The organism is Allomuricauda sp. XS_ASV26 (genome assembly GCF_041224615.1).
Classification (GTDB): domain Bacteria; phylum Bacteroidota; class Bacteroidia; order Flavobacteriales; family Flavobacteriaceae; genus Flagellimonas; species Flagellimonas alginolytica.
Genome location: NZ_JBGFGK010000030.1, coordinates 230,685 through 288,355, shown reverse-complemented (window position 1 = coordinate 288,355; position 57,671 = coordinate 230,685). Strand labels below are relative to the sequence as shown.

Genomic DNA, 57,671 nt, shown 5'->3' with positions numbered 1-57,671 from the left:
TCAATGCCATGGTGCACAAAGGTATTGTGCTTCAAAAAGAAGAACTGTACGAACAATACAGACCTAAATTGGTACGCTATGTTAAGCTCGCCGAGCAATTTGAAGGCGAAGAACAACTGTCCGAACTGCTGAACGATCTAACCAGGGCTCCCAAGCAGAGTCAAGTGGTACTTTCTTTATTTCAATTAAGGGCCAAAAGTGCCAAACCCATACCTATTTCGGAACTGGAAAAGGAGAGCGGGGGTTCCCGTTCGGTAATCAAAGCCTTGATCGATAAAAATATTCTGGAAGAATACCATATCCGAAAAGATCGGGTGGAGTTCGATGGGCGATCGGGTGATGTTGGAGCTATTGAATTGAACGAGCATCAACATCGGGCCCTAGACGATATACAGCATGGGTTCGACGAAGAAAAACCCGTATTGTTGCACGGGGTAACTTCTTCAGGAAAAACAGAGGTGTATGTAAAACTCATCCAAAAATGTCTGGATGAAGGAAAGCAAGCGCTGTATTTGCTTCCTGAAATTGCTCTGACCTCCCAATTGATCAACCGATTACAGCAATATTTTGGCCATCAAGTGTCCGTATATCATTCAAAATATAGCATTCACGAAAGGGTGGAGGTATGGAACAATGTATTGAATGATGCAGGAAAAGCTCGAATCGTAATTGGAGCACGTTCTTCACTTTTTTTGCCCTTTACCAATTTGGGATTGGTGGTCGTGGACGAGGAGCACGAGAATTCTTTTAAGCAATTCGACCCGGCACCAAGATATCAAGCCAGGGATGCGGCCGTTGTGCTCGCGGCATTGCATAGTGCAAATATTGTTCTAGGTTCTGCCACTCCGAGTATAGAGAGCATGTACAATGCTAAGACAGCAAAATATGGGTATGCATCCATGGCACATAGATTTGGCGATGTTTTAATGCCCGATATCAACTTGGTGGATATTAAGGAAGCTACCAGAAAACGCCGAATGAGAGGTCATTTTTCGGAAACGCTTATAAAGGCCATCGAGGAAGCGCTGGAAGAGGGGGAGCAGATCATTCTTTTTCAAAACCGAAGGGGATTCGCTCCGGTAGTGGAGTGTACCACTTGCGGGCATGTGGCCCAATGCCCCAATTGCGACGTTAGCCTGACCTATCATCAGCACAGAAACCAACTTCGCTGTCACTATTGTGGTTATCACATGGCCTTGCAGCAAGCGTGCTTGGCTTGTGGGAGTCCAACTTTGGATAAAAAGGGCTTTGGTACGGAACAGATTCAGCTAGAATTGGGTCAGTTGTTTCCAGATGTTTCCGTTGGCCGCATGGATCTGGATACAACGCGTGGAAAATACGCATACGAGAAAATAATCTCATCTTTTGAGAATCAGGAGATGGATATTTTGGTGGGAACACAAATGGTGACCAAGGGTTTGGATTTTAGAAATGTAAGCCTTGTAGGTATAATGAATGCGGATTCCATGCTCAATTTTCCCGACTATAGGGCCCACGAGCGTAGTTTTCAAATGTTGACCCAAGTGGCGGGTAGGGCAGGGCGTACCAAAAAGCGCGGTAAAGTATTGATTCAGACGTACAACCCTTATCATCAAATATTGCAGCAGGTAACTACCAATAATTATGATAAAATGTTCCAAGAACAGTTTTACGAGAGGGAACAGTTTAAGTATCCGCCCTTGGTGAGGCTCATAAAAATAACCTTGAAGGATAAGGACTTTAATAAACTGAACGAGGCCGCGGAATGGATGGCAGGCTCTTTGCGCAATGTGCTCGGAACTCAGATTTTAGGGCCGGAATACCCGCCTGTAGCTCGTATACGAAGGGACTATCTTAAAAATATATTGATAAAAATACCAAGAAAACAACCATTGGCCCAAACAAAAAATAGCATTAAAAGAATTGAAAAATCCTTTAATGCTATTTCTAAGTATAAAAGTATCAGATTGGTCTACAATGTGGACCACATATAAGATTATACGTTTGCCAGTGCTTCGGCGAGCTCTGTTTTCTTATTTCTGCTCAAAGGAATCTGTCTGCCCCCTACTTCAACGTTCTTACTGTTGAATTTTTCTATCTTCTCGAGATTCACAATATAAGATTTATGGATACGTAGAAATTTTTCGGCAGGCAATTGCTTTTCAAAAGATTTCATGGTGGATAAAATTACGATATTGGCTTCATCTGTCACCAATTTAATGTAATCTCCCAGTGCCTCTATCCATTTAATGTCGTTTAAGATTACCTTACGTTTTTTAAGGTTGCTCTTAACAAAAATGTGTTCTTCATCTTCTTCCACCCGGTTCATTTGCTCGTATTTGGCAACGGCTCTTTTTACGGAAGCTTCAAAACGGGCCAAAGTTATGGGTTTGTGAAGGTAATCGGTTACGTCGTAGTCAAACGCTTTCAGTGCATAATCAGGTTTTCCAGTGATCAGAATTACCTGTGGAGGGTTCTCTAGGGCCTCTAAAAGGTCAAAACCACTTATGATCGGCATCTCAACATCTAGGAAGATAAGGTCGATATCGTGGTTTTTTAAACCATTTTTGGCTTCAATGGCGTTGCTGTACTCGGCAACCAAGGCCAAATGTGGATGATTGTTGACCAATTTTGCCACGGCCATGCGCTGCATGGAGGAATCGTCTACAATTATACTTTTTAATTTCATGAATGGGGTGATTTGTAGGGTTTTAAATCATCGGCAAAGTACACAAAAAAGACGTTTAGGAGCAACAAAAGATGTAAACATGGTCTATTTTGTTGTGTAAATTACCATATGTGTTATTTAGGTTTACTAGGTTTAACAGTGTTGATAACTCTTGTACTTAAACGAAGTTTTTTTGGTTTTCTTGCAAGAGGAAAGAATTATTCTTAACTTTGCGCTCCTTTAAAAATATAGTATAATGAACCATTACGAAACTGTTTTCATTTTGAATCCCGTTCTGTCTGAAACGCAGATAGAGGAAACAGTCAAGAAATTCGAGGATTTCTTGATTAAGAATGGTGCCAAAATGGTCTCCAAAGAAGATTGGGGACTTAAAAAATTGGCCTATCCCATTCAGCACAAAAAAAGTGGATTTTACCACTTGTTCGAATTCCAAGCACCTGGCGAAGCCATTGGACCTTACGAATTGGAATTTAGAAGAGATGAGCGCGTTATGCGTTTTTTGACCGTTAAATTGGACAAGCACGCTATTGCTTGGGCGGAAAAAAGAAGAACTAAATTAAAAGCAAAGGCATAAGGGTATGGCATCTATAGAGCAACAAGCAAAATCAAAAAAAGACGGGGAAATCAGATATTTGACCCCGCTTAATATTGAGACCAGCAAGCAAAAAAAGTATTGTAGGTTCAAAAAATCGGGTATTAAGTACATAGACTATAAAGACCCGGATTTTTTGATGAAATTGGTAAACGAGCAAGGTAAATTGCTTCCAAGAAGACTTACAGGTACTTCATTAAAATACCAAAGAAAAGTGGCACAGGCCGTAAAACGTGCCCGTCACCTAGCGTTAATGCCGTATGTTGGCGATATGTTGAAATAAAAAACACCAGAGAATGGAACTTATTCTAAAAGAAGATGTACAGGATTTGGGATTTAAGGATGATATCGTTACCGTAAAGAACGGTTACGGCAGAAACTACCTTATCCCTCAAGGTTTGGCCGATTTGGCTACACCTTCTGCCAAAAAAGTTTTGGCAGAAAACCTAAAACAAAGAGCTCACAAGGAGAAAAAGGTAATAGATGAAGCAACCAAGGTTGCCAATGCGTTGAAGCAATTGGAAATCAAAATTGCTGCAAAAGTTGGTGCAGGCGACAAATTGTTCGGATCTGTAACCAACATAGATCTTGCCGCTGCCTTGGACAAAGAAGGGCAACAAATTGACAAAAAATTCATCAATATTAAAGGTGGAGCTGTCAAAAGAGTTGGTCCTTACGAAGCCATTATCAGATTGCACAGGGAAGTTATTGTAGAATTCCCTTTTGAAGTGGTTGCGGAAGCAAAATAAACTTCAGATTATAATACTATTAAAGCCCTCCTATTTTGGAGGGCTTTTTTATTTTGATCAACTGACCATTGCTAATCGAACAATTCGAAGTTCACCTTCATGTTTTTCAATATTTGCCCATCAATTCAAATAGGGCAACCGTTAACTGAATTGGTGCATACGTCAAACGAGGGAAAATAGAAGCATCCTAAATAGTATCATTGGGGAATTAACCAACCCAAATTGTACAAGCTTTTATTTCCATTTATTATGTGTGGTTTCTTGGGTCTTTCACAAAGTGTCGACCTGGACCGATTGGGCAAAGCAAAACTCTTTGATTATAACGGAAGCTTATCGGCCAACGGTGTTTTCTATGAGGGTACTGCAAACCGTCAAGCATTCACCTATTTTCTGAATGGAAACCTGAACTTCAACATAGCAGAGGTGTATAACGTTCCGTTCTCTTTTGCTTATACCAATCAAAATTTTGATTTTTCGAGCCCTTTTAAACTTAACCGCTTAAGTATTAGCCCCTCCTATAAGTGGATTACGCTCCATATCGGCGATGCAGCTATGACTTTTTCTCCCTACACGCTCAGTGGACATCAATTTACGGGAGTGGGGGTGGACCTTGCTCCTCCAGGACCATTTAAGATCAGTGCCATGTACGGGAGGTTTTTAAGGGCGGTGGAATATAATGTTGATGAACCCAATCAGCAAACGGCTTATTTAAGAAGAGGTTTCGGACTCAAGACTTCTTATGCCTTTGATCAATTGGATTTGGGGTTGATTTTCTTCAAAGGATTCGATGATGAAAACTCCCTTCGAGAACCTTTTCCCACCGAATTGGGATTGACGCCCAAGGACAATGCAGTCGTTTCGCTTTCAACAGATGTTCGGGTTAAGGAAAAAATCAATATCCGAATGGAATACGCCATCTCTGGCATCACCGAAGATGTCAGGGTAAATGATGAAAGCGAGGGCAAAGGTTTGTTGTCATTCTTTTTGAACGAAAACATCACCACCAATTACACCAATGCTTTCAATGCTTCCATAGATTATAGTATGGGAAATGGAACCTTGGGTGGGGCCTACGAGCGGATAGACCCGAATTACAGGACGTTTGGTGCCTATTATTTCAATAACGACCTGGAAAATATTACCGTAAATGCCTCACAGACCATTTTTGATAATAAACTAAATATTGGAGTGAACGCAGGTTTGCAACGGGACAATCTGGACGATTCCAAAGCCTCGGCAATGAAACGGTTGGTAAGTGCCATCAACCTGAACTATACGCCAACGGAAAAATTGGGTATCAACGGTTCCTTTTCCAATTTTCAATCCTATACCAACATCAGGGACCAGTTCGATTATATTAACCAAACAAATGAATTGGACAACTTGGATACCCTAAACTACCGCCAGATTTCCAAAAATGCCAATTTGGGCATCAACTATACGGTAAAACAGACCGAAACACGCAATGATAGGGCCCATATTAATCTGGTATATCAAGATTCCAACGAAGGGCAAGAAGGAAAGTCCATTGAAAATAGCGGTAATCAGTTTTATAATGGTTCGGCCTCATACGCACTGGGCTACCCACAGCAATCGTTGACCATCACCGTGGCGGCCAACACCTCCTACACCAAAACTGGAGAGACCGATACAGGACTTACCCTTGGACCCACGCTGGGAGTTGCCAAACAGTTTTTTGACAAGAAATTGCGGAGCAATTTTTCAGCTTCCTACAATACCTCCTTCACCAATGGGGAGCAACAAAATCAATTTTACAACCTTAGGTTGGGGGGCAATTATGCGTGGAAGGAAGGGCACAATTTTACGTTGAACATACTTTCCCTCTTCCGAAATACGGTACAGACCAATACCACGGATTTCACGACCACTTTTGGCTACACCTACACCTTTGGGCGAGGGAAAAAGAACAATGTGGACCGCCCCCCGTCTTCGTTCGGACAAAGTCCTCCCCAAAATGATTTGTTGACTTTCCGCTACAGGGATGTGGTGTATAGTGGAACACCTTCGGAGATAAAACAACAACTGCAAAATGTGTTGCAGCAATCTCGTTACGAACAACTGCCGCAAGAAAAGCGGGCGGAACTCGACCAGATGTTGCTGGAAATGGAAAAGACAAGCAATCCTGAGCGATTAAAGGACATGGCAATTGCTCTTTTGGAAGAATTACATCGATTTGAGGAATTGAACAAGATAAAAGAATGAACACCGCAGAGCCCGCCCCAAGCCTGCCGATTAAAATACCTACTTATGAGAACATGGTTCACTAAAAACAAAACCAAGAAACAGTCTGCCGGACACGGCATACGGGCTTATTGCTCATTGCTGTGTGTCCAACTACGATATTGCCTACTGCTATGCTGCCTACTGTTCTGCTGCTTACTGTCCACCGCCCAGTCCTTTCCCGTGCAGGTGATCGCGCAGGCCACACCGCCCGCCCCGACCAATTTCTCCGATTTTGCCAATCCTAGTGCCCTGAACGGACCGCTTCGTGTGCAGATCGTGCTCAACGACTTCCAGATTTCTGACAGGCAGGTGCGTTTACAGGTGGCGTTCAACGGGAACGGCATTGGTTTCCAGAGCAACGAAAATGTAATCGGGGCCACCCCGCTCTTTTTGGAAGGAGGGATTCCCACCGTGTTGGACCACACCTTGCTCGCCCCATACTTTGAGTTCGGCAACCTAACGGGAATACCCCCCAATGTGTACGGCAGCCCCATCCCGGATGGCGTTTACCAAATCTGTTTTCAGGTGTTCGATGTACTTACGGGCAAACGGCTCTCCAACAATGCCTGTGCCACCATAAACGTTTTCAAGAACAGTCCGCCCTTTTTGGTACTGCCCGAAAATGGTAGCCATATCGTGGAGCGGAGCCCACAGAACATTGTGTTCCAATGGACGCCAAGGCACATCAACATAAGCCAAGTGGAGTACGAACTCAGTTTGGTGGAGATTTGGGACAATGCCATGGACCCCCAAGCCGCTTTTTTGGGTTCCACACCCTTGTTTACCACGACCACAAGCGCCACCACCTACGTGTACGGCCCGGGCGACCCCATGCTGCTGCCCAACAGGACCTACGCTTGGCGGGTACAGGCCAAGGTCAAACAGGGAGCGGAGGACGTTGGCATGTTCCTGAACCAGGGGTATAGCCAAATTTTTTCGTTCAAGTATATAGAAGGCTGCTACGCACCCAATAGTATACACCATGAGGTAAGGGGCGCCAACCAAGCCAATATTTTTTGGGAGGACAACAGCACCAGTGTGCCCCAGTTCAGGGTGCGGTACCGTGTCCGGGGCAACGGCAATGCATGGTTCCATAACCAGACCACCGCCAACTGGACCACACTCTGGGACCTGCAGGCCGACACCACCTACGAATACCAGTTAAAAAAGACCTGCGTGGTGGGCGAGAGCGATTGGAGCCCCCTACGGCAGTTCACCACCAATTTGGAGACCGAGGAAGAAGACCTGTACCAATGTGGGGTGTCCCCCGATGTGGGCATTACCAACCAAGGACCCTTGCCCCAGTTGAGTGTGGGCGAGAGCTTTACCGCGGGCGACTTTCAAGTGGTGGTAACTGAGGTAAACGGGGGCAACGGCTACTTTTCGGGCAAAGGTTATACCCATTTGCCCTATTTGAGCAGCATAAAACTGGCGGTGCACTTTACCAACATATTGGTGAACACGGACAGGCAGCTCGCCCAAGGTACCGTGATCACGGCGTTCGACCCCACCATGGGCAATATTGTGGATACCGGCGAGGTGGTGCAGAGGGTTGGGGAATTTGGGGAAGCTGTCGGGGAGCTTGCTTCGTCCATACTAGAGCTGCTGCAAAACTTTACGGGAACTCCAGAACAAATTGAGCAACTCGAAACTGAAAACGAGCAGCAGAACAGTTATGTGGAGGAACTGTTGGCCGATGAAACCATTCCCCAAAATGTAAGGAATGAGTTGGCCGCAAACCAAAATGCCTATAACGCCGCCAGCCAAGACTTGATAGATGAGGCCACGCAGGGAGGACCCAACCCCGAAGGCTACAACACGGCGAACCAACAACAGGCCTACAACGACCTTGAGGCAAGTATACAGGAGGCGGAGAGTTACCGAAACGCCTCATCCACCGCCAATGAAATTGCCTTTGACCCCAAAGATGCCCTTGCACTTGAAGGAACTGCCGAAACAAACATCGTGGTCTACTTGTCGCCGGCAGGAGTGCCCGTGGCATTGCCTGGAGAGGTCCCTGTGGAATATTATAAGGTAAAAAACGGGATTACCGCTTATGGTGCCTTACAGAGCTTTACCATTGAGGATGGCCCCGATGCCGGCGAATACAAAGCCCATAAAAAGGGAAATGAGTTTACGGGCTATAAAATCAATAAAGATTCGGAACCCTATGATTTTGGAGCACTGCCCGACCCGAACAACATCCGTTTTCGGTATATAAAAGAGGGAAAAACCTGTGCTCCACTTTTATATGAGGCACAATACCAACCCACCAACATCAACACAACTGGGGTGGGACCCTTGGTTACGGATTGGGGCGATATACAATGGGACCTGCTGCCCATTGAAAAGCAGGGGTACACCACCTGCCTTCCCCCGTTGGACTATGATGGGTTTACCGAATACTTTATGGGAACCTATAACCCCTTTGGCTATGGTGGTTTTTTACGCAAAGTGGTGGCCATGTACGGCAGTGTGGCCCATGTGTACTCCATTGCCGACCAAGAAAACGGTTGGATAATACACTACCAGTACAATAAGGGGAATGGAAGATGGGAGCCCATTGCCGTGCCCGGGTACGATGTGGACACCGCAGCGGTCCTCGATTACCTTTTTGGGCAGGTATTTAGCTCGGCAGCAGGGCATTTGGTGTTGGATGCTGCGGGCATGGTGCCCGTGGCCGGGGAGGTTTTTGATGTGGCCAACGGCATATGGTACACCATTGAGGAGGACGGTACCAACGCGGTCATCTCCTTTGCCTCTACCATACCCTTGGTATATGCCACTACGGTGAAAAATGCGGGAAAAATTGTTAAATTAGCCAATGGCACCACCGTTTTGGTAAAGTTCTCCAAGGAGGCAACGGAGCGGTTGGTGGACGTTCTTAAGCGATTGGATTTAGATGCCGCGCAGCTCCAAAAGCTCAGTGATGACCTTACGGACAAGGAATTTGCTGAGGCGATTTCGGAGAACGCTGAGTTGGCAGATAGTTGGAAGGTCTTATCGAATGGTAAAGCTTCTTTGCGAAATATCGACAATATCAACGCGGTAGATGCTTTTAGAAAAGTGAATCCTAATATCTCTGATGATGCTATACAAAGTGCTTTTGATGGATTGAAAGCAAGCAGGAAGCAATCCTTTGTGGATGCATTAGGAAGTTGTGCTGATAACAAAAACCTCATAGGTTCATTAAAAAAATCAAAGCTTGCATCAGTTGAAGAAATCAAAGGAGCATTGAATAAGATGCGTGATTATAAAACAGGGAAGCCACAGTCAGGTAATTTAGGTTATCTAGAAGGTAATGTATCAGGGGCCAGCATTGATGAAAATAAGTTTTGGGAAAGTGTTTCTCTGACGGATGCACGTAAAGAGAATCATATTTTTGATGCAATAGAGGCAACAGGATCGTCAGGAACCTGGTTAAGGATTACCGATTCAGAATATCGCATGCTTAATGACTTAGCAGAAAAACTGGGAGGAATCAAAGGACAAATAAAATCTGATATATCAGGAACACTTAAAATTGTGTCGGAGAATCCTTATTGTTACTCTTGTCAAGGGGTAATACAACAATTTAGTGACATGTTCCCAAATATTGAAATAACGTTAATCGATGGAATCAAATAAAGAACTCGTATTTAAAGTAATGGTAACCTTTCCATATTTATTGGAAAAGGAAGTAAAAGACTTTAATAAATTTTATGGGACAGATTTTGAGATTGTTGAGACTACATATGATGAAGTTCCTTTTTGCAAGTTAAAGGTTACAAAATTCGAACCTTCTCATGTGTTTGATTTGGGTTACAGTTTAGCTTCATTACAATATAAGATGCGAGAAGAAGGGGAGGTTGATTGGTGATTTTAAAACTAAGAAGATTCCTGTCAAATTCTGAAAAAGCCAAGAAATTAGGTGTTCCTGAGTCCCAACTGGATGGTAATCTGGTTAGGATAGATTTTAAGCTTACAGATAAAATTGATATACCTTCAGGAAATGAATTTGGTGCTAATAGTGATTGGATACCAGGAGGAAAAACATCAGGCGGAATTTCAGAAGCAGTTGTAAAAACTGAAGAGATGCAAGAGGGAATAGATTATACCGTAAAAGCATTGTAATGGAGAAAGTTTTAGAAGAACTGGCAAAGCATCCTTGGGATTTTATTGTTTTTAAGACAGATAAGGGTTTTGTAATGAATGTTGTTTTTCATGCTAGTGCAATGGATTACTCCAGAAGTTTCCGTCTTGATGAAAACGAGGCTCGTCAAGGAATGGAAGAGTTAAAACAACTCTCCAAACGAATAAGAAAGGACTATAATTCATTTAAGAACCGAGAAGTTACTCTGGTAGTTAGATAATAAAAAACAGGTCTGGCTCTTAATGACCAAGAAACGATTCTAAGAGAAATAGAAAAAAGAATGGGCTTCAATGAAGGAGATTTGGGAGATGATACTCTTTTTGCAGTAATTAAGCAAGAGGATGTGGGCACATTCAAAATGTCATCTGGTAATGAAGGTGCAGGAGCAAATAATAATTGAATTCCTGGTGGATATACATCTGGAGGAATGCCAGAGGCTACTTTGGATTTATCTACCGTGACCAACTTTATTCCTTATTAGTTATGGCAAGAAAAATTCATAATCATAATGGTTGGAAAGTTATTTGGACGGATAGCGGAAAATATGGACTGTCATATGATACAAATGTTTTGGGTGAGCAGATAAATGGTGAGTTGATAGAAATCAATGAAGAGGTTTTTAATGCCGCTTCCAAGCCTGGAATTAGCCTAAAAGATCTATTTGAAAAGTATGATTTATTCAACTTCAAAGTAATAAGAAGGCTTGGCGATGTTGTCCACCTCAAAAAAAAAGAAAGTACTCCAAATAAATATTATGGGCGTGGTTTAATAGCAACGGATGAAGATGGGCATTATTTTATGGAGTATCAAAAAGCAGCTCACGGTGGAGGTTCAAGGAAGATTGAAATAACGGAAGAAGTATATAGAGACATAAGGTTAAACGATTTGGGAGCGACCGAGGTATTAAAGAAGTACAATTTGTATCACTTGGATGTTCCGGAAAATGATGTATTTTAGGTTTAGCCATTAGCCAATGGCACCACCGTTTTGGTAAAGTTCTCCAAGGAGGCAACGGAGCGGTTGGTGGACGTTCTTAAGCGATTGGATTTAGATGCCGCGCAGCTCCAAAAGCTCAGTGATGACCTTACGGATAAGGAGTTTGCCGAGGCAATTGCGGAGAATCCTGAGTTGGTTGATGCGTGGAAGAAGCTTGATGATTTAGGAGATAATGCTTTTAATCAACTAAGAAAAGACCCTGACTTTTTAAAGAAGTTTGATGATGTTGTTAAAAATGATGGTCTGAATAAACACTTACTTGAGGGTGATGTAGAAATCATTGGCACGAACGCTGCGGGTGAAAATATATACAATGTCACAGGGGTTCACTCAAACAAAGCTTTTGCAGATGGAACTACTCGAATAAAACCGGGTACTCAAGTGGAGGACTTGGGAGATGGATTTTATAAGGCGAAAGTAGAAAAGCAAATTAATGGTTTTGTCAATGATCAAGGTACAAGTTGGAAAGTGAAGACTAATAAATCCACTTTCTTTCCTGATAATTGGAGTGCGGAAAAAATACAAGCTGAAATTGTTAATGCCTTTAAAAACAAAACTTCTATTGGTGGTACTAAATATCAAGGGACAACCACTACATGTCATACAGTTGTAATGTTTTTGGACGAAGCGGGTAAGATTAAAACAGCATTCCCTAGTTTATAGCATATGAATTTGTTTGAGAAATACAATATTGAATTGCGATTTATTAGTGATAGAGTTCATACCGTTACAGAAGATAGTAAGCATCAAATTCTTGCTCAGTTTTTAGACCTGTGGAATAGGTCAAAAGATATAAAAGAAGATTTATTGCCAGGGTTACTGCCAGTAGTAGATGGGGAAATGGAGTTTAATGATATTGGTGCTGATGTGGTTGGCTTAGCTTATGTTAAAGCTGATAGAACTAAGTTAATGGGAAGTGATGTTGGTTATTCTGATTTAGAATTGCCGACTAAGGATTTTAAAGAATTAATTATGCAGTGGCTCTCCATTTTGGAAAAAGAGGGCAGATGAAATTTTAGGAAACCTGATTTACAGATTGAGCTTTTTTATGACCACCGCTAGCGCATTCTATGGTAAAACACAAGAATAACTTTCTGTTTTTAACCAAGTACCCCATCGGCTAATAAAAGAGTATTATACGAATAATTGAAGTATGATAGAGAGATTAAAAATAGGTCAAGATACCGTTGAAAGTAAAGGTTTTTTATTCGATTATCTATATTCTTACCTGTTACGCTTTGCAAAGTGCAACAAAATTCCTTTTGGTAAGAGTTTAGAAATTCCTAATTATTTATTGACTGATTTTTTAGTGATGTTAGAAACATCGCTTCAGGATTTATTAGAAGATTGTTATGAAGAGCCTACACATAAACAAAGATCAAAGTTTCCAACTCGATATCAGAAGATAAATCTAAACAATAAATTGTATGTAGTTGATTACAGAAAAGACATCGCAGGAAAAATTGCTTATCGAATTGATGCTCTTATCAACAGGATTAAAGAGCTTAATTAACTAGCTAACTACTTCTGCATATCTTTTTGAAAGATAAAGGCTTTGATGACTGACTTTTCACAGTCATTGATGGTTCTTATCAAGTCCTGAAATTATAGAGCCAACAGGCTGATGCATTTATAAACCAAATAAAAAGTCTTAATTTAGACGAAGATGCCTTAAAGCTGCTCAACCAGGATTTGAACAACAAGGCTTTTGCTGAGGCTGTTGGGAAGAATCCGGAACTACTTGATAGTTGGAGATTATTGGATAATCTTGGCGCTGATGAAGTGTTGAGAAAGAGCAAAGAGGCCTTAGAGTATTTTACCAACGGCAGAACTGATAAAATTTTGCTCGATGTTGAGGAACTTTTGGGCGGGCATTCCAAAGCAAGGCACGGTGCAAACCTTAGCATGGTTGAAATGGAACAAAGGGTTTTGGGAACGCATCCAAAAATACAACAATCAAGACATGCTCTTAGATTTGAAACAGAAGCAATACATATAGATGCGGTCAACAAAGTATTTAAAGAGCATAAAGATGAAATAGAAGTCTTTTTTAGCAATCCAAATAACGTATATAAAGAATGGAGTCTTGATTATGGTTCAAAAGTTGGTAGTGGATATTCTAACATAGGTACTTTGAATAACCCTATTTCACAGGCTGTAACATCGGACAAAATTACAATATCATTTAAAAGAGTTGCAAATAACCCAACTGGTTATAGGCTTGAAAGTGCTTTTCCAGATGTAAGATAAGATTATGAAGGAACTAGAAATATTAAAATCGCTACTTGCTTCCAATTTTCAATATAGTTTCTATAAAGACGCTATTCTTAACATACGAAATGAAAGAAAGGAGATTGCGTACTACAAAGACAATTGGTCAACTATTGTACGAATAGTGCTTAATAAGGAATTAAAAGATGGTCAGGCTCTGGATTTGATTCATAATACAGCCAATTTGCCCTTATATGAAAATAGTGATGAGGAAGCTTATAAATGGCTTAATCTGATGTTAATCAATGCCTCTGGTTCAGACGATGATGTCGTATTGGATTACAAGGATGTTTTCAAGCCAAAAGAAGGTTAATTTTCAAAAAGACCTTAACAGCCCGAACAGGTATATTTTGGATAGTGGATATCCTGTATATGAATAAAAATGAAAGAAGAAGCTGAATTAAAATTAAAAAGTATCCTTGGAGAATTTTTTAGGGATAGCTTTTATAAAGAAGCCATTATAAATCTAAGGAAATCATTGGCAGAAAGAAATGATTATCAAAGATGGGAGAAAGTCATTAGGTTAATTATCAATAGGGAATTAGAGGCAGGAAAGTCATTGTCATTTGTACACAATACGGCAAACCTCCCATTAGACGAGAACTCTGATGAAGAAGCGTATAAATGGTTAACCCTAATGCTTATTAATTCAATGGGAGCGGAAGATTCTCCAATAATTGAATATTAGAATAAATAGTACCCCGCGCTAGCGCAAGCACTTGCGCTGAGCGGAGCCGAAGTGTCGCGCTTGTGCCGCATATGAGTAAGAGATGAAATAATCACATAATGTTCTTTGAGATTATTTAAGAATAAATACGAGCGGGACGCCTGTCTGCCGACAAAGGCAGGCTCGCACCCGCTAGCTCATTCCAAAAAAATGTTTCCCTGCATACCATAACCATTTGTTAGAGGATCATTCCTTGAACAGGTGCTCAAAGACAATCAAAAAAAGGATACTTTTAATATTCCGTTGCTTCGTTTGGTGCATTTGTCAACTCAAATGGGGCATCCGTAAATTCATACCTCCAATTTTGTAAAGTATTGCCTTACTTACCCGTTGTCCGTTCATGCTTATGCAACGGAAACAAACAACTATATGAAAACCAATCTACTTGCTTTATCACTGCTATGGTGTTGTGCAACTTTGTATGCAACAACTACTCCGATTGATTCAATTACCAAAGGTAAAATTGACATCTCCAAGGGCCTACTTCAACTGGCCAACCCTACTATAAAAGATACTACAGCTTTTGAGCCAATTGATACTGACCGAATAATGCAACAATGGCAGCAACAAAAGTCTCAAAAAGAAATGTCCAAGACCAAGTTCAGGAGTTTTCCGGAACTGGAGTCATCTACTATGGACGTACATTATGGTTTGACGGTGGATGTAGCGGAGTTTTCGCCAGAATATGTGGCCCAGCAGTTCAGTATTGATGAAGAGACCCAAAAAGTATTGGACAAAGCCAATAAGGTGTTCCAGATAATTGAGAGTGAGCAACGTTTCATTCAGATTATTGGAAGGCAACAAGCAGTGGAGCTGCCAGTTGGACTAAAGCAGAATATATCGGGAAATTCTTCTATTACCTTGGGTATCTTCCGAATGGAATACCATCCCACCTATACCGAAGTCGACCTTTTTGCCAAAGTGGAACTGGGCGAGTTGAACACGGAATTGATGTTCAGTGCCACCAACGTACGGATATCCAAAAGTGGGGGCATTTACGAGGAAGCCAGACTCAATCTTTTGAGCGATGTTCCGGTAGGTATGGGAGGAGGGCAGTGGTTGCTCACTTTTTTGGGAGGGTTTGACCCTGACGGACAAGCCAACGAACAAACTTATATTACTATTAACTGTGAGGGAAAGGTCAGTGAAATTTCCATTACCGCCGATGTGCGGGTAGCCAAAACCGTAGCAATTCCAATTACCGAGAATGGTGATATTAAATATCCTAATAAAACAGAGCCGGGTAGTGGAGAAAATGTGGTAGGGAACGATAGTTATGTGGGAGCAGGTTTCTCTATGCGGACAACCAATATTAACGATTTGCTCATTCAAATTGATTTACCACCTTTTGAGTTGAGGGCCTTGCCCAATTGGGGCTTTAAAATGCAAAATGCGGTCCTGGATTTGAGTGATACGGCCAATTCTAGTAGTATGGATTTCCCAGAATTATACACGGCTCAAAACCTATTGGTTCCCGGCAATGAAAATTTATGGAGAGGTTTTTATGCAGAAGAAGTAAGTGTGTATCTCCCTCCGGAATTCAATAAAAGAAATATGGAGGATCGTGTCACTATCGGAGCACAAAATTTATTGTTGGACAATTTTGGGGTTTCAGGCGATTTTTTTGCAACGAACATTATCGGTATCGATGAAGGAAATGCCAATAAATGGCAGTTCTCCTTGGACTCTTTGGGAGTGGACCTAAAGGTCAATCGTTTTATGAAAGCGGGATTTAGGGGAAGAATCGTACTTCCTATTAGTGATTCCGAAAGTTCTGGTGGGCAGTTGGGGTATTCAGGAATCATTTCTTCCAATCAGGATTATTTTGTGAAGGTTGAGGTGGAGGAAGATGTGCCTTTTAATATTTTCAGGTCCAAAGCTATACTATTTAAAGAGTCCTATATCAATCTGGAAGTTGAGGACAAGAAATTCTATCCAGAGGCCAATCTCTCGGGGGTTATGGCCTTTGATCAAGACCAAAATGCCGAGTTGTCTGGTTCAGATGACGATTTATTGACTTTTTCAGGACTTAAATTCCAAGATTTCCATATTCAAACCAAACAGCGACCATACCTATCCATTGGGTATGCGGGTTATTTGGACTCTATTTCTGCACCCGAAATAGCAGGTTTTGAACTAGGGGTATATGATATATCCATGACCACGATCGGAGATGATGAAGCGAGACTGTCCATGAACAGTTACATCAATTTGGATGAATCTGGAATAAAAGGCGATGTAAGGGTCCATATTTTGGGTAAGTTGGAGGAAGGTGACTATTTAAAATGGAAATATGATTCCACTGAAGTCAGTGATGTTCAGGTAGATGTAACTCGAAAGGGATTTGAATTCAGTGGTCGGTTGGCTTTTTTCAAGGAGAACGTGGTGTACGGAAAGGGCTTTGCCGGAGAATTGGATTTATATTCCGAAAGTCTGGGAATAGAAATCGGAGCCCGAGGTTTGTTTGGAAATACGGGCGACTACCGCTATTGGTATGTGGATGCCCATGGGCGCCCCACCAATTCAAGTAATCCCAACTTTACGATTTATGATATTGGAGGGGGAGTTTATCATCACATGCGAAAATCTGGGCTGAATGATGCAGCAGGATCCATGTCCGGTATATATTATGCACCGGATGAAAATATTGGATTGGGATTCAAGGCCCTTGCAGCATTTGAAGTAAAAAAGGGAGCTTCTTTTACAGGTTTGGCCGCTATAGAGATGAGCTTTAATTCCCAAGCGAATGGGGGAGGAGTGAGTAGACTTGGATTTTACGGAGCAGCTGCTTTGATACAAGGAGGAGGTAAATCAAGAGATCCATTTGGTTCTGTGGATGATATGCAACAAGGCTTGTCGGATAGAGAGGCATCGTTATCCAATTTCCACGAACTTTCCATAGATCGCGAGGGTATTCAATACTTTGCAGACCATGTTTTTCCGGAGGTTCTCACGGGAGAAGAGCTTTTTGCGGCCCAAGTGGCCATAGACTTTGATTTTGAGAACAGAACCTATTGGGGCATGTTCGATGTGTTTTTGAACGCAGGTCCAATCAAAGGTGCGGGAGAAAAAAACAGATTGGGGTATTTGGAATTCTACAATGCTCCTGATGACTGGTATATCTATGTAGGAACCCCAATTAAAAGATTTGGCTTAAAGGGAATACCCATTGGTCCCCTTACCGCAAAGGTGGATTTATACTTTATGACAGGCACCATACTTCCAGACCCTGCATTGCCCCCACAAAATGTCATTGATATTCTTAACCTAAAGGGAGACGAACTTCTTTTTGGACGAAACTTTAATCAAGAATTGGCACAGGGAGCAGGCTATGCCTTTGGTGCCTCTTTTTCCGTGGGCAAAGACATTGATTGGGGCATTGTGTATGCCAGTGTTTGGGCAGGCGTAGGTTTCGATTTAATGATGCGAGATTTTGGGAATGCCCATTGTTTGGGAAAATCAGGACCATTGGGTATGGATGGCTGGTTCGCTACGGGTCAATTGTATGCTTATCTCCAAGGGGAAATCGGGGCCCAGATTAAATTGTTCGGTATCCGAAAAAGGGTGCCCATTTTAAAAGCGGGCTTGGCAGTGTTGGCACAGGCCCAATTGCCCAACCCGTGGTTTATCAAAGGGTATGCAGGTGTGGATGTTAGGGTGCTTGGGGTGGTTCGTATTCGCACTAGATTAAAAGTGACCATCGGTGAAGAATGTGAAATTGTTGGGAAGTCTGGGTTACAGGATATAGTGATGATTTCGGATGTATTGCCAGGAGATGGGTATCGAGATGTTGATGTTTTTGATGCTGTTCAAGTGGCCTTTAATGCTCCAATGGAAAGTGAACTTCGGATACAGGATGAAGAGGGATGGAAAACATATAGGATGCATTTGGATGAATTTGAAATTAACAATCAAGGCAGTCCTATTGAAGGAGTGTATGAATTTAACGAAGAACAAGATCTTTTGGTGTTTAAATCGTTCGAAATTCTCCCTCCTGAACAAGATATATATGTAAAGATAAAAGTTGGTTTTCAACAAAAAACCAATAGTGGCTGGATAACTGTGCGTGAACAAGGAAAACCCATATTTGAGGAAAAGGAGATAACCTTTACAACAGGAACAGCACCAACCTATATTCCGAGAAATAATATAAAATACATGTATCCAGTGGTTGACCAAGCCTATATGTTGCCCAAAGAGAGCAATAAAGGTTATGTACAGCTAAATTCAGGACAAGAATATCTGTTTGGCAATGGATACAAGGATGAACTGTACTTTTTGGATGAAACTGGAAACAAAATCAAGGCTGATTTTAATTATAACTCCTCTCAAAAGCGACTCAATTTTACTATACCCAATTTAGAAAACCAAACCACATATACGTATGCTCTTATTACGTTAAAACCAAGTGATGTCGATGAATCATTGGCAATGACTCAAGCAGAGTTTGACGAAGTATCCGAGGGGCTGGAAATTTCTACCAATAGTATAGTGGGCAGCGCGAAGAGTGGGGCATTTGTATCCCGATTGGATTTTACGTTCACCACAAGTCGGCATGATACGTTCATTCAAAAAATGAGATCCCTTATCATTGATCAATCCATTACTTCTTTGGACAGTTATTCACAACAAAATCGAGGTATTGCCAACGTGGGTAGAATAAAACTGAGGATGGATGATTACGAACCCTTCGGTATTAATGACTTAATTGGAAGTCAATATACGGACAATGAAGCGCTGATACATCCCGAAGCCTTATCCAACAACAGGTATTTTCGAGACGAAATCTACACTTTGCTCTATGAAGAATACCCTCTGGATGGCAATATTAGGGTAGATAGAGACGAAAGCCTTTGGGGAATACCACCTACGGGTCCAGTTAAGGTAAGCAACACCTATGTAGCTTATACAAGGGATAATGTTTCTCCTGATTACCTCAAAAGTAACTTCCCATTTATATGGACATTGCCCATAGCCTACTATTCAGATTACACAGATCTTAGACTTCAAGTAGCTTATAGATATACGATGCCACGAATTTGGAACAGGCAAAAATATGAAAAGTATGATTATATCATTTGGGGAAAGTTCCCTTTTATGAATAGGGAAAAGTATGGGGTTAGGTTCAGATATATACTTCCAAAAAAGGAAACGGGTAATTCATTTAAACTGAATTATGAGAATACTTTTTAAAATAGATACTGTAAAAAACACAGTCTTATTATGCTTTACGTTTTTAGCTTTTTTCCAAAGTCGAGGACAAAACTTGACAAGCGATACCATCCCTTTAAGTTTGGTAATGAAGTATAGGATTAAAGAAGGCAAGGTATTGCTCCGTTGGGGAGCCTCGGATAAGTTTACATGGAAACTAGGTGTTGACAATGGATACATTTTGGAAAGGTATACAATCGAACGTGGTGGAGAGCCGGTATTGGATAGGGATGTCAAGATACTTTCAGGCGGACCTATAAAACCTAAACCTTTAATTGAATGGGAGGCCATGGTTGAAAGTAATGATATGGCTGCTGTTGCGGCCCAAGCCATTTATGGGGATAGCTTTACAACCAGTAGAAATGACGATAATTTGCTGATGCAAGTGATCAATGAAAGTGAAGAGTTAGATCAGCGCTTTGCTTTTTCCATGTTTGCCGTAGATCAAGATTTTAAAGTGGCTCAATGTGCTGGTCTTGGCTTTGTGGATACAAGCGTTAAAACAAACGAAAAATACCTGTACAACATCAAATTGGCCAATGTACCAGAAAATGTGAAAAACGGCAACACTGGTGTGCTGGTAGATCCAAAGGACTTGAATGGACTTCCAAAACCTTTCGATTTTGCAGCTTATTATTACAACAATGCCTTTGTACTGATTTGGGAGTACGACTCACTATTAGACTATTACACTAGCTATAATTTGGAAAAATCCGAGGACGGCAAAACATTTAAAAAAATAAATGAAGCTCCGATTACCAAGCTGGCAGTCACCATGGTCTCTGGAATTTCATATACAGACAGTATTCCAGCATATGGCAAAAAATATTGGTACCGCGTAAAGGGAAGAACATTGTTCAGTGAAACAGGGCCACCTTCCGATACAACATCGGTCATTGCCTTTGAAGAACTTTTGGCGGTTCCACAATTTACATCAAACAACATTATTTCAGAGAAAGAAGTGGAGTTGCAATGGGATTTTCCAAAAGATGAAGCCTGGAAACTAATAGGTTTTGATATGCTTCGGGCACCCAAGGCCATAGGCCCCTACAAAGCAGTGGCCACAGCGTTGGATAAGCAAGAAAGAAGTTTTGAATATAGTGGACTAGAGACCATAAATTACTTTAAAGTAAGGGCGCATGGCATCGCAGGGGACTACCAAGACTCTTCACCAGCTATGATTCAGCCCGTGGATTCCATACCTCCTGATAAACCTTTCGGACTTCAGGGTACCGTAGATACGCTTGGTGTGGTACAACTATCTTGGGACCCCAACACAGAAATGGATTTGAAAGGGTACACGGTGTTGCGTGCCGACCGGGAAAACCAAGAATTTAACCGATTGACCAAAAGGGAGATTCTTGAAACTAACTTTCAGGATACCATTAATATAAAAACATTTGCAAGCAAGGTATATTATCGAATCATCGCATCTGACCTTCGTTACAATGAGTCCCCTCCCTCCGATACTTTGATGTTGGAGCGCCCCAGTCGGGTACCGCCCACCAGCCCTGTTTTTACGGAATATGAGCTCTTGGGGGATACGGTTGTTTTAAAATGGACGCCAAGTTCGTCTGAAAAGATTGCCAAACAAGTCATATACCGAAAGACGCTAGGACTCCAAAATAGCCTATGGAAACCTATTTTGGAAACTGGGGAGCGCTCCTTGGCAGAATTTATGGATTTGGAAACTGAACCCAATACCAGATACGGCTATACCATTACTTCTGTAAATTCTGAGGGACTGGAAAGCAAACCATCCCCTTTGCTTGCCATTACGACCCCGCAAATATTGTTGAAACCACAAATTAAGGGATTCTATGCCGAAGTGGATCGGGAAAACAAGCATGTCACCTTGAGTTGGCGCTATAACCAACCCAAAGTACTGGAAATACAGTTGTTCAAAAAGCAAAATGAAGGAGCTCTTACCTTGTTTAAAACCTTTGAGCCTACCACAAGACAATTTAAGGATACAAAGCTGATTCCAAATTCCAATTATGGTTATGGCATAAAAGCGGTTTTTACAGATGGCAGCGCAAGTGAGTGGAACGAAATTGAAGTAACTTATTGAATTATGAATGGAAAACTTGTATTTATTCTGTTTGTTTTTTTATGCATTTTTAAAAGTTTTGGTCAGGAAAATGCAGTATATACAATTCGATTGAATTATGAATTCAAGGAATGGGAAGATGGCTGTGAGAGCTGCTGGACTCATTACAGAGCTTTTCCACATGTTGGATTGACCAGTAGCAACGGAGGAACAATAGATGATTTTTACACGACCAATGAAGAGAGCTTGGAACTCACCTATTATGAGAAAAGAACTTATCAAATTCATCATTTAAATAATAATATTGCGAAAGACTTTTGTGGTGTTCAAGGTTTTAATATTTCAGATGATTTTACGAATAATTCAACCAATGTATGTGTTGCTAGGAAGCATAAGACTGATAGAATTTTGGACTACGGGGAAGTTGTTGAATATGGAAATGCTGATTCTGAGAATATGAACACTTTTTGGTACGATCAACTTAAAAGTTATGCCAAAAGCTGGTTATTGGCATATGAACCAAGTACGGAAGAAAATGAATCTATTTCAAGATACTATTCTGAATTGTTATTTGAAAGAGATGGTGTGCAAGTTGAAGATGGACATTGGGAATATTTGGTGCAAGGCAATAATGACTGGAAACCTATCAATAATAATCAAATAAAAAGTCTTTTTCCATTAAGTATAACAGCAGAAGAACTAGATGATTTGTTACCCGAGGACTTAAAAAGTTTGGGGAATATTAAATTAAGATTTAATTTGTTTGCGCAGGGCTCAGGCTATTACCTAAAATTCAGTAATGCAGAACCTACGCAAGATGTCCACTCAGAAGAAAGAACAATTGGTTTTTACTCTTTTGAAATAAATCCAGAACCACCAGGCCTTGACCCTCAAATAAACCCCAATCCAGCCCCAAGCCCGGTTACTTGCAATGGTGGTTTTGATGGTGGCTTTACCATCACCTTTGACCGTGTACTGACCGATGAAGAAAAAATGGTAATACTTGTTTATCGAAAGACAGGTAATAATACCTATGAGGAAGATCCTTGGGAACCAAGTGGTGAATTACTTGCTGAGGATTTCAATAACAAAACATATGATTTTGAGGGAACCATCCTAAGCGCTGGTACCTATGGTATAAAATGGATGGTTGGGCTTGAGGGAGAAGGTGAAGACGAACTGGAGGTCGTTGATTCTGATTTTGTGGACATAGTTATAAATGAACCCCCAGCCTTCAACATTGAACTAGATGACATTATAAACGTTACCTGCAAAGGTGGCAACGATGGCGAAATTGCCATAAACCCTTCTGGCGGCTCCCCACCGTATACGTTTAATTGGAAAAGGAACGGAAACAATTTCGTTTTGCCACAAGGTTCTACGAACACCCATTTGGTCAACCTACACGAAGGGGCATATACTTTGATTCTAACCGATAGTCATGATTGTAACTATGAGTCCAAAGAATTTGTGGTTGGTTTCGAACACACAAGTCCTCTACTAGATGCATATCAAGTGTTTCAGCCGGGCATATCTCCAAATTACCTACCTACCGGGGCTATTATTATCAACAGTATTATTGGAGGGAGCGGCAATTACATCCTTCATTGGAAAAAAGATGGTAATCCGTTTGAGCCACAAGATCTATACAATTTAAACCAGCTAGAGCCGGGGAGTTATATGCTGACAATAGAAGACGCCGATACTGGTTGTATGTCCGCTGAAAATGTAATTGACATTCTGGAACTAGATCCATTATCAGTCGAAATCACCGAAACCTTGGAAATTACCTGCGAGGGTGATGTAGGAATCCTTGAAGCTAACCCCAGTGGTGGAACCAATGGGGGATACGAGTATCTTTGGTCCACAGGAGAGACTTCACAATCCATAAATGTAGGCCAAGGTGAGTATTTTGTGAAAGTGACTGATAATGGTGACAGTGAGGTGGAGGAGTTTTATGTATTTAATTATGTGAATCCTTTGCTAACCGTTGAGGTCAGTACAGCCGATATTGTATGTAAGGGCGAGGGCACTGGCACTATTGAACTTGATATTTCAGGCGGAACAGGCGGACCTTACACGGTCAGTTGGCTGGATACACAGGATGATGGCCCTGTCAGAAACGATTTGGAAGCGGGGGAATATATCTATTTTGTTTCGGATGGTAAGTGCCAGGTGAGTAATGAAAACGAACCCATTATAATCGATGAACCCGAAGAATTTTTCACCATTGAAAAAATTTCTCAGACCAATATCTCCCTCAATGGAGAAACTGATGGGGCTTTTGAGCTCTCTCTGGAAAATGGTTCGCCCCCATACACCTACAATTGGACTAAAAATGACCAACCCTATGAACCTACGGCGGAATCTACAGATACGCAGTTAGTGGGGTTGGAAGCAGGAACCTATCAAGTTATTATTATCGATGATTTGGGATGTCAGGCCACCTTGGAGCCCCCCATATTGATTAGCGAACCCGATCCTTTGGCCATCGTTGGGGTCAATACGGCCAATGTCAACTGTAAAGGAGACTTTACCGGTTCGATAACAGCAAATGTAACTGGGATTCCACCCTTTACTTATATATGGAAAAAGCAGGGAGATGTAAGTTTTTCAGCGCCAAACCAAAAGACAATCACAGGACTTTCCAGTGGTGTATACATACTATCCGTTTCCGATGCCTCTATTGTGCCCGAGGTGACCGAAATGGTCATGATTTCAGAACCGGAGAAGAAGCTAGATGCGGTGGTTATCCCCAATATCACTGAATGCTTTCTTGGAAATAAAGGGAAAATTCAAATCAGTGCATCAGGTGGATTGGCACCATATAAATATTCCATCAATAAAGGTATCGATTTTCAAGAAGAACCGGTTTTTGATGAATTGGAATCAGGAGAGTATGATGTTGTTGTGCAAGATGCCAACCAATGTGAACATATTACTACCACTATATTGGGTCAACCAGACCAAACCAATGCGGAGTTTGCGATGGCCAGCCAAGTTTTGGTAGGTGAACCTGTTTTGGCTGTGGACCTTAGCTATCCTGTACCGGATGAATTGGAGTGGGTGGTTCCGGACGAGGCGATTGTGTTGAGTAAAAATTCGGATGAATTGGAAATCGTTTTCAATCAGCCAGGAGAATATGAAGTGGGTGTGCTGGCGTATCGGGGGGATTGTTTGTCCACCGAAACCAAGAAGATTTTAGTTTTAGAGGGAGAGGGAATATTAAATGAAGAGGTTGAAGAGGAAAGCGGTAAAAGAATAGAATACTTTATTATCTATCCCAACCCAACCACTGGAAGGTTTACATCAGCTATTCAATTAGGGGAACCTAGTAACATAAGTTTAAAAATATTCGGGCTGGCCAATAACAACCTAATTGCCCAAGAGCAGGCATTTGGTAATGATACGTATGAAATTCCAATGGATATATCCGGGTTGCCATCTGGTTTGTATGTTGTTGTTTTGGAAACACAGTTTGGAAACTCCGTTCAAAAAATAATTCTAAACTGAATCGAATTCTTTTCCAAGAAAAAGTAGGATTTTAATGTTTAAATTTTCGTTAATAAATCATAAAGAGTTATGGTCGGCCAGCACTTTTTTTATCTATGTTTGTAATCGAACAAACTAATAACTAACTCGTTATGAATAAAATTCAACTCTTTGGACTGCTTTTTTTATTGGTATCCACTTCTGCTTTTTCACAGGTTACCACATCCAATATTCGAGGAACAGTTTCGGATGATCAGGGTGTGCCCTTATTGGGTGCAAATGTGGTGGCCGTGCACACACCGACCGGCACACGTTATGGTGCCATAACCAACGAGGAAGGACGCTTTAACCTCCTTAATTTAAGAGTAGGAGGACCTTATGAGGTTTCCATTTCTTATGTCGGATTTAAAGCAGAGACGCAAAACGACGTTTTTTTATCGCTCGGTAAAACATTCAACCTTAATGTCAATTTGGTATCCGATAGTCAACAATTGGAAGAAGTGGTGGTGGTATCGGATAGGGGAGGTACCTTTGGTAGTGACCGGACAGGTGCCGAAACCAGTGTAGGACGAAGGGAGCTGACCCGTTTGCCTACAATTTCAAGGTCGACAAACGATTTTACCCGATTGGAGCCCACTGCCAGCGCCGGTTCGTTTGGAGGAAGAAATGATCAATTCAATAACTTTTCACTGGATGGGGCCATATTTAATAACCCCTTTGGACTGGATGCTGCGCAACCGGGAGGGCAAACGGACGCCAATCCGATTTCCATCGATGCCATTGACCAAATCCAAGTAAGCATTGCTCCGTATGATGTTACCCAATCCGGATTTACGGGAGCCTCCGTAAATGCCGTCACCAAAAGTGGTACAAATGAGTTCTATGGAACCGTTTATGGTTTCTACCGTAACGAGGACCTTACCGGAGGTAAAGTAAAGGGCGATGATGTGTTCAAGGCAGACCTAAGCCAGTCTCAATACGGAATCAGCATAGGTGGCCCCATTGTAAAAAACAAGTTATTCTTCTTTGCCAACTTTGAAAAAGACGATAGGACGGATTTGGGAAGTGCAGGTTTTGTACCAAACAGAGGTACAGGAGGAATAAATGAATCTCGAGTGTTGGCCTCGGATTTTGAATTGGTTTCCAATATTTTAAGCCAGGTAACCATTGGAGACGGGCAGTTCTACGATCCAGGAAGTTTTGAAGGGTTTAATTTTGATCAAGAATCGACCAAAGGCATATTCAAGTTGGATTGGAACATAAACGAAAACAATAGATTGGCAATTATCTACAACTTCTTGAACGCCTCCAAAGAAAAGCCCGCACACCCGACCGCTTTGGGGTTCAGAGGGCCAAATCTAACCACATTGCAATTTGAAAATGCTGGTTATGAAATCAATAATAAAATTCGTTCGGTTCAATTGGAGTTAAATTCTACATTATCCGATCAAGCAATCAATAAATTACAGGTGGGATACACCCATTTTGATGATTTCCGAAATCCAAAATCCACACCGGCACCAACCATCACACTATTGGATGAAAATGGGAGTTCTAACTATATCATTGCAGGTCATGAACCTTTTTCCATTAATAATCGTTTGGATCAAAAGGTGTTTCAGCTTACCAACAACCTCAACTTTTTTGAAGGGGATCATACCTTTACAATCGGATTTTCCTTTGAACGGTTCGAGTTCGATAACTCATTTAATTTAGGCGCCTATGGTGCTCAAGGTGTCTTTTTTCCAACGGGTTCCATAGCAGATTTTAGAGATCCGTCCAACGAAGCCGATCTCGTAGCTTTCTATCAAGATGCATTTAATGCAGCCATAGCAGCGAACAATTCTTTGGAAGCAAATGGAGAGGGAAACCTTAATGGATGGGCTCTGGCCGAAACCAATGTGGGGCAATTGGCTTTTTATTTGCAGGATGAATGGAATGCCACGGAGAATTTTAAATTGACTTATGGAGTGCGTTTTGATCGTCCTCTTTATTTCGATTCTTCTAGAAAAGCTCAGGATGTGATCAAAGTTGCCCCTGCCTATGTTCCCGATATTCCCTATGTTAACCCTAATAATGGGGAGACCGTATTTTTTGACTCCACTAAAATGCCCACTGATCAGTGGTTGGTATCGCCTCGCCTAGGATTTAATTGGGATGTAAATGGGGACAATACCCTTCAGTTAAGAGGAGGAACAGGTGTGTTTACAGGACGTTTCCCTTTTGTTTGGTTGGGCAATCAAATAGCAAATCCAAATGTTTTCTTTTATCAAGTAGTAGCCCCGGATTTTAAATGGCCACAAGTATGGAGAACTAGCTTGGGTGCAGATTATAGATTCGACAGTGGATTGATTCTTACTGCCGACCTTTCATATTCCAAAGATGTAAACGGCCCGCACGTACAAAACTGGGGCTTGACCGAACCATCTGAAACATTGCAAGGAGTGGATACCAGGCCAGTTTACGCCGACAGTGATTTGATCAACAATGCTTATGTATTCTCCAATTCCAATAAAGGTAGAATTTGGAACGCAGTCCTCAAGGCACAGAAAACTTTTGATAATGGCTTGTACACGAGTTTGGCCTATAGTTACCTAAATTCAAAGGATGTTAATTCCATTGAAGCGGAAATAACAGGAGATGCTTTTGTGGCCAATGCAATTTCCGGTAATACCAATGATGATGTATTGTCCTACTCGAGGTATGGCGATACCCATAGATTCGTTGGTGTTATTTCAAAGGCCTTTAAAACAGGGACCACCATTTCCGCGTTTTATGAGTACGCGCAAGGAGGAAGGTTCAACTATATTTATGGAGGAGATATCAACAACGATGGTTCGGCCATAAACGATCTTCTATATATACCCACTGCATCGGAAATTGGACAAATGAACTTTGCCAGTGCCGATCAGGCCCAAGCCTTTGAACAATTTATTCAACAAGATGATTATTTAAGCGATAATCGAGGGGAATATGCCGAAAGATATGGAGCGTTGGCTCCTTGGAGAGGTAGATGGGACATGAAAATTCTCCAAGATATTAAGATTACCGACAAAAATACCATTCAATTAAGTGTTGATGTTCTTAATATTGGAAACTTGATCAGCTCTGACTGGGGAATTGTTGAAATTCCGCAAAATCAACAGGTTTTGGGAGTTACTGTTGACGAGAACAATGTTCCGACATATACTTTTGATACGAACTTTACTGATACCTTTAGCTCGGATACAAGCTTGTTGTCCAGATGGCAGGCTCAATTTGGAGTTCGCTATATATTTAACTAACTATTGCAGAAATACAGTGTAAAGGCTGCGCTATTGCGTAGCCTTTTTTATTTTTGCAGCATGAAATATAAAAGACTTTCTAAGGAACAACTGGAAGAACTGCACCCGGAATTTATCAACTTTTTGGCAACACAATCCATTACAGCAGATGAGTGGAAGACCATAAAAGAAGAAAAACCTGATGTGGCCGAAGAAGAGATTGATGTTTTCAGCGATTTAATATGGGAAGGTGTTCTGAACAAGGTGGAGTATTTGGAGAACATTTCCGAAAGGCACATGCATTTATTTCACTTGACGGATAAGGAAATGAAGTTATTTTCTGTGAAGATTCTTAATCCCGAAATCGACCTTCGGACCGAGGTAGGTTTTGGTTGGTTCAAAAGAAATTACCAATCCGACTTTGTGGAATACCTGTCAGCTTCCAAAGCTTATGGCGAGGATAAGAATGTCGATAAATTTGAACTCATCAAGCAAGGGGCAGTAATCACTAAAGGAGAACTGTACCAATGGTTCGAGCAGATCATGGAACATTGATTGCGAAGCGGAACTTAATTATTAAAGATCAAACCTAACTATATATAAGAATTGGTTTTAACAACCCAGAATGGGATATAATATAGTAACAAAGGGCGGCCAATTTTGGCCGCCCTTTGTTTTCGGTTGCATAGTTTGCTGTTTAATCAAAACTTATTCCAATCCATAAAATTCCATTACTTCGTGGTAATTGGCAACATCTATTCCGGCACTTTTTAAATTATTGGTTGCGGAATTTTTACCGGCCATAGAATCCGAGTTGATCTCAACCATTGCAATGTGCAAGATAGCGGATATATTTTCTGCCCATTCTGGAAAAGCGGTAGGAGTTCCATCTATATTATATGCAATCAATCCAAATAGACCTTCGGCATACAGGTATTCTAGCCTAATATCCAGACCTATAATTGTGCCTGGTAAATGGTAAAAAGAACTCTTCTCTAACTCGGAAACTTCTAAATAAACTAACAAAACATGGTTTTGTAATGCCTCGGTAGTAAATTCAGGAACTTCAATACTGATTGCCCCGCCATCAGCTTGTGTAATATCGAACTCTAGCTTGGTTACATTGGCATTGCCATTTTCTCCTTGTTCCCCCTGAGGTCCTTGTTCCCCCTGAGGTCCTATTTCACCTTGGATCCCTTGTTCGCCATCTTCACCTTGAATTCCTTGTTCTCCATCTTCGCCAGAGCAAGAAAATAATAAAGTGCTGACAATTAAGCAGCTGAAAAATAAAATTTTTGAAGTTTTCATGTTGTATGGTTTAACAGTTAAAGGTTCAAAGAGAAAACAAATACTCTCATTTTACATCTGTCAATTGATAGATGAGTGGTTTGATTTGATGGATGCTTATTTTCAATTCATATAGTTTTTGGAAAAGGATTTTAAATTTGAAGTTTTGTCTAATTCTCCAATGAAGAATAAATTTTTTAACACCGTATATTTGCACGAGAATTTAATACCACATGGCAAAAAAACCATCCATCCCAAAGGGAACTAGAGATTTTTCACCGGCAGAAGTGGCCAAACGCAACTATATTATCCATACCATTAAAAAGCATTTCGAAACCTATGGTTTTCAACCTATCGAGACGCCGTCTTTTGAGAATTCGGATACGCTCTTGGGCAAATATGGGGATGAAGGGGACCGTTTGATATTTAAAATCTTGAATTCTGGCGATTTTATCTCCAAAGTGGATGATGTTACCTACAGCTCCAAGAATTCAGCAACCTTGACGCCGAAAATCTCGGAAAAAGCACTCCGCTACGATCTTACGGTGCCGTTTGCCCGGTATGTGGTAATGCACCAGAACGAGATAGATTTCCCTTTCAAGCGTTATCAAATCCAGCCTGTGTGGCGTGCGGACCGACCACAAAAAGGGCGTTTTCGTGAGTTTTACCAGTGCGATGCCGATGTGGTTGGGGCCAATTCCCTGCTTCAGGAAGTAGAGTTTGTTCAACTTTACGATGCCGTTTTTACGGATTTGGGATTAGAGGGAGCTACCATCAAAATAAACAACAGAAAAATTTTATCCGGAATCGCAGAGGTCATTGGGGCCAAACATTTGTTGGTCGACTTTACGGTGGCATTGGATAAATTGGACAAAATAGGCGAGGAGAAGGTAAAGGCGGAGATGTTGCAGAAAGGCATTTCCGAAGCTGCTATTGCCAAAGCACAGCCTTTGTTCGATATGTCGGGGACTGCTGCCGAGCAACTGGAAAAGCTAAAGGCCATTCTTGCTGATTCCGAAATTGGTATGCTCGGTGTGTCAGAACTGGAAGAAATTATTGCAACGGTGGACCTTTTGGGATTGCAATCGGCCAAGCTTAAGTTGGACGTAACCCTTGCCCGTGGTCTCAATTATTATACAGGCGCCATTTTCGAAGTTGCAGCGCCGGAAGGGGTAAAAATGGGTTCCATTGGCGGTGGCGGCCGTTACGATGACCTTACCGGTATTTTTGGACTAAAAGATGTGAGCGGCGTTGGTATTTCTTTCGGATTGGACCGTATTTATTTGGTTATGGAGGAGTTGGGCTTGTTTCCGGACAGTCTGGACACATCTTTGGATGTACTGTGCCTCAACTTTGGTAAAAAAGAAGCGCAAGCTGCTCTACAATTGGTGGCGGATCTACGTAGAAATGGTGTACGAGCGGATTTGTACCCTACGGATACCAAAGTACAGAAACAATTTAAATACGCAGATAAAAGAGGAGTGCCATATGTAATTCTTTTGGGTGAAGAAGAATTGAACACGAATGCTTTTGTGGTTAAAGAAATGAAGAGCGGCGGGCACAAAGCTTATGCTATTGATGCTGTGGCGAAGTTTGCCAAGGATATTATAAACTAGACTCTTTTTTTTATTTCTTGTACAATGGTTTTGTAATAGGTAGGTCCGTGTGGGACATATTTACCCACGGAGGCCAGTCCCCAAGTTTCTTCGGCAAACTTGAACAGGGGTGTCAGGGCCAAATTTTCTACTTCGTTTTTTTGTTTAACAAGTTGGTCCAGTGGTGATTTGAGTTGGCACAAGTAAATGTGATGCAGCTCGGCATCGATAAAATCCTCGGAAATTTTATGTACAGCTTTAAAAGTTCCCAGGGATTTCAGGTCAGTTTCGTTTATAGTCAGGCCTATTTCTTCCCTAACTTCCCTTATGGCCGCAGCAACAACATTCTCGCCAGCGGAAACATGCCCTGCGACCGAAACATCCCAAAGTAAAGGATGGGTGGCCTTGTTTTTCCCCCGTTGCTGTATCAAAATACGACCATCTATAGTGTATAACCAAACATGGACGGTAGGATGCAAAAGCCCTTTTTGATGGGCTTCCGATTTTAAACAGGATTTCCCCGTCGGTTTTCCATGTTCGTCCAAAATGTCGATGCGCTCATCCATATTACCTAAAGATAAAAAAAAGTCACCCCGAAAATGTTTCAGGGTGACAGAATTTTATTAGCTGAAAATATGGATGGGGTTCAGTTAATCAAAATAACTAAAAGTTTCCCCATCTTTTATATTCAACAATGTTTCGTAGATCAAGCGGATTACGTTTTCCACATCGTCCTTATGTACCGTTTCCACTGTAGTGTGCATATAGCGCAACGGAAGTGAGATCAAGGCAGAGGCAACACCGCCATTGCTGTAGGCAAAGGCATCGGTATCCGTACCCGTAAAGCGGGAAGAGGCATTTCGCTGGAAGGGTATTTTATGGGCTTCTGCAGTTTCCAAAATACGCTCACGAAGTTTATTCTGTACCGCTGGAGCATACGAAACCACCGGACCGTCGCCGATCTTTGTTTCTCCTTCCGTCTTTTTATTGATCATTGGGGTAGTGGTGTCGTGGCAAACATCTGTAACGATCGCAACATTGGGTTTTATGGTCTGTGTAATCATTTCTGCACCACGTAGTCCAATTTCCTCTTGTACCGAATTGGTAATGTACAATCCAAAAGGAAGTTCTTTTTTGTTCTCTTTGAGCAAACGGGCCACTTCGGCAATCATAAATCCGCCCATACGGTTGTCCAAGGCCCTACAAACAAACTTGTCCTTGTTCAATATATGGAATTGGTCCGGGTAAGTGATCACGCAACCAACATGAACGCCCATTTTTTCCACTTCCTCCTTGTTCTTGGCACCTATATCGATAAAAATGTTGTCTAATTTTGGAGGTTCCTCCTTGGCTTTGTTCCTGGTGTGGATGGCAGGCCATCCAAAAACACCTTTTACAATACCATTTTTAGTGTGGATGTTCACCCATTTCGATGGTGCAATTTGGTGGTCGCTTCCTCCATTTCGGATAACGTAGAGCAAACCTTCTTCAGTAATATAATTAACGTACCAAGAAATTTCATCAGAGTGTCCTTCTATAACCACTCTATATTTGGCATCTGGATTGATTACCCCAACGGCAGTGCCGTAAGTGTCCGTAATAAACTCGTCCACATAAGGTTTTAAGTAATCCATCCAGATTTTTTGACCTTCCCATTCGTATCCGGTGGGAGAGGCGTTGTTTAAATATTTTTCTAGAAATTCGAGGGATTTTTCGTTGATGATATTCTTCTTTGCCATGAATATGATTTAGTCTACAAAAATAAGAATATTCACTTTTATTTAATAACCATATCATACCTTTATCCTTACTTTTGGCAAGACTATTGAGTAAAAAATCTTATGCTGCGTAACTGCTTACTTTTTGTTTTTATGGCAATTACGGCTCTTGGGTTTGCTCAGGAGCCTGCAAAGGATTCCCTTATGGTACCGTTGGATTCCACGGTAAATGATGCTTTTGATGACTACTATGTCCGATTTGAAGGGGACTCTATTTTAATGAGTTCAATTGCCTTGGACGAAGTTTATATTTTTGGTAAACTGGAATTCGCCGACCAAAAGGATAAACTCAGATATTACATTCTTCGAAGAAAAACCTTAAAAGTGTATCCATACGCTAAATTGGCCGCTGAACGATTGGTGGAGTTGAACGATAGCCTACAGCACATCAAAAAACGGAAACACCAAAGACGTTATACCCGAAAGGTCCAAAAATATATAGAAGGGGAATTTTCCGAAGAATTAAAAAAGTTGACCCGGACCGAAGGTCAAATTCTAGTAAAGTTGATACACCGTCAAACCGGGACAACAGCCTTTGATTTGGTTAAAGAACTGCGTAACGGTTGGCGGGCCTTTTGGTACAATACCACAGCAAGTTTGTTCAAAATCAGTTTAAAGGAAGAGTTTAGGCCAGAAATTGTCCACGAGGATTATTTAATCGAGGATATTTTGCAAAGGGCTTTTGCTGCCAGTCGATTGGAGCGACAAAAATCAGTTTTGGATTACGATTATGCCCAATTGACCAATAAATGGAAAAACACACCACCAAGTGCAGAGAATTAATCTTTGGGCTTTTTTCCAAATATGGCTTCCATTACAATGCCTACCGATCTAAATCCCAAATAAATAGCCAAAATGGCAAAGAGGGCACCTAAAATTAAAACGGGCCAGTAGAATGGATGTCCTTCATTCTTAAAGGCCTGATAAATTAAAACAGGTCCCATGAACATGGCCAGCACTGTGTAACCAAACGATTTTATTCCTTTTACCAGAAGTTCCTTGTTCGTATGCCTCATGGGACCAAAGTAGGAATATTAGCTTATATTTAAAGGATATCGAACCAATAAATTAAGCATGGAGCTACTAATTCTCGGAGTTGTCGTCCTTTTTATCATTATTGCCACCGTAAAATTTAAAATGCACCCAATTTTCTCTTTGACCATTGCTGCGGTGGCCTCTGGTTTTTTGTTGGGGATCGCACCTCAAGAAATAATGTCGACCATGGCGGAAGGTTTCGGGAAAACACTTTCGGGCATAGGTTTGGTGATCGCTTTTGGAACCGTAATAGGGATTTATTTGGAAAAAACCGGAAGTACCCAGATTTTGGCCAATAGTATTTTAAAGGTAATCGGGCTTAAAAGGTCTCCTTTGGCCATTAATTTGGCGGGATTCGTAATATCCATTCCTGTTTATTGTGATTCGGGATACATAATACTTTCATCTTTGAACAGGGCCATAAGTAAAAAAACCGGTATCCCTGCTTTGGTATTTGCCATTGCGTTGGCGACCGGATTGTATTCGGCGCACGTATTTGTGCCGCCAACACCAGGACCGTTGGCCGCTGCCGCCATTTTAGATGCTGATTTAGGTACAGTTTTAATTCTAGGGCTTTTGGTTGCGGTCCCTGTTTCTATCTCTGGTTACGTTTGGGCGCGGTTTATAGGAAAAACTTTGAACGAGGAGGAGCATAAGGAGCAAGTGGTGGAAAAAAGCGAGCTTGGCGCTACTATAAAACCATATAGAGCTTTCCTGCCTTTATTGGTGCCTATTGTTTTGATCGCTATGAATTCAATTGTGAACTACCCAACAAGACCGTTGGGGGAAGGGTGGGTGTTTTTTACTTTTGATTTTATAGGGAGTCCCGTAATTGCATTGTTGGTCGGGGTAATTTTTGCCTTTGCGCTGGGCAGTAAATTTTCGTCAGAACAAAAAAAAGATTGGGTTCCCGAAGCGTTTAGGCAAGCAGGGTCCATAGTGCTGATTACTGGTGCCGGCGGTGCATTTGGAGCCATTTTAAGGACTATGGACATTGCTTCTATAATAAATTTGGAGTCCAGTAGCGGTATTGGTGGTCTGCTGATAGCTTTTGTGATTGCAGCGGTTCTCAAAACAGCCCAGGGCTCGTCCACTGTTGCCATAATTACCACATCCGCAATTATAGCACCTTTATTGGAAACCTTTGGTTTGATTTCCATAACGGAAAAAGCACTCGCAGTTTTGGCCATAGGCGCTGGGGCCATGACAGTTTCGCATATAAACGACAGCTATTTTTGGGTGGTTTCTCAATTTTCCAATATGAACGTAAAAACAGCTCTGAGAGGACATACTTTGGGTACACTCATCCAAGGTGTAATCGGTATTTTAATGATTTTGATCCTCTATGTACTGCTCTAAAATGCTATTGGACAATAAGGCTCGAAGTATATTCCTGTGCCACGGCAAAGAAACCCAGCGCATAGTCGTTGGGCCGTTCCACATTATCCAAAATAGTAATATTGTCCAGTCCGGTAATATCGAACACATTGCCGCGAACGGTTGCCACCGGAGTTTGAAAAAACCCACCATCGTTCTGGGTCTGCTCAAGAACCAAATCCATGTAGTTGTAGAATTCCTCTGTAGAGCCTAGAATACTAACGGTTACCTCGTCGCCGGCAGAAATTTCATCATCGTAGAAATAGGAGAATTCAAATTGTTGACCTTGGAAGAATTCATCTTCGATCACCAAAAACTCATTGTACATAAAATCGAACACATAGTAATTGTCCTTAGTACCATCATCGGTAAATGTTACCTTTATTTCGGTTTCATCTTCATCTATAAATGTGTCCATACCCTGTTCCAAATTGTCTATGGGCACCGTATGTGCATATTCCGTCTGCGCAAAGTACTTCCTGTCCTTGTGTGTAAGCTGTAGGATAAACACAACACCTGGCTCTGCCGAGGCAGTCCTAATTCGCTGATCTGTTGTAAAATTTGGGTCTGGAACATATACTCCTGTACCCGGTGCTTCCTCGGTCAGGTTGCAAAAAGATAGCGTTTCAAACAATCCTTCGTCTGTTAGAACCCCATAGCTTATCACTGCATTTTCCACTTGTGTGGGTTGGTTCTCATCAAAAAACTGACTGGTTTCGCGCATGGTGATCCTTACGTCCACAAATTCTTCACTTTTGTCAACACGTAAAAGTCCATCAACTACCAGTCGTGCTTCCACTTCGGGTAGATCCACATCGATGGGGTCTTCGCAAGCGCCAATAATTAAAGTGATAAAAATGTATGTTATAATCCTTTTCATATCACTAGAATTTAAAATTATAGGTTACGGACGGAACTATGCCAAAAATAGCGGTACGAACGGCTTCGTTACGCCCAGTATCCTCATTTTCCCTAAAATTGATGGATGCCGCATTTTTACGGCTGTAGGCATTATAAATACTAAATACCCATTCGGATTGTATTTTCTTGCGGCTGTTTCGTTTGGGTGTTAGGGTGGCGGAAATATCCAATCGATGATAATCCGGTAACCGTTCTTTATTGCGCAAACCGTAATAGGGAACATTTACACCTTCAAACTCGAACTGACCAATGGGATAGTTGGTAGGTTGCCCTGTTTGATAAACAAAATTGGCATTGATATTCCATTTTTCGTTTAGGTCAAAGCTTCCGTAAAGGGAAAGGTCGTGGGTTTTGTCATACGGAGTATTGTACCAATCCCCAAAATTGATTCCGGTCTCCAGATTGGAACGTCCAGAATCGAACCCTAGCTCCCTGCCAGGGGTTCTTTGTTCCGATTTGGAGAGTGTATAGGCCAGCCAACCCTTGAACCGTCCTTCATTTTTTCGGAACAGGACCTCCAATCCGTATGCCCTTGCCTCTCCGTTCAGTATTACCCTTTCTATAGCCTTGTTCGCAATAAGGTTGGCTCCATCTATATAATCTATCCTGTTTTGGATGTCCTTATAAAAGGCCTCGGTCTCCAAACTGTATTCACCATTTTTTATATTTCTAAAATATCCCACGGCGTATTGATCTAGCAATTGCGGCTTTACAAAAGGGCCACTTGGTGTCCAAACATCCAAGGGCGTAGGGGAGTTGGTATTGGATAACAAGTGCAGATACTGGGCCAATCGGGTGTAACTTGCTTTAATGGAGTTTTTTTCCTTGAACGAATAGGACATGGAAATTCTGGGCTCCAGATTAAAAAAGGTCTTGAGGGTTTCTCCTCGCCCGGGACTAATCGTATCTATTGCCTCCCCTTCACGGTAAGTAAGGGTAAAAGGGTCAAATTCAACTGGGTTGTTGTTCTCGTATACGTAAAATTCATCTTGTCCAAAACGATTGAATTGGCTGGCCCTTAGCCCATATTGTATACTTAGGTTGTTTGTTATTTTTTGTTCTACGTCGATATATACAGCATTTTCATTTGCATATTTTTTGGTCAACTGTTCTTCCAGAATGCCTGAGTCGGGACTGTTGGGTACAATTTTTCCGGGATTGAACACATAGTAAATACCGTTCACACCATAATTTAATTGAAACTTGTCGTTCAAGTAGTGTTTGAGGTCATATTTAATGTTAAAGTTACGAATGCCCGAATCCCATTCAAACCCCACAAAATCAAGCTCTAAACCATAATAATAATCGGAATAGATCAAAGAAAGATTGGAGAACAGTTTGTCGGAGAACAAATGGTTCCAGCGTAAATTTCCGACGGCATTCCCATAGACATTAACAAATCGCTCGTTTACATTAAAAAGGTCGCGGCCAAAGTACCCGGATAGGAATATGTTGTTGTTTTCATTTATTCTGTGATTGATTTTTGCGTTCAGATCATAAAAGTATGCCTTGCTGTTGATGTCGAACAAGGGCAAGAACAAATGGGCGTACGAAGCTCTACCGCCAATTAAAAAGGCTGCTCTATCTTTTTGGATGGGTCCTTCCACGAGCAATCGACTGGCTACCGCACCGATACCTCCGTTTACTTTTAAATCTTTACTATTACCCTCTTTCTGAAAAATATCGAGTACGGATGAGACCCTACCACCATACCTAGCGGGAATTCCTCCTTTAAAAAGCTTGACATCCTTAATGGCATCCGGATTAAAAACGGAGAAGAACCCGAAAAGGTGGGAAGAGTTAAAAACGGTCGCCTCATCCAATAAAATCAGATTTTGGTCGGCGGCCCCACCGCGTACATTAAATCCGGAAGAGGCTTCACCGGCATTTGTGACCCCGGGCAACAACACCAAGGATTTTATAACATCTGCCTCGCCAAGTACCACGGGCACTTGCTTTATGGTCTTTGCGGTCAAAGTGGTCACGCTCATTTGTGGTTTACGGATATCCAGTCGTTCTACATCTTCCGTGACCACAACTTCCTCTAATTCTTCGGCTTTTTCAAAAAGGTTAAAGTCCTGCTTTCGATTTTGGTCGAGATTTATGGTCTCTATTACTTCTTGAAAACCTAGATAACTAACGATTACCTGGTACTGCCCTTTGGGCAGGGTAATGGAATAAAAACCATATTCGTTTGTGGTCGTACCGGTTTTGAGCTCGGAAATGGCCACGGTTACTCCGATCAGGGTCTCGTTACTGGTAGCTTCGGAAATTGTACCGCTCAGTGTGTAGCGCTGTTGGGCCTGGAGCACAAAAAAATGCCCAAACAGGGCGAGCAATAGTGCAAGTAAATGTCTGGGCATTCGATTGGTTTTTTTAAAAGTACACATTTCCACAAAAGAAGAAAAATGAAAATGGTGAACTTGGTTTTTTTAACATATCCTGCCTTAAATATAAAAGGGTGATCCTGATCAGATCACCCTTTTGTATGTTTATATGTTGCTTTTATTGCCCAATGGAGTTCAAAATCCTGTTGAATGTATCACTAGGTCGCATTGCTTTGGATGCCAATTCCGGATTTGGCAGGTAATACCCTCCAATATCCACGGGTGATCCTTGAGCATCTATCAATTCTTTTGCAATGGTACTTTCATTGGAAGATAGGTCCTTGTACGCTTTCGAGAAAATTTCTTTAAGCTCTGTATCATCGTTTTGTTGGGACAATTGCCCGGCCCAATATAGCGATAGGTAAAAATGGCTACCGCGCGTGTCCAGTTCGTTAACTTTTCTGGATGGTGATTTGTCCTGGTTCAAGAACTCTTCCGTTGCCTTGTCGAGAGCGTCGGCAAGAACTTGGGCTTTTTTGTTGTTGTTCTTTTCCCCAAAAAACTCCAAGGAAACGGCCAAGGCCAAAAATTCACCAAGGGAGTCCCATCTTAAGTGTCCTTCTTCCAAGAACTGTTCTACGTGTTTAGGGGCTGAGCCACCTGCTCCTGTTTCGAACAGTCCTCCACCATTCATCAATGGAACAATGGAGAGCATTTTGGCGCTGGTTCCTACCTCTAAAATTGGAAACAGGTCAGTCAAGTAATCCCTCAATACGTTACCTGATACGGAAATGGTGTCTTTTCCGTCCTTCATGCGTTTTAAGGTAAACTTAGTAGCCTCGATAGGGGAAAGGATTCGGATATCCAGACCATCGGTATTGTGATCCTTTAGATATAGATTTACTTTTTTAATGAGTTCGGCATCGTGTGCTCTGTTTTCATCCAGCCAGAATACCGCAGGGGTGTCAGTGGCCCTTGCACGAGAAACGGCCAATTTGACCCAATCCTGAACGGGTGCATCTTTAACTTGGCACATTCTCCAGATATCACCTTTTTCCACGGCATGTTCTATTAATGTATCGCCAGCGGCATTGATCACTTTTACCGTACCTGCTTTCTCTATTTCGAAAGTTTTATCGTGTGATCCGTACTCTTCGGCCTTTTGCGCCATTAACCCAACATTGGGCACCGTACCCATAGTGGTCGGGTCGAATGCACCGTGCTCTTTACAAAAGTCGATGGTTGCTTGGTAAATACCGGAATAGCTGCTATCTGGAATTATAGCTTTTGTATCCTGAAGTTCTCCATTTTTGTCCCACATTTTACCGGAGTTTCTGATCATTGCAGGCATGGAGGCATCAATGATTACATCGCTCGGTACATGTAGATTGGTGATTCCCTTATCGGAATTTACCATGGCCAGGTCAGGACCGTTATCGATACTGTCCTTGATTGCTTTTTCAATTTCTTTATGCTGCGCTTCGGGCAACTCTCCGATTTTATCCAACAGGGATTCTAGACCGTTGTTCGGGTTTATCCCTAATTTATCGAAGGTCTCCCCATAATTTTTGAACAGTTCCGCGAAATATACTTCCAAGGCATGGCCAAATATAATCGGGTCGGAAACCTTCATCATTGTTGCCTTAAAGTGCAAGGATAATAATATATTGTTCGCTCTGGCATCGGCGATTTCCCTTGTTAGGAATTCTACCAATGCTTTTTTGCTCATTACCGTGGCATCGATAACCTCGCCTTGTAAAAGCGAAAGATTGTTTTTAAGTACGGTGGTCTCTCCATCGTTGCCGACCAACTCAATGCGGATATTGTCAGCATGTGACAAGGTCATTGATTTTTCGTTGGATTTAAAATCGCCGTGAGACATGGTGGCCACATGGGTCTTGGAGTCTGAAGACCATTTGCCCATGGTGTGAGGATGAGCCTTTGCGTAGTTTTTAACGGCTTTTGGAGCACGTCTGTCCGAGTTCCCTTCTCGAAGCACTGGATTTACCGCACTACCTTTTACTTTGTCGTATTTTGCTTTGATTACCTTTTCTTCGTCGGTCTTTGGTTCGTCCGGGTAATCGGGAAGTTTGTATCCCTTTGCTTGTAGTTCCTCAATGGCCTCTTTTAACTGAGGGATGGAGGCGCTGATATTCGGAAGCTTAATGATATTGGCTTCTGGTGTTTTTGCGAGTTCGCCAAGGATTGCCAGGTCGTCCGTAACTTTTTGGTCGTCGGTCAATAGTTCGGGGAACACAGCGGCAATTCTACCGGCCAAGGAGATGTCCTTGGTCTCTACTGCGATATTGGCGGTCTCGGTAAATGATTTAACAATGGGCAAGAATGATAATGTTGCTAAGGCGGGAGCCTCATCTGTTTTTGTGTAATATAGTTTTGCCATTTATCTGAATTTGTTTGAGCGGTTGCAAATATACGATTTATGGACGGTGAAGAACGAATGGAAAAGAGTAAAAAGTAGGTGGTTTTGTTGTGAATTTATTAAAAACAAAAGCCATATCCTCTTTTTAAAGAAGGATATGGCTTTCAGATAGGACTAAAACTTGTTTTGTTGCCAAAACCATAATCTATTAGATTACATTTTAAGTCCCCTCGACGTTTACTCTGCCATGCTTCTAATTTTTCAATTAACTACATGCTGCAAAGTGATACTATGGCATTCCTAAATTTTATCAAAATGAAAAATTGCTCTTTCATTCGCACATAAAATTTACTTTTTCCGTTGAAGAATTGCCTAAGCTTTCCTCCAATCGAAAATCCTTTTGTGATCAGTAGTGTTACCAATTAAAAGGGAATACATAGTTTTAAAGAACGTCAACTTTAAATAGATATCATTGTGATGGTATCCCAATCATATCTTTGTCTAAAGTAGAGGGAAAATTTGTATCGCGCAACTTTTTAAACGATTAAAAATCAACACGATATGAACCGTGGTTATTAACAATTGTTCATAAAAAAAGCACCTGTAACAGGTGCTTTTTCATGTTGTACGGAATATGGATTATCCCTTGATCTCTTTAATACGGGCCTTTTTACCGGTAAGACCTCTAAAGTAGAAGATTCTTGATCTACGTACTTTACCTTTTTTGTTTACTTCAATTCTTTGCAAAGCAGGCATGTTCACTGGGAAAATTCTTTCCACACCAACGGTACCGGACATTTTACGAATGGTAAAAGTTTCTGTTGCGCCACTTCCTCTTCGTTGGATCACAACACCTTTAAAGAACTGAGTACGTGTTTTTTCACCTTCCTTGATTTCGTAATAAACAGTGATGGTATCACCAGCTGAAAATTTTGGAAATTCTTTTTTTGGAACAAATTCGTCTTCAACAAATTTTACTAAGGATTCCATTTTTGTCTTTTTAATTGTTTTGGACAAGACCAACTTTCACGGATTTCGTCAGAGGTTGATTTTGAGATTGCAAAAGTAATGCAATATTTAGAAATAGCAAGTGGTTTTTTGCTTTTTGAACCTGTTATTGATTTTTGGGATGTTTCTTCACCTGCTTTAGGGAGAACCAGAACAAACCAATCGCAAAGAGAATGTAGGGGAGGGGTGTCAACAAACTACCCAGCGCATTGGCTTTGATAACCGATTCGGGTCCTGCTTGGGCCGAGAATGTGGTAAGGAGAAGAGTGCCGAGGGAAAATACAATGGAAAGCAGGCTGCCCAGAAGCATAAGTGTAGTGCCCAGGTTTCTTTGCTTGGTGAAAAGAATGCCGCTCGCCAACACAAGAATTAGTTTTCCCAATATTTGGAGAGCACCTCCGGCCATAAAATATGCATCGTAATTTTCCATAGTATCTTATTCCAAAAGGTCAGGTCTTCTTTCGCGGGTGCGCTGCAATGCTTGTTCTTCCCGCCATTTTTCAATCTTTGGAAAGTTACCGCTCAGCAATATCTTTGGAACCTCCATGCCCTTGTATTCTGCAGGTCTGGTATAGACCGGGGGAGCCAATAAGTTATCCTGAAAAGTATCGGTTAACGCCGAAGTTTCATCGTTAAGTACACCGGGCAGCAGTCTAATCACCGCATCGCACAAAATGGCAGCGCCCAATTCACCTCCGGAGAGCACGTAGTCGCCCACTGAGATTTCCTTTGTTACAAACAAATCCCTTACCCGTTGGTCCACTCCTTTATAATGTCCGCAGAGTATGATCAAGTTTTTTTTAAGGGATATCTGGTTGGCCATTCCCTGGTTCAAGGTTTGGCCATCCGGTGTCATATAAATGATCTCGTCGTACTCTCTTTCGGATTTTAGTTTTGAGATGCATTTGTCGATAGGCTCGATCATCATCACCATGCCTGCACCACCACCAAATTGGTAATCGTCCACTTGCTTATAATTGCCCGTGGTATAATCCCTTAAATTATGCATGTGTACTTCTACCAGTCCTTTTTCGATGGCCCTTTTTAAAATAGATGCTTCGAAAGGACTTTTTAAAAGCTCTGGAAGAACTGTGATAATGTCTATCCGCATGGACTTTTGTATGAATGTTTATTCCTGCCAAAAGTAATGAAAGCTATCCTAACGGGCATAAAAAAGAAAGGCTCCTATTTTAGGGAGCCTTATGGTTTACTTTTTTTGCTTATTGAGCTCATCCTGTAGTTGCCGGCTAATTTTCTGTTCACGTTCCAGTGCGCGACGCCTATGGTTTTGGTACTCTTCTTCCAAATCGGCCAGTGCGGATTTGGCTTGCTGCGTAAGGAAATTACTATTTCTGAATCGATAAATGAAAAAGAGCAATAGCAGTAAAAGACCAAAAATAATGGCCCATAAAATAAAATTATAGGTGCCTTTGCTGATCAGTGCCCCAAAAAAGGAGATACTGTCCTTTTCTTCGGTAACGTTGTTCAGCTTGTTTGTGGTATCCTGTAATTTCTCGTTTAGATCTTCGATTTCGGACTTGTTCGCATCTATAGTGGCGGACAGGTCCTTTATGGTTTTATTGGCCGTATCAATGGAGTCAAAAATATTGTTTTTGGTTTCGTACAGCTCGGATAGCTTGATTACTTCATAGCGGATCCCATTGGCCCGATAATTTCCAGACTTTCTTTCCAGTTCTTCAAACTGCCCTCTCAGGGTGTTGTCGGCTTCTTGGACAGGAGGTTCTTCTTCCTGCGCATGGACCAAAAATGATGGAATAAGTAAAAATAGGCTGAATAAAATGCGTAATTGCTTCATGTTCAATAATGTTCTCGTATTAAATTTTAGATTAAGGGCGGGACGAAATTACGCCAATATACCTAATTATGAAAAAGAAAACCGGTTCTTTGAACAATTCGTCATCCACTAATAGTAGGTATAACGCCTAACTTTTGCGATATATTTTGCCAATCGTATTACTTGATGGGAATACCCGTACTCATTGTCATACCAAATATATAGAACCACATTTTTACCATCTGCCGAAACAATTGTGGCATTACTGTCATAAATGGATGGAGCAGTGGTGCCAATTATATCCGAAGATACGAGTTCGTTGCTCAGGGCGTATTTTATTTGCTCTACCAAGTCTCCTTCCAAAGCATATTTTTTTATGATGGTGTCTATACCCTCTTTGGAAGTCTTGTTTTTTACTTCCAAATTTAGAATGGCCAATGATCCATTGGGTACGGGAACTCTAATGGCGTTGGACGTTAGCTTGCCTTGCAAGGAGGGCAACGCCTTGGCCACGGCTGAGCCGGCACCGGTTTCCGTGATCACCATGTTTAGGGCGGCGGCACGGCCACGACGGTATTTTTTGTGCATATTGTCCACCAGATTTTGGTCGTTGGTATAGGCATGTATGGTTTCCAGATGTCCCTTCTTAATGCCCAAAGAGTCCTCCACCACTTTTAAAATTGGGGTAATGGCGTTGGTCGTGCAAGACGCTGCGGAATAAATCTTGGTTTTGTCCGGATTAAAATCCTTATGGTTTACGCCATGAACAATATTAGGTACTTCCTTACCAGGAGCGGTCAGCAATACTTTGCTTGCCCCTTTGGATTTTAAATGCCTGGAAAGGGCAACATTGTCCCTAAAGGCCCCTGTGTTGTCGATGATCAGGGCGTTGGTAATGCCATATTTGGTATAATCTATATCTTCCGGCTGATTGGCACTGATGATCCTTACTGTTGTGCCATTGATCACCAAGGCTTGCTTTTCCTCGTCAATGTCCACCGTTCCGGTAAATGGCCCGTGAACGGAATCCGTTTTTAAAAGTGCAGCCCTTTTTTCCAAGATTTCCTTGTTCAATTCTCCACGAACCACAATGGCACGCAAGCGCAGCTGACTGCCACGTCCTGTTTTGGCCATAAGTTCCCTGGCTACTAGGCGTCCAATGCGGCCGAATCCATAGAGTACAACATCTTTAGGTTTTATGGCCTTGGAAGATTCCGCATCCTTTAGTTTATCTATCACAAAGGCCTTTACGTTCAAATGGGCGTTTTGGTTATTGTTGTATTCGTACGTTAGTTTTCCAATATCCAATTTGGCTGGAGGCAGATTGAGGTCGTTGATTGCCCTAAGAATTTCTACTGAATCAAAGATCGACATCGGCTTTTGGACAAATTCACCGGCATAATCGTGCAGGTTGATGATGTCGCTCACATTTTTATCGATTATCTGATTTTTAAAGAGTACGACTTCTATGGCCTTGTCGTACCATAAATCGCTAATGATTTTAATAAATTCCGTGGTTGCCTTTCTTCTATCCGCTTGGAACGCAAGCTCTTTTTCGTACGAATTGTTGTTGCTCATGGATGATGGTTACAGTTGTGTAGTTTAATTTTCGGCAAAATTAGATATTTCAAACGTTTTCGTAAAACTTATTGGACATAAAAAAAGCGTCTTTTTAAAGACGCTTTAAAAGTGTGACCCTCAGTTTACTGAAGTATCATGTGTTCTTTTTCTCCATTTGCATTGATCATGGTAAAACTGGTTCTACCGTATCTGGATATCTGACCAAATTTTTCTTTGGCATCTTCTATGTTGCTGATAGGCTCACCATCCAGTTCAATGATTATTTTATTGGTAAGGTCGTATCGGGCATAACCTTGTGGGACATCGATTATTTTTACGCCTTTGGATACGCCAAATTTCTTTTTATCCTCTTTTGTCAAGTTCATTACCTTGAACGAAGTTGCGGGAAGGATAACACTGTTCTGTTTTTTTAAGGTAACATTTTTTACAAGACTTTCGCCGTCGCGCTCTAACGTTACCCTAACTACATCACCGGGTCTTTTTGCGGAGAGGTACCCCGTAAGTTCCGAGAATTTTTGAATATCTATATTATCCACTTTTTTAATAATGTCGCCTTCCAGCAAACCTGCATCGTCAGCACCGGATTCTTCTTCGACCCCGGCAACATATACTCCTTCCAATTGATCTAGTCCCATTTCGATTGCGGCCTTGGACTTGGTATTTGCCGCCGATATGCCCAAAAGTCCTTTCTGCACATTGCCAAACTCCATTATATCTTCCACTACTTTTTTGGCGATATTGCTCGGTACTGCAAAGGCATATCCAACATAAGAACCTGTTTGAGAGGTAATAGCAGTATTGATTCCGATCAGGTCCCCGTTGGTGTTTACCAACGCACCACCACTGTTTCCAGGATTTACGGCAGCATCGGTCTGGATAAAGGATTGTGTTCTGGTAGGTGATAAAGACCGGGCTTTTGCACTAACAATACCCGCTGTGACGGTTGAGGTAAGGTTAAACGGGTTGCCTACTGCCAGCACCCACTCCCCGATTTTGGTATGGTCGGAATCACCAAAGGCCAAATAAGGAAGCGCATCGTCCGTATCAATTTTTATAAGGGCGATATCCGAATCTGCATCCGTCCCGATTACTTCAGCTTCATATGTTTTGTTATTGTTCAAGGTAACTTCCAATTGACTGGAATTGGCAATTACGTGATTGTTGGTCACTATATAACCGTCCGGGGAAATAATTACCCCTGATCCTGTTCCCACCTGTGGGGTTTGCTGACGTTCGTAACCATAAAAGAATTCCGCAATACTGGAAGGGCCTCTACTAATGGTCATGTTTTTAACGTGTACCACGGAATGCACTGTTTTTTCGGCAGCCAAGGTAAAGTCGACCTTATTGATTCCGGCACCTCTTGCCGAAGTATCTAGATTGCTAGTGGACAAAAATGGAGTCTCTTGTTCAGAAGTGACCCATTTATAGCTTTCCTTCTCAAAAAATAATTTGTAGGCTCCCAGGGTAATTGCTCCTGCAAATACGGAAACCAAGAGTAAACTCGCTATTTTCTTCATAATTCAATAATTATTTAACATTTAGCTTTGTCAAAATTAAAATAATTCAATTTTTGATCAAGTTGGTTTAACGCTGTTTTAACTACAAAAAAAACCTTAAAGAATCCCCTATATTTGTTCCTTTGTAGATAATCATGGAACTGCACTTTTTTAAATACCAAGGAACGGGAAACGATTTTGTAATTATCGATAATCGTCAACATATTTTCCCCAAAAACGATACCAAGCTGATTTCAAAACTTTGTGATAGAAGATTTGGCATAGGTGGAGATGGCTTGATGCTGCTTGAGAATGACAATATGTCGGATTTTAAAATGGTTTATTTTAATGCCGACGGGAAAGAGGGCAGTATGTGTGGCAATGGAGGACGATGTTTGGTAGCTTTTGCACATTATCTGGGCATATTTAAAAAAGAGACCACGTTCAACGCAGTGGATGGACTGCATTTCGCAACTATAAGCGGAAAACAGGTGAAGCTAAAAATGATCGATGTGGACAAAATCCATCAAAAGCCCAACCACAGCTTTTTGGATACGGGTTCCCCGCACCATGTGCAGCTTGTTGACGAACTGGAAAAATTTGATGTGCCCAAAGAGGGAAAGAAACTTCGATATGGTATTTATGGCGAGTCGGGTAGCAATATCAATTTTGTGGAACAAAAAGCGGAAGATGCTTTTCGGGTAAGAACCTATGAACGTGGCGTAGAAGACGAAACATATTCCTGTGGAACCGGGGTAACAGCAGCGGCCCTAACCATGTTCGAACTAGGTAAGACTGCCGCTAAACAAATACATATTGAGACCATTGGAGGTGATCTTACCATTTATTTTGAAAAGCATAACGGTAAATACACCAACATTTTTTTAGAAGGACCTGCCGAACAGGTATTTAAAGGAACCATTACATGCTCAATATAAAAGGAGAACATATTTATTTGCGCGCGCTAGAGCCTGCCGACTTGGATTTTCTGTACAAATTGGAAAACGATACATCGGTCTGGGAGGTGAGCGGTACCTTAAAACCGTATTCCAAGAAGGTGCTTCAATCCTATCTGGACAATGCCCACAGGGATATTTACGATGTTAAACAGCTGAGGCTTTGCATTGGCGATCAAAATGATCCATGTATCGGATTGATAGATCTTTTTGATTTTGATCCCAAAAATCGGAGGGCGGGAATCGGAATCGTTATTGCCGAACCTAGTTATAGAAACAGGGGTGTAGGAGCGGAGGCATTATCACTATTGTGTGATTATGCATTTTCCGTTTTGGATATGCATCAATTATATGCCAATATTTTAGAAGATAATCTCGCTAGTATCCACTTGTTCAAAAAGTTGGGATTTAAGGAAATAGGCATCAAAAAAGAATGGATACGGACCCATAAAGGGTTCAAAAACGAAATAATGTTTCAAAAGATCAACACCAATGAATCTTAAAAAAGTACTTTGGGCCACGGCCATACTTGGACTGATAATTTGTGGTTTTATCGCATATCGGATTTATAGCGCCATTTTTAGCCCCAATACACAGTTCAATAATAGCAAAGCATATGTTTACATTGCTTCGGATGCTTCGTTTTCCGATGTTGCCACCTCCGTTGAGCCTTTATTGAAAGATATGTCTTCTTTTGAGGCTGTTGCCAAACGCAAGGGATATATCAATAACATAAAAGCAGGAAAATATGCACTCAAAAAAGGGATGAACAATAACGACATCATCAATACCTTGCGCAGTGCCAATATTCCTGTGCAGGTTTCCTTTAATAATCAAGAATCGTTGGCTTTGTTGGCGGGACGGGTCGCTGAGCAAATAGAGGCAGATAGCTTATCGTTATTGCAAACATTCAATGATCCCGGTTTTCTGCAAGAGCATGGGTTTGATGAAGATACCAAGTTGGCCATGTATATTCCCAATACCTACGAATTTTTCTGGAATACAAATGCAGAGGGCTTCAGGGATAGGATGAAAAAAGAATATGACCGCTTTTGGACAGATACCCGACTACAAAAGGCCAAAAGTTTGGGCCTTACGCCAAACGAGGTTACTTCTTTGGCCGCCATTGTACAAAAAGAAACAGCAAAGGTGGATGAGCGACCTCGTGTTGCCGGGGTTTACCTCAACAGAATCAAAAGAGGGATGTTGCTCCAGGCCGATCCTACCGTAATCTATGCCATTAAAAAGGAGACCGGTAACTATGATACAATTATAAAAAGAGTACTCTTTCGTGATCTGGAAATGGATTCTCCATACAACACCTATAAATATGCAGGTGTTCCACCGGGACCTATCACCATGCCGGACATTACCTCGATAGATGCCGTTTTGAATCCAGAAAAGCACGATTATCTCTATTTTGTGGCAGACGTTTCCAACTTTGGGTACCACATGTTTGCCAAAACTTTGGCGCAGCACAACCGAAATAAAGTGCAGTACACCCGTTGGTTAAATCAACAAAAGGTACTTAGATAGGGCGCTTTACCGTTGATATTCATCACTTTAACGGATTTTAAGCCTCATTTAAGAAATCTTTATGAGCTTTAGGGTACCCGTTAAAATATCTCCCCCTATATTTGCCGGCCAAATTGATTTTTGATACGTATATGTATCGAGATCACAAAAGAGAACATTATGAAAAGATGGATTGGTTTTATACTGCATCTTGCCATGATCGTAGTTTTGACAAGTTTTGGTACTTACACCGTAATGAAAAAGGAAACTGTTGAAATTCCTGATTCACTTAAGGTTATGGCCAATTCGGAGATTTTTGCGCCACAAAGCTCCATTGCACTTTTAGAAGAGGACGAGGTAACACCTCCTTTTTTGGGCAAAGCCTTTAATGGCTTTAAGGAAGCGCTCGCTTTCAAAGAATCCCAGGGTAAATATCATAGAGTAAACACATTGGGTTATTTAGGTAAGTACCAGTTTGGTAGTAGTACCTTAAATTTGATGGGCGTTTACGATATGGATGATTTTCTGTCGAACCCAGAACTTCAAGAAAAGGCTTTTGAGGCCAACATTGCCCGTAACAAATGGATTTTGCGAAGAGATATCAAACGTTTCAAAGGCAAAACGATCGGTGGCATTCAAGTTACCGAATCCGGAATATTGGCTGCGGCACATTTGGCCGGAGCCGGTAACGTAAAAAAATATCTGCGATCTTATGGGCAAAACGATGTAACCGATGCGTACGGAAGTAGCATCTCCTACTATATGAAGAAATTTGCAGGCTATGATATTTCCAATATCAAGCAACAAAAAAATGCCAAGGTTTAATTGAAACTGCGTATTGAAACAAAAAGCCCCGAATTATCGGGGCTTTTTTTATGCTTGTAAAATATAAATGGTAGGTCTTTTGTCTAAATCTAAATCGATTTCCCCCCATTCGTGTACGGTTTTGGTGGCGATAAACTCCGTAGGCAACGTAATATCGCAGGCAATACACAACCGTGTTGATTTTTGAAGTGTTTTTATCAGCTCCTTGAGCATTTTATTGTTGCGGTAGGGAGTTTCCATAAAAATTTGGGATTGGCCTTTGTCCCTGGAAAGTCGCTCCAAACTTTTCAAAATTTTCTTTCGTTCTGCATTGTCTATGGGCAAATAGCCGTTAAAGGCAAAGTTTTGCCCGTTCATGCCACTGCTCATCATGGCCATTAGAATGGAGGAGGGGCCTACCAATGGAACTACTTGTATTCTTTTTTCGTGTGCCACACGCACTACATCTGCACCTGGGTCGGCAATACCCGGACAACCAGCTTCGGAAAGAACACCAATATCGAACCCATGTATACAGGGATCTAAAAAGGATGGTATTTCTTCAGGGTTGGTGTACTTGTTCAGTAACTGCAACTTAAGTTCGGGTTGTGGCTTGTTAGGACTGACTCGTTTAATGAACCTACGGGCAGTTTTTTCATTTTCAACAATGTAGTGGTCTATCCTTTCTATGGTGCCTTTTACCGAAATGGGCAAAACTTCCAAGGGAGCATTGTCTCCAAGTGTGGTTGGGATCAAATAGATTTTGCCAACTACCAAACCGGGTTTTTCATCTTCCATGGGTTTAATTTAGCTTTTTCGCAATTGCCTCACAAGCGGTATTGATCATTTGGTACACATTTTCAAAACCATCGTCCCCGCCGTAGTAGGGGTCGGGTACTTCGATAAGTCCCAATTCCACTTCGGTCAAAAGTAGTTTTACCTTAGCAGCTTCTTTTTGGTCGCTTGCCAAACTGGCCACATTGGAAAAATTGCTGCGGTCCATTACGTAAATGTGGTCAAACTCCAAAAAATCCTTTTTGGAGAACTTTCTGCATTTTTGGTCTTGTATGTTTAGGCCATATTTTTGGGCAACGGCAATGGAACGCTTATCGGGCGGATTGCCCACGTGGTAACCGGCTGTTCCTGCAGAATCGACCAGTACCTTATCGGGATCAACTTTGGATTGCAGTATGCCTTCGGCCAAAGGTGATCTGCAAATATTACCGAGGCAGACCATCAATACTTTGGTTTTCATAAGGAAAAAGTGAAGTTGGGTTTAGGTGAACTTTTTGTTCAGATCCTCAATATATTTTCTGAATTGCTTGTCCGTTTCCGCTAAGTTATCCACTGTTTTACAGGCGTGGAGTACCGTTGCATGGTCACGTTTTCCGATTTGTGACCCAATACTTGCCAAGGATGCCTTAGTAAACTTTTTCGCAAAGAACATGGCCAACTGTCTCGCCTGTACAATATGTCGCTTTCTTGTTTTGGACTGTAGGGTGGCCACATCCATTTCGAAATAATCCGAAACCACTTTTTGAATGTAATCGATGGATACTTCGCGCTTTGTGTTCTTTACAAATTTGTCCACTACCTGTTGGGCCAATTCCAGAGTTACCTCCCGCTTATTGAAAGAAGATTGGGCTATCAACGAAATAATGGCTCCTTCCAGTTCGCGAATGTTGGTCTTAATGTTTTTGGCCACGTGGTCTATAATCTCTTCCGGCATTTCAACGCCATCGCGGTAGAGTTTATTTTTTAAGATGGAAACCCGTGTTTCGTAATCTGGACTTTGCAATTCTGCAGACAATCCCCATTTAAAACGGGAGAGTAAGCGTTGTTCAATGTCCTGCATATCCACAGGAGCTTTGTCCGAAGTCAATATCACCTGCTTGCCATTTTGGTGCAAATGGTTGAAAATGTGGAAAAATACATCCTGGGTTCCAGATTTACCGGATAGAAATTGTACATCATCTATAATAAGTACATCTATTAATTGGTAAAAGTGGATAAAGTCGTTTCGAGTGTTCTTTTTTACCGATTCGATATATTGTTGGGTGAATTTTTCCGCAGAAATATAAAGAACGGTCTTTTCCGGGTACTTATCCTTTATTTCTACACCAATGGCGTGGGCTAAATGTGTTTTCCCTAATCCCACTCCCCCAAAAACCAACAATGGGTTGAAGGAAGTTCCCCCGGGTTTGTTGGCCACGGCCATACCCGCGGAACGGGCCAAACGGTTGGAATCTCCTTCCAGGAAATTATCGAAATTGTAGTTGGGGTTTAATTGGGATTCAATCTTAATGTTCCGAATTCCTGGAATCACAAATGGATTTTTTAGCTCGGGACTTTTGGAGGTGATCGGCACATCCAATTCTTGGGGTCCAACAGCGGTACGGTTGGAACTTGGGATTTGCTCCGTAAAGGGTTCCTTGTTACCGTATTTGTTTTCCATTTTAATCACATAGATCAGCTTTGCATTGTTGCCCAACTCTCTGGTCATGGCAACTTTTAAAAGCTTAACATAGTGTTCTTCGAGCCATTCGTAGAAAAACTTACTGGGAACCTGAATGCTCAAAGCCTTATCTGTTAATTTAATAGGCTTTATAGGCTCAAACCAAGTTTTGAATGCCTGCGGTTGGATGTTATCTTGGATAAAAGCCAAACAGTTGTTCCATACGGAATTAGCAGTAGCACTCATAGAAGTTTTTCCTTGTTTTAATGGTTAGCTTATAATTTAAGAGTAAGCATTTATAGGGTTATTAAATGCTTATTGGATGCGACAAATATGTGAACAATTCTTTTAAAAAAAAAATCAAATAGTCATTGAAAGTTCTGTTTTTTTTTCGCATGTTACTCTCAAAATCAACGAGCCTCTAAATATATAATTTTTAAGTTAAAAATGGGTTTAAATTCACATTCTTTTCGGGTCCGATATGCAGAAACCGACCAAATGGGAGTCGTTTATCACGGCAATTATGCACAGTATTTTGAGATGGGCCGGGTGGAGTGGTTAAGGGCCTTGGGAATTACCTACAAAAGTATGGAGGAGAATGGGGTTATGTTGCCCGTAATTTCCTTACGTATTGATTACAAAAAGTCTGCGCTTTACGATGACCTTATTACGGTTAAAACAAAGCTGAAATCCAAACCCATGGTCAAGATAGAGTTCGATTACGAGCTAATAAATGAATCTGGTGAGCTGTTGGCCGTTGCAAATACAGTTTTGGCCTTTATGGACAAGAAAACGGGAAGACCCATTAAGTGTCCGGAATATATCTTGGAAAAACTGAATGATGGATTCTTAGGTGAACCGTAGGAGGAATTCAGATGTCAGTAATGGGTAAAGGCTTTGAGTTACTGGATATTTTATCAATTATGTAATGGGCGTTATGGCCACAGCTTGCATTTCATCGAAAATTTGAAACACGTCTTCGGACTCACTTAACCGGACAGAAATAACAAAATCACAATCCAACTCCATTTTTTGTGAAACAAGGTCCAGATTTTTCTGTTTGATGATACGCATTACCTTATCCATGTCTGCATAACCAAATTGCAACCGGTATTGCGACCTAATGATTTTTTTTACGATTTTGGAATTTTCCAGGGCCATTTGTGCTGCAGTTTTGTAAGCCTGTATCAATCCTCCGACCCCAAGTTTGGTACCGCCAAATATCCGGGTCACGGTGATGAGTACATTGGTAACATCAAAAGATTGTATTTGGCCATAAATGGGCATGCCGGCGGAGTTGTTCGGCTCCCCATCATCATTGGCCCTATAGATTGGATTTTCCGTTCCCAATTGCCATGCATAGCAAACATGGTTGGCCGTATGGTATTTTTTTCTCAGCTCCTCTACGATGGGTTTTACATCATCTTCGGATCTAATGGGGAAAACCTGTGCATAGAATTTACTCTTTCTATCCTTATATAGTATCCCCTCGGAAGGTCGATGTAAAGTTTTGTAGGTATCCGGTCGCTCCATTAAAACAAAGCTACCAATATTATACTCAAAACGGAGAGTGCTACACCTGCCCAGTTTTTAGGTGTAAGTTTTTCCTTGAACAGTAGAATACCGATCAAGGTAGATAGCATAACGATCGCCACATTGTTTATGGTAAATATAGCGGCACTGCCCAATAGGTCCGCCCGTAGCGCACGGATAAGAAAATAGATGGAAAAGTAATTGGGTATGCCCAAGGCAACTCCGCCCAGTACATTTTTCATGTTCAATTTCATTTCCTTTTTGTTGGGTCTAATAGCGATAAATACCAATCCCGATAAAGCTGCGAACCCAAAGATCATGGACGAAAAAATTGGAATTTCAGGGTCCGATAAATGTTCTTCTTCAAAATACTTAATGCTGGAATCAATAACCCCGGAACCTAAAAATACCAATATGGGCAGTATTAAATGTTTACGGTCCACATGGATTCCCTTTCCCTTACCGGACACCAAATACACTGCGGCCAATGCCAACAGGATACCTATGGTCTCGAATGCACTTAACTGCTCCCTATATAATAGAACGCCTAGCAATACCGGTATTACAAGCGACATTTTTGTGGCCACAGATGCTACCGATACACCGGCAACCTGCGATGTTTTTGCCATTAAATTAAAAATAGTGATGAAAAGCACCCCCATAAATATGGGTCCCCATATCCAAGATGCGCCCAAAATTTGTTGTATTTCCAATGGTTGGTCGTACAGTAATAATCCAACCGAGCAAGCCGTAAAGTAATTCACTATAATGGCGATCAGGGTCTGTACTTTGTACACATCGTACAGTTTAAATACCACAAAAATCCAAGTGGAACTCATTACACTAAGGGCTAGGTAGAGCATTTATAATTTCGATTTTAATTGGATTATGTCCTCTTTCCCCACAGCTAAGTTCCAAGTATTTATGCCCAATGCGGCGGCGGCATCGGTATTCTCGCTCACATCGTCCACAAAATAAGTTTCTTGGGGCACTAGGTTGTTTTCCTGTAATACAAATTCGAATATTTCGCTGTCCGGCTTTCGCATACCGATTTCGTAGCTTAGGTAGAACACATCAAATGCGTTTTTGAACCTATTATAACGTTTCATCCCCATTTCTTGCTTTACACATTCTATATGTAAGTCGTTCGTATTGCTCAGCAATAACAGTTTGTATTCGTTTTCTGCGGCCAACTGCTCAATAAAGTTCAGTCGCTTTTCGGGAAAATCCAATAATATGGAGTTCCAGGCATCCACTAAGTATTCCCTGCTGGCATTTGGGAAATAAGAGGAAACACTGTCCAAAAACTCCGAAGAACCCAATAGTCCTTTCTCATAATTCTGAAACAGCTGTTCCAAATCTGGCGTTATGCCACTAAAACCATGTTGGACCATGGCTTTTGCGGTGGCAGGTTTATCCAAATTAATAAGTACATCGCCAAAATCGAGAATTATATTTTTAATCATTTATATATATGGATAGGGTGTCGGTTAAAATTTGTGTTCTTTCTTGCAATATTCCTTGATGTTTTGGTGCGGGCAATCCATTTTTAAAGCGAACGGAACCTTTAAAGACCCGTGCTTCGTCCCATAAATTTTCATCTATAAAGGTTTGAAGTGTTCGTGAGCCTCCTTCAACAATTACACTGTTGATGTTGTGCCTGTATAGAGCATTGCAAATTTGTTGAGCCAAAGGTTTTGAAAAATCAACCAAGGCGTAATCCACTCCTTTAATATATTTTTTTCCATCGGTAACCTCGGTCAGTACGATTGTTTTTACGGAGGCATCCAACACGTGAAAACGTTGGTCTAATTTTAAATCACGGTCCAATACCACACGAACCGGGCTTTTACCGGCCCAATTGCGAGTGGTCAAACTTGGGTTGTCTTCCAAAACGGTTTTAGTACCTACCAGAATTGCTTGCTCTTGACTTCGCCATTGGTGCACCAACTGTTTGGAATGGGCATTGGTGATCCAAAAAGGCTCAGAGTTGTCACTTCGCTTAGCGGCATCGGGAGCTAAAAAGCCATCATCGGAAGCGGCCCATTTTAGAATTATGTAAGGCCGTTTTTTCTCCATATAGGTCAGAAACCGCTTGTGGTGTGCCCTACATGCGTTTTCAAGAATGCCGACCGTAACCTCACATCCGGCAGCTTGTAATTTTTTGATGCCTTTTCCGGCTACTTTATCATGTGGATCCTGTAACCCAATAAAAACCTCTTTGAGTTTATGTTTAGCAATTAAATCAGCACAGGGGGGTGTTTTTCCATAGTGGGAACAGGGTTCTAAAGTAACATATAACGAGGCTTCTTTCAGCAAAGTTTTGTTCTTCACCGAACGTATGGCGTTTACCTCTGCATGTGGACCACCATAAGGATCGGTAAAACCCTCTCCAATAATTTTGTTATTATGCACGATAACACAGCCCACCAGAGGGTTTGGAGCTGTAGTTCCCAGGCCTTTTTTGGCCAGTTCAATGCAGCGAAGGATGTATTTTTGATGTATCTTCACCCGGCAAAAATAGAACAATAATAGCACAAAATGGGAGATACGGCGATTCGAGAAATAACCCCCGATGACAACCCTCAGGTGGCCCAGGTAATACGCAAAGTTTTTGAAGATATGGGAATTCCCAAAGTGGGCACTGCCTATGCCGATAAATCCTTGGATGATATGTTTTCAGCTTACAATGTGCCCAAAGCAGCTTATTTTGTGGTGGAGCACCAAGGAAGGATTGTCGGATGCGCCGGTGTAGCACAACTGGACAACTACGATGGCAACGTATGCGAGTTGCAAAAAATGTATTTTTTGGAAGAGGCCAGGGGGAAAGGGTTGGGCGCGCAAATGATCCATGTATGCTTGCAAAAAGCAAAGGAGTTCGGTTTCGAGGCATGTTATCTGGAAACCATGCCTTACATGGAAGCAGCGCAAAAACTGTACAAAAAGAACGGATTTGACTATATCGACGCCCCAATGGGCAGTACGGGACATTATTCCTGTCCGGTCTGGATGCTTAAAAAATTATAATGCAACTAAAAGAAGTCAAAAACATTTTCCATAAGGAATTGGGCGACATTTACTCAAAAGAAGAGATCGATTCTTTTTTTTACTCTTGTATAGAGCATTATCTAAATCTGCAACGTTTTGTTTTGGCTATACAGCCCGGTTTAACCTTGTTAAAAGAAGAGGAGCAGCCGCTTTTTGAAGCTTTGTCCGAACTAAAAATGGAGAAACCCATACAGTATATATTGGGAACTGCCCATTTTATGGACCTGGAATTACAAGTAAATAAAAATGTACTGATTCCACGGCCCGAAACAGAGGAATTGGTTCAGTGGATTCTGGATGATTTTCCAGTGAAAAAACCGTCTAAAAAGGACGCTGGGCGAAGTCGAAGCGTAATTTCGACCCCGCTCAATGACCGTTCGTT

At 41.5% G+C, this 57,671-nt stretch carries 52 protein-coding genes (2 of these 52 cut by a window edge); 31 read left to right on the top strand and 21 right to left on the bottom strand.

Features of this window, described 5'->3' with window-relative positions:
• Positions 1 to 1,973: the 3' portion of a primosomal protein N' gene (priA, locus tag AB9K32_RS06435; protein ID WP_369884709.1), read on the top strand. Its footprint begins 484 nt before the window's first position; the window shows 1,973 of its 2,457 coding nt (coding positions 485-2,457); its start codon lies beyond the left edge, outside the window; it ends in the stop codon at positions 1,971 to 1,973.
• Positions 1,974 to 1,975: 2 nt separating this feature from the next.
• Here priA and AB9K32_RS06430 read toward each other — a convergent pair whose 3' ends face one another.
• Positions 1,976 to 2,668, bottom strand: a complete 693-nt coding sequence (locus AB9K32_RS06430) for a LytTR family DNA-binding domain-containing protein (RefSeq protein ID WP_224836656.1) — start codon at positions 2,666 to 2,668, stop codon at positions 1,976 to 1,978.
• A 235-nt stretch (positions 2,669 to 2,903) separates the two neighbouring features.
• On the opposite strand from AB9K32_RS06430, the gene rpsF reads away from it, so the two are divergent.
• The 20 genes from rpsF (at position 2,904) to AB9K32_RS06330 (ending at position 28,950) form a co-directional block, all read left to right on the top strand.
• Positions 2,904 to 3,242 (top strand): 30S ribosomal protein S6, encoded by a 339-nt coding sequence (gene rpsF / locus AB9K32_RS06425; RefSeq protein ID WP_224836657.1) that lies wholly within the window; start codon positions 2,904 to 2,906, stop codon positions 3,240 to 3,242.
• A 4-nt stretch (positions 3,243 to 3,246) separates the two neighbouring features.
• A complete protein-coding gene (gene rpsR, locus AB9K32_RS06420) occupies positions 3,247 to 3,543 on the top strand; it encodes a 30S ribosomal protein S18 (RefSeq protein WP_014031368.1) in 297 nt (98 codons plus the stop codon).
• A 13-nt stretch (positions 3,544 to 3,556) separates the two neighbouring features.
• Positions 3,557 to 4,009: a 50S ribosomal protein L9 gene (gene rplI, locus AB9K32_RS06415; protein ID WP_369884708.1), complete on the top strand. Its 453-nt coding sequence runs from the start codon at positions 3,557 to 3,559 to the stop codon at positions 4,007 to 4,009.
• Positions 4,010 to 4,231: 222 nt separating this feature from the next.
• Positions 4,232 to 6,232 (top strand): hypothetical protein, encoded by a 2,001-nt coding sequence (locus tag AB9K32_RS06410; RefSeq protein ID WP_369884707.1) that lies wholly within the window; start codon positions 4,232 to 4,234, stop codon positions 6,230 to 6,232.
• Positions 6,233 to 6,277: 45 nt separating this feature from the next.
• Entirely contained in the window at positions 6,278 to 9,880 is a 3,603-nt protein-coding gene (locus AB9K32_RS06405; RefSeq protein ID WP_369884706.1) for a deaminase domain-containing protein, read from the top strand.
• Positions 9,867 to 10,112: a hypothetical protein gene (locus AB9K32_RS06400; protein WP_369884705.1), complete on the top strand. Its 246-nt coding sequence runs from the start codon at positions 9,867 to 9,869 to the stop codon at positions 10,110 to 10,112. Before AB9K32_RS06405 ends, AB9K32_RS06400 begins: the two co-directional genes overlap by 14 nt.
• A complete protein-coding gene (locus AB9K32_RS06395) occupies positions 10,109 to 10,366 on the top strand; it encodes a hypothetical protein (RefSeq protein WP_369884704.1) in 258 nt (85 codons plus the stop codon). The genes AB9K32_RS06400 and AB9K32_RS06395 overlap by 4 nt, the downstream gene beginning before the upstream one ends.
• Entirely contained in the window at positions 10,366 to 10,605 is a 240-nt protein-coding gene (locus AB9K32_RS06390; RefSeq protein ID WP_369884703.1) for a hypothetical protein, read from the top strand. Before AB9K32_RS06395 ends, AB9K32_RS06390 begins: the two co-directional genes overlap by 1 nt.
• A 263-nt stretch (positions 10,606 to 10,868) precedes the next feature.
• Entirely contained in the window at positions 10,869 to 11,342 is a 474-nt protein-coding gene (locus tag AB9K32_RS06385; protein ID WP_369884702.1) for a hypothetical protein, read from the top strand.
• 84 nt (positions 11,343 to 11,426) lie between these two features.
• Positions 11,427 to 12,044 (top strand): EndoU domain-containing protein, encoded by a 618-nt coding sequence (locus AB9K32_RS06380; RefSeq protein WP_369884701.1) that lies wholly within the window; start codon positions 11,427 to 11,429, stop codon positions 12,042 to 12,044.
• Positions 12,045 to 12,047: 3 nt separating this feature from the next.
• Positions 12,048 to 12,392, top strand: a complete 345-nt coding sequence (locus tag AB9K32_RS06375) for a hypothetical protein (RefSeq protein ID WP_369884700.1) — start codon at positions 12,048 to 12,050, stop codon at positions 12,390 to 12,392.
• Positions 12,393 to 12,534: 142 nt separating this feature from the next.
• A complete protein-coding gene (locus AB9K32_RS06370; protein ID WP_369884699.1) occupies positions 12,535 to 12,894 on the top strand; it encodes a hypothetical protein in 360 nt (119 codons plus the stop codon).
• Between the two features lie 179 nt (positions 12,895 to 13,073).
• Positions 13,074 to 13,631 (top strand): hypothetical protein, encoded by a 558-nt coding sequence (locus AB9K32_RS06365; RefSeq protein ID WP_369884698.1) that lies wholly within the window; start codon positions 13,074 to 13,076, stop codon positions 13,629 to 13,631.
• 4 nt (positions 13,632 to 13,635) lie between these two features.
• Positions 13,636 to 13,965 (top strand): hypothetical protein, encoded by a 330-nt coding sequence (locus tag AB9K32_RS06360; RefSeq protein WP_369884697.1) that lies wholly within the window; start codon positions 13,636 to 13,638, stop codon positions 13,963 to 13,965.
• A gap of 69 nt (positions 13,966 to 14,034) precedes the next feature.
• Positions 14,035 to 14,340 carry a hypothetical protein gene (locus AB9K32_RS06355; protein ID WP_369884696.1) on the top strand — a complete coding sequence of 102 codons (306 nt, stop codon included), beginning with the start codon at positions 14,035 to 14,037 and terminating at the stop codon, positions 14,338 to 14,340.
• A gap of 408 nt (positions 14,341 to 14,748) precedes the next feature.
• Entirely contained in the window at positions 14,749 to 19,572 is a 4,824-nt protein-coding gene (locus AB9K32_RS06350) for a hypothetical protein (protein WP_369884695.1), read from the top strand.
• Between the two features lie 106 nt (positions 19,573 to 19,678).
• The gene (locus tag AB9K32_RS06345) at positions 19,679 to 21,661 is read left to right on the top strand and encodes a hypothetical protein (protein ID WP_369884694.1); all 1,983 of its coding nucleotides are present in this window, start codon (positions 19,679 to 19,681) and stop codon (positions 21,659 to 21,661) included.
• 3 nt (positions 21,662 to 21,664) lie between these two features.
• Positions 21,665 to 25,153, top strand: coding sequence for a T9SS type A sorting domain-containing protein (locus tag AB9K32_RS06340; protein WP_369884693.1), 3,489 nt, complete (start codon positions 21,665 to 21,667; stop codon positions 25,151 to 25,153).
• A gap of 131 nt (positions 25,154 to 25,284) precedes the next feature.
• The gene (locus tag AB9K32_RS06335; protein ID WP_369884692.1) at positions 25,285 to 28,416 is read left to right on the top strand and encodes a TonB-dependent receptor domain-containing protein; all 3,132 of its coding nucleotides are present in this window, start codon (positions 25,285 to 25,287) and stop codon (positions 28,414 to 28,416) included.
• A 60-nt stretch (positions 28,417 to 28,476) separates the two neighbouring features.
• Positions 28,477 to 28,950 carry a DUF6495 family protein gene (locus AB9K32_RS06330; RefSeq protein WP_224836660.1) on the top strand — a complete coding sequence of 158 codons (474 nt, stop codon included), beginning with the start codon at positions 28,477 to 28,479 and terminating at the stop codon, positions 28,948 to 28,950.
• 153 nt (positions 28,951 to 29,103) lie between these two features.
• Here AB9K32_RS06330 and AB9K32_RS06325 read toward each other — a convergent pair whose 3' ends face one another.
• The gene (locus tag AB9K32_RS06325) at positions 29,104 to 29,703 is read right to left on the bottom strand and encodes a hypothetical protein (protein WP_369884691.1); all 600 of its coding nucleotides are present in this window, start codon (positions 29,701 to 29,703) and stop codon (positions 29,104 to 29,106) included.
• Positions 29,704 to 29,915: 212 nt separating this feature from the next.
• Between AB9K32_RS06325 and hisS the strand changes: the two genes are divergently transcribed.
• A complete protein-coding gene (gene hisS / locus AB9K32_RS06320; RefSeq protein ID WP_369884690.1) occupies positions 29,916 to 31,298 on the top strand; it encodes a histidine--tRNA ligase in 1,383 nt (460 codons plus the stop codon).
• On the opposite strand, the gene AB9K32_RS06315 is transcribed toward hisS, so the two are convergent.
• The gene (locus AB9K32_RS06315) at positions 31,295 to 31,843 is read right to left on the bottom strand and encodes an NUDIX domain-containing protein (RefSeq protein ID WP_369884689.1); all 549 of its coding nucleotides are present in this window, start codon (positions 31,841 to 31,843) and stop codon (positions 31,295 to 31,297) included. The two genes, hisS and AB9K32_RS06315, sit on opposite strands and share 4 nt — an antisense overlap.
• Positions 31,844 to 31,927: 84 nt before the next feature.
• Positions 31,928 to 33,016, bottom strand: a complete 1,089-nt coding sequence (locus AB9K32_RS06310) for a M42 family metallopeptidase (RefSeq protein WP_224836663.1) — start codon at positions 33,014 to 33,016, stop codon at positions 31,928 to 31,930.
• Between the two features lie 132 nt (positions 33,017 to 33,148).
• Here AB9K32_RS06310 and AB9K32_RS06305 point away from each other — a divergent pair, with 132 nt between their 5' ends.
• Positions 33,149 to 33,838 (top strand): DUF4294 domain-containing protein, encoded by a 690-nt coding sequence (locus tag AB9K32_RS06305; protein ID WP_369884688.1) that lies wholly within the window; start codon positions 33,149 to 33,151, stop codon positions 33,836 to 33,838.
• Here the strand turns inward: AB9K32_RS06305 and AB9K32_RS06300 are convergent.
• Positions 33,835 to 34,071 carry a DUF6095 family protein gene (locus tag AB9K32_RS06300; protein ID WP_224836665.1) on the bottom strand — a complete coding sequence of 79 codons (237 nt, stop codon included), beginning with the start codon at positions 34,069 to 34,071 and terminating at the stop codon, positions 33,835 to 33,837. The genes AB9K32_RS06305 and AB9K32_RS06300 overlap by 4 nt on opposite strands.
• 58 nt (positions 34,072 to 34,129) lie before the next feature.
• On the opposite strand from AB9K32_RS06300, the gene AB9K32_RS06295 reads away from it, so the two are divergent.
• Positions 34,130 to 35,449, top strand: coding sequence for a GntP family permease (locus tag AB9K32_RS06295; RefSeq protein ID WP_369884687.1), 1,320 nt, complete (start codon positions 34,130 to 34,132; stop codon positions 35,447 to 35,449).
• Between the two features lie 4 nt (positions 35,450 to 35,453).
• Here AB9K32_RS06295 and AB9K32_RS06290 read toward each other — a convergent pair whose 3' ends face one another.
• The 9 genes from AB9K32_RS06290 to AB9K32_RS06250 all read right to left on the bottom strand — a co-directional run bounded on the left by AB9K32_RS06290 (position 35,454) and on the right by AB9K32_RS06250 (position 46,999).
• Positions 35,454 to 36,347 carry a DUF4249 family protein gene (locus AB9K32_RS06290; protein WP_293294992.1) on the bottom strand — a complete coding sequence of 298 codons (894 nt, stop codon included), beginning with the start codon at positions 36,345 to 36,347 and terminating at the stop codon, positions 35,454 to 35,456.
• A gap of 4 nt (positions 36,348 to 36,351) precedes the next feature.
• Positions 36,352 to 38,751 carry a carboxypeptidase-like regulatory domain-containing protein gene (locus AB9K32_RS06285; RefSeq protein WP_369884686.1) on the bottom strand — a complete coding sequence of 800 codons (2,400 nt, stop codon included), beginning with the start codon at positions 38,749 to 38,751 and terminating at the stop codon, positions 36,352 to 36,354.
• A 142-nt stretch (positions 38,752 to 38,893) separates the two neighbouring features.
• Positions 38,894 to 41,116, bottom strand: coding sequence for an NADP-dependent isocitrate dehydrogenase (locus tag AB9K32_RS06280; protein ID WP_369884685.1), 2,223 nt, complete (start codon positions 41,114 to 41,116; stop codon positions 38,894 to 38,896).
• A gap of 618 nt (positions 41,117 to 41,734) precedes the next feature.
• Positions 41,735 to 42,085, bottom strand: a complete 351-nt coding sequence (gene rplS / locus AB9K32_RS06275; protein ID WP_224836670.1) for a 50S ribosomal protein L19 — start codon at positions 42,083 to 42,085, stop codon at positions 41,735 to 41,737.
• Between the two features lie 124 nt (positions 42,086 to 42,209).
• Positions 42,210 to 42,533 carry a hypothetical protein gene (locus AB9K32_RS06270; protein WP_369884684.1) on the bottom strand — a complete coding sequence of 108 codons (324 nt, stop codon included), beginning with the start codon at positions 42,531 to 42,533 and terminating at the stop codon, positions 42,210 to 42,212.
• A gap of 6 nt (positions 42,534 to 42,539) precedes the next feature.
• Positions 42,540 to 43,214, bottom strand: coding sequence for a tRNA (guanosine(37)-N1)-methyltransferase TrmD (gene trmD / locus AB9K32_RS06265; protein ID WP_224836672.1), 675 nt, complete (start codon positions 43,212 to 43,214; stop codon positions 42,540 to 42,542).
• 96 nt (positions 43,215 to 43,310) lie between these two features.
• Positions 43,311 to 43,919, bottom strand: a complete 609-nt coding sequence (locus tag AB9K32_RS06260; RefSeq protein WP_252079952.1) for a tRNA (guanine-N1)-methyltransferase — start codon at positions 43,917 to 43,919, stop codon at positions 43,311 to 43,313.
• 108 nt (positions 43,920 to 44,027) lie between these two features.
• Positions 44,028 to 45,476: a glyceraldehyde-3-phosphate dehydrogenase gene (locus tag AB9K32_RS06255; RefSeq protein WP_369884683.1), complete on the bottom strand. Its 1,449-nt coding sequence runs from the start codon at positions 45,474 to 45,476 to the stop codon at positions 44,028 to 44,030.
• Positions 45,477 to 45,601: 125 nt separating this feature from the next.
• Positions 45,602 to 46,999 carry a S1C family serine protease gene (locus tag AB9K32_RS06250; protein ID WP_369884682.1) on the bottom strand — a complete coding sequence of 466 codons (1,398 nt, stop codon included), beginning with the start codon at positions 46,997 to 46,999 and terminating at the stop codon, positions 45,602 to 45,604.
• A gap of 134 nt (positions 47,000 to 47,133) precedes the next feature.
• On the opposite strand from AB9K32_RS06250, the gene dapF reads away from it, so the two are divergent.
• The 4 genes from dapF (at position 47,134) to AB9K32_RS06230 (ending at position 50,274) form a co-directional block, all read left to right on the top strand.
• A complete protein-coding gene (gene dapF, locus AB9K32_RS06245; RefSeq protein WP_369884681.1) occupies positions 47,134 to 47,916 on the top strand; it encodes a diaminopimelate epimerase in 783 nt (260 codons plus the stop codon).
• Entirely contained in the window at positions 47,904 to 48,437 is a 534-nt protein-coding gene (locus tag AB9K32_RS06240; protein WP_369884680.1) for a GNAT family N-acetyltransferase, read from the top strand. Before dapF ends, AB9K32_RS06240 begins: the two co-directional genes overlap by 13 nt.
• Positions 48,427 to 49,470 (top strand): endolytic transglycosylase MltG, encoded by a 1,044-nt coding sequence (mltG, locus tag AB9K32_RS06235; protein ID WP_369884679.1) that lies wholly within the window; start codon positions 48,427 to 48,429, stop codon positions 49,468 to 49,470. Before AB9K32_RS06240 ends, mltG begins: the two co-directional genes overlap by 11 nt.
• A 159-nt stretch (positions 49,471 to 49,629) precedes the next feature.
• Positions 49,630 to 50,274: a hypothetical protein gene (locus AB9K32_RS06230; RefSeq protein WP_252079947.1), complete on the top strand. Its 645-nt coding sequence runs from the start codon at positions 49,630 to 49,632 to the stop codon at positions 50,272 to 50,274.
• Between the two features lie 48 nt (positions 50,275 to 50,322).
• Here AB9K32_RS06230 and AB9K32_RS06225 read toward each other — a convergent pair whose 3' ends face one another.
• Genes AB9K32_RS06225 through dnaA form a run of 3 tightly spaced genes read right to left on the bottom strand, consistent with a single transcriptional unit; the run spans position 50,323 to position 52,954 of the window.
• On the bottom strand, positions 50,323 to 51,051 hold the full coding sequence (locus AB9K32_RS06225) for an SAM-dependent methyltransferase (protein WP_224836680.1): 729 nt from the start codon (positions 51,049 to 51,051) through the stop codon (positions 50,323 to 50,325).
• Between the two features lie 4 nt (positions 51,052 to 51,055).
• Positions 51,056 to 51,508, bottom strand: coding sequence for a low molecular weight protein-tyrosine-phosphatase (locus AB9K32_RS06220; RefSeq protein WP_369884678.1), 453 nt, complete (start codon positions 51,506 to 51,508; stop codon positions 51,056 to 51,058).
• A gap of 21 nt (positions 51,509 to 51,529) precedes the next feature.
• Positions 51,530 to 52,954 (bottom strand): chromosomal replication initiator protein DnaA, encoded by a 1,425-nt coding sequence (gene dnaA / locus AB9K32_RS06215; protein ID WP_224836682.1) that lies wholly within the window; start codon positions 52,952 to 52,954, stop codon positions 51,530 to 51,532.
• A gap of 201 nt (positions 52,955 to 53,155) precedes the next feature.
• On the opposite strand from dnaA, the gene AB9K32_RS06210 reads away from it, so the two are divergent.
• Positions 53,156 to 53,572 (top strand): thioesterase family protein, encoded by a 417-nt coding sequence (locus AB9K32_RS06210; protein WP_252079945.1) that lies wholly within the window; start codon positions 53,156 to 53,158, stop codon positions 53,570 to 53,572.
• 57 nt (positions 53,573 to 53,629) lie between these two features.
• On the opposite strand, the gene AB9K32_RS06205 is transcribed toward AB9K32_RS06210, so the two are convergent.
• Genes AB9K32_RS06205 through ribD form a run of 4 tightly spaced genes read right to left on the bottom strand, consistent with a single transcriptional unit; the run spans position 53,630 to position 56,752 of the window.
• Positions 53,630 to 54,241: a YigZ family protein gene (locus AB9K32_RS06205; protein ID WP_369884677.1), complete on the bottom strand. Its 612-nt coding sequence runs from the start codon at positions 54,239 to 54,241 to the stop codon at positions 53,630 to 53,632.
• The gene (locus AB9K32_RS06200; RefSeq protein ID WP_369884676.1) at positions 54,241 to 55,104 is read right to left on the bottom strand and encodes a GRP family sugar transporter; all 864 of its coding nucleotides are present in this window, start codon (positions 55,102 to 55,104) and stop codon (positions 54,241 to 54,243) included. Before AB9K32_RS06200 ends, AB9K32_RS06205 begins: the two co-directional genes overlap by 1 nt.
• A complete protein-coding gene (locus AB9K32_RS06195; protein ID WP_369884675.1) occupies positions 55,105 to 55,707 on the bottom strand; it encodes an HAD family hydrolase in 603 nt (200 codons plus the stop codon).
• Positions 55,700 to 56,752 (bottom strand): bifunctional diaminohydroxyphosphoribosylaminopyrimidine deaminase/5-amino-6-(5-phosphoribosylamino)uracil reductase RibD, encoded by a 1,053-nt coding sequence (gene ribD, locus AB9K32_RS06190; RefSeq protein WP_369884674.1) that lies wholly within the window; start codon positions 56,750 to 56,752, stop codon positions 55,700 to 55,702. Before ribD ends, AB9K32_RS06195 begins: the two co-directional genes overlap by 8 nt.
• Positions 56,753 to 56,782: 30 nt before the next feature.
• On the opposite strand from ribD, the gene AB9K32_RS06185 reads away from it, so the two are divergent.
• Positions 56,783 to 57,268: a GNAT family N-acetyltransferase gene (locus AB9K32_RS06185; RefSeq protein WP_224836688.1), complete on the top strand. Its 486-nt coding sequence runs from the start codon at positions 56,783 to 56,785 to the stop codon at positions 57,266 to 57,268.
• A protein-coding gene (gene prmC / locus AB9K32_RS06180; protein ID WP_369884673.1) for a peptide chain release factor N(5)-glutamine methyltransferase crosses the window boundary here: on the top strand, positions 57,268 to 57,671 show its 5' end (the start). The gene runs 514 nt beyond the window's last position; only the first 404 of its 918 coding nucleotides appear in the window; it begins with the start codon at positions 57,268 to 57,270; its stop codon lies off the right edge, out of view. The genes AB9K32_RS06185 and prmC overlap by 1 nt, the downstream gene beginning before the upstream one ends.

Coding starts and splice junctions, on each gene's coding strand:
- AB9K32_RS06430 (WP_224836656.1), bottom strand. CDS start 2,668: ATGAAATTAAAAAGTATAATTGTAGACGATTCCTCCATGCAGCGCATG.
- rpsF (WP_224836657.1), top strand. CDS start 2,904: ATGAACCATTACGAAACTGTTTTCATTTTGAATCCCGTTCTGTCTGAA.
- rpsR (WP_014031368.1), top strand. CDS start 3,247: ATGGCATCTATAGAGCAACAAGCAAAATCAAAAAAAGACGGGGAAATC.
- rplI (WP_369884708.1), top strand. CDS start 3,557: ATGGAACTTATTCTAAAAGAAGATGTACAGGATTTGGGATTTAAGGAT.
- AB9K32_RS06405 (WP_369884706.1), top strand. CDS start 6,278: ATGAGAACATGGTTCACTAAAAACAAAACCAAGAAACAGTCTGCCGGA.
- AB9K32_RS06400 (WP_369884705.1), top strand. CDS start 9,867: ATGGAATCAAATAAAGAACTCGTATTTAAAGTAATGGTAACCTTTCCA.
- AB9K32_RS06390 (WP_369884703.1), top strand. CDS start 10,366: ATGGAGAAAGTTTTAGAAGAACTGGCAAAGCATCCTTGGGATTTTATT.
- AB9K32_RS06385 (WP_369884702.1), top strand. CDS start 10,869: ATGGCAAGAAAAATTCATAATCATAATGGTTGGAAAGTTATTTGGACG.
- AB9K32_RS06375 (WP_369884700.1), top strand. CDS start 12,048: ATGAATTTGTTTGAGAAATACAATATTGAATTGCGATTTATTAGTGAT.
- AB9K32_RS06370 (WP_369884699.1), top strand. CDS start 12,535: ATGATAGAGAGATTAAAAATAGGTCAAGATACCGTTGAAAGTAAAGGT.
- AB9K32_RS06360 (WP_369884697.1), top strand. CDS start 13,636: ATGAAGGAACTAGAAATATTAAAATCGCTACTTGCTTCCAATTTTCAA.
- AB9K32_RS06355 (WP_369884696.1), top strand. CDS start 14,035: ATGAAAGAAGAAGCTGAATTAAAATTAAAAAGTATCCTTGGAGAATTT.
- AB9K32_RS06350 (WP_369884695.1), top strand. CDS start 14,749: ATGAAAACCAATCTACTTGCTTTATCACTGCTATGGTGTTGTGCAACT.
- AB9K32_RS06345 (WP_369884694.1), top strand. CDS start 19,679: ATGAAGTATAGGATTAAAGAAGGCAAGGTATTGCTCCGTTGGGGAGCC.
- AB9K32_RS06340 (WP_369884693.1), top strand. CDS start 21,665: ATGAATGGAAAACTTGTATTTATTCTGTTTGTTTTTTTATGCATTTTT.
- AB9K32_RS06335 (WP_369884692.1), top strand. CDS start 25,285: ATGAATAAAATTCAACTCTTTGGACTGCTTTTTTTATTGGTATCCACT.
- AB9K32_RS06330 (WP_224836660.1), top strand. CDS start 28,477: ATGAAATATAAAAGACTTTCTAAGGAACAACTGGAAGAACTGCACCCG.
- AB9K32_RS06325 (WP_369884691.1), bottom strand. CDS start 29,703: ATGAAAACTTCAAAAATTTTATTTTTCAGCTGCTTAATTGTCAGCACT.
- hisS (WP_369884690.1), top strand. CDS start 29,916: ATGGCAAAAAAACCATCCATCCCAAAGGGAACTAGAGATTTTTCACCG.
- AB9K32_RS06315 (WP_369884689.1), bottom strand. CDS start 31,843: ATGGATGAGCGCATCGACATTTTGGACGAACATGGAAAACCGACGGGG.
- AB9K32_RS06310 (WP_224836663.1), bottom strand. CDS start 33,016: ATGGCAAAGAAGAATATCATCAACGAAAAATCCCTCGAATTTCTAGAA.
- AB9K32_RS06305 (WP_369884688.1), top strand. CDS start 33,149: ATGGCAATTACGGCTCTTGGGTTTGCTCAGGAGCCTGCAAAGGATTCC.
- AB9K32_RS06300 (WP_224836665.1), bottom strand. CDS start 34,071: ATGAGGCATACGAACAAGGAACTTCTGGTAAAAGGAATAAAATCGTTT.
- AB9K32_RS06295 (WP_369884687.1), top strand. CDS start 34,130: ATGGAGCTACTAATTCTCGGAGTTGTCGTCCTTTTTATCATTATTGCC.
- AB9K32_RS06290 (WP_293294992.1), bottom strand. CDS start 36,347: ATGAAAAGGATTATAACATACATTTTTATCACTTTAATTATTGGCGCT.
- AB9K32_RS06285 (WP_369884686.1), bottom strand. CDS start 38,751: ATGCCCAGACATTTACTTGCACTATTGCTCGCCCTGTTTGGGCATTTT.
- AB9K32_RS06280 (WP_369884685.1), bottom strand. CDS start 41,116: ATGGCAAAACTATATTACACAAAAACAGATGAGGCTCCCGCCTTAGCA.
- rplS (WP_224836670.1), bottom strand. CDS start 42,085: ATGGAATCCTTAGTAAAATTTGTTGAAGACGAATTTGTTCCAAAAAAA.
- AB9K32_RS06270 (WP_369884684.1), bottom strand. CDS start 42,533: ATGGAAAATTACGATGCATATTTTATGGCCGGAGGTGCTCTCCAAATA.
- trmD (WP_224836672.1), bottom strand. CDS start 43,214: ATGCGGATAGACATTATCACAGTTCTTCCAGAGCTTTTAAAAAGTCCT.
- AB9K32_RS06260 (WP_252079952.1), bottom strand. CDS start 43,919: ATGAAGCAATTACGCATTTTATTCAGCCTATTTTTACTTATTCCATCA.
- AB9K32_RS06255 (WP_369884683.1), bottom strand. CDS start 45,476: ATGAGCAACAACAATTCGTACGAAAAAGAGCTTGCGTTCCAAGCGGAT.
- AB9K32_RS06250 (WP_369884682.1), bottom strand. CDS start 46,999: ATGAAGAAAATAGCGAGTTTACTCTTGGTTTCCGTATTTGCAGGAGCA.
- dapF (WP_369884681.1), top strand. CDS start 47,134: ATGGAACTGCACTTTTTTAAATACCAAGGAACGGGAAACGATTTTGTA.
- AB9K32_RS06240 (WP_369884680.1), top strand. CDS start 47,904: ATGCTCAATATAAAAGGAGAACATATTTATTTGCGCGCGCTAGAGCCT.
- mltG (WP_369884679.1), top strand. CDS start 48,427: ATGAATCTTAAAAAAGTACTTTGGGCCACGGCCATACTTGGACTGATA.
- AB9K32_RS06230 (WP_252079947.1), top strand. CDS start 49,630: ATGAAAAGATGGATTGGTTTTATACTGCATCTTGCCATGATCGTAGTT.
- AB9K32_RS06225 (WP_224836680.1), bottom strand. CDS start 51,051: ATGGAAGATGAAAAACCCGGTTTGGTAGTTGGCAAAATCTATTTGATC.
- AB9K32_RS06220 (WP_369884678.1), bottom strand. CDS start 51,508: ATGAAAACCAAAGTATTGATGGTCTGCCTCGGTAATATTTGCAGATCA.
- dnaA (WP_224836682.1), bottom strand. CDS start 52,954: ATGAGTGCTACTGCTAATTCCGTATGGAACAACTGTTTGGCTTTTATC.
- AB9K32_RS06210 (WP_252079945.1), top strand. CDS start 53,156: ATGGGTTTAAATTCACATTCTTTTCGGGTCCGATATGCAGAAACCGAC.
- AB9K32_RS06205 (WP_369884677.1), bottom strand. CDS start 54,241: ATGGAGCGACCGGATACCTACAAAACTTTACATCGACCTTCCGAGGGG.
- AB9K32_RS06200 (WP_369884676.1), bottom strand. CDS start 55,104: ATGCTCTACCTAGCCCTTAGTGTAATGAGTTCCACTTGGATTTTTGTG.
- AB9K32_RS06195 (WP_369884675.1), bottom strand. CDS start 55,707: ATGATTAAAAATATAATTCTCGATTTTGGCGATGTACTTATTAATTTG.
- AB9K32_RS06185 (WP_224836688.1), top strand. CDS start 56,783: ATGGGAGATACGGCGATTCGAGAAATAACCCCCGATGACAACCCTCAG.